Below are 55314 nucleotides of genomic sequence, written 5' to 3' on the forward strand. Positions count from 1 at the left end.
CGGAAGGGTGCGGGCCGTCCCCGAGGTCGGAGGAGAACCGGCAGCGGGCGCCGGCGCCGATCTCCACGCGCAGGGTGGCGCGGCCGTCGGGGGCGGGCCGGGGGTGGTCGGCGTCGCGTTCGGCCTCGGCGGCGGACTCCGCGAACCGGTGCACCAGGTGCACCGCCCCGTCGGTGCCGCGCTGGAGCCCGATCCAGGAGAACGCGTCGCCGAGCACCGCGAGTCCGGCCCGCGCGCCGGGCGCGTCGCTGTCGAGCCGCAGGTCCACCTCGACCACGCTCGGGAGGCCGGGCAGCCGCTGGGTCAGCACGTTCGGCAGCCCGCGCAGGTCGTGCGCGGTGGCCGAGCGGACGCAGGTGAGGCGGAGTCCGTCGCCGGAGTGCTCGGTGGCCCAGCCGTCGACGGGGTTGGCCGCCCACTGCCACTGACGGCCGTACCGTCCGCCGGGGAAGTCGTCGTCGGTGGCGGGCGCGGCGGGCGGCTGCGCCGGGAGCGCCGGGCGGCGGTGGACGGTCACGGGGGCGCCGTCGTCGCCGAGGACCGGCCAGCCGTCCGCGCCCCAGCGCATCGGCTGGAGGTGGACCACCCTGCCGTACGCGCCGCGCTGCTGGAAGTGCAGGAACCAGTCCTCGCCGGACGCGGTGCGCACCCAGCCGCCCTGGTGGGGGCCGTTGACGTCGGTGTCCTTCTGCTCCAGGACGATCCGGTGCTCGTACGGCCCGAAGAAGCCGCGCGAGCGCAGGGCGCCCTGCCAGCCGGTCTCCACTCCCCCGGCCGGGGCGAGGATCCAGAACCAGCCGTCGTGCCGGTAGAGCTTGGGGCCCTCCAGGGTGAACCAGCCGGGGATGCGGTCCGCGTCGACGATGACCTCGCCGTCGTCGAGCAGCGCGGTGCCGTCGGGGCGCATCCGGTGGCCGGTGAGGCGGTTCTTGACGCCGGAGCGCGACTTGGCCCAGGCGTGCACGAGGTACGCCTCGCCGGTCTCCTCGTCCCACAGGGGGCACGGGTCGATCAGGCCCTTGCCGGGCTTCAGCAGGTGCGGCGCGGTCCACGGGCCGCGGATCGCGGGGGCGTTGACCTGGAAGACGCCCTGGTCGGGGTCGCCCCAGAAGATCCAGAAGCGGTCGTCGTGGTGGCGCAGGGAGGGTGCCCAGACGCCGCAGTCGTGGCGGGGGACGCGGAACTCGGCGGCCGGTTCGAGGCGTTCGAGGGCGTGTCCTACGAGGGTCCAGTGGACCAGGTCCCGGGAGTGCAGCAGGGGCAGTCCGGGGGCGCGGCCGAAGCTGGAGGCGGTGAGGTAGAAGTCGTCGCCGACGCGGACGACGTCCGGGTCGGACCAGTCGGCGTCGAGGACGGGGTTGGTGTAGGTCTCCGGCTGCTCCGGGGCTGGCGTCATGGGGCCACCGCCTTGCGGACCAGGGCCGTCGCCTCGTCCCGGTCGAGGTGGCCGTCCGCGACGACGGTCACGACACGGCGGACCAGGGTCTCGCCGGGCGCGACGGGGACGCGGTCGGTGTGCGCGAGGGAGGAGCCGACGCCGGGGTACTCGGCGGTGCGCACGAACCAGGGGTCGCGGCGGGTGGCGTCGGTGACCCCGGCGAACACCAGCGTCCAGGTGGATCCGGCGAGGGCCAGCCAGTCGGCGGGGCGGCCGTGCACTTCCTGTTCGCCCTCGGCGCCGGGGGTGAAGACGTCCGGGGCGGCGGCCTCCTTGCGGGCCCGCCAGAAGAAGCCGCCGTAGGCCGCCCCGGGGCGTCCGTTGGTGGCGGGGCTCCCGATGGTCAGGGCGGCGGAGGTGGTGTTGGTGAGGGCGAAGGTGACGTCCAGCGCCCAGGCGGTGGCGGTGAGCCCGGTGGCCGCGACCGTGCGGCGCTCGCGCAGCAGCTCGCCGCCCCCGGCCATCCAGCGCAGCTCCTGTACGAAGCCGTCCGGGTCGCGCAGCTGGAAGGCGACGTGCCGCTGGGAGCCGTGGTTGGCCAGCTCGGTCGGGCCCTGGTCGCGGACGTAGGTGCGCCCGCCCCAGAAGTTGTGCCCCTCGACGTCGGGAACGGCGACACCGACGCCGAGGTGGTGGAGGTGGTCGGCGGGGCTCAGCTCGGTGACCGCCGTACCGGACAGGGTGGTGACGGGGTGCAGATAGGGGCGCGGGGAGAGCCGGTCGGGCAGCTCGGGCCGGGTGACGTAGCGGCCGACGGGGCGGCCCGCGACCCGCAGCACCGGGGAGTCGGGGGTGGTCATCGGGTGCTCACCTCTTTCCGCGGGGCCTGGTACGGCGCCCAGTCGGCGCCCAGTTCGGAGTACAGGGACAGGGTGTCGGCGGCGCCCGCCACCAGTGCGTCGACGCCGGGGACGATCCGGCGCCGTTCGGCGGGCAGGGTCCGCCAGGCGGTGTCCGGCAGCGCGGCCGGGTCGGGGGCGCTGCGGATCGCCTCGACGACCTTCATGAAGGCGCCGGTGGTGTCCGGGGGGACGAGCAGGTCGGCGCCGGTGGTGAGGTGGCCGACGAGGTTCTCCAGCAGGTCGGTGCGGCCGTACTCGTACTCCTCGGGACCGTGGTCGGCGCGCTGGAGCAGGACGCGGTCCTGCTTGTACCAGAAGGTGATCCGGCCGCGGCTGCCGTGCACCAGGACGTACGGGTCGCCGGGGTGCTCGGCGCACAGGGTGGCGGCGACGGTGACGGGGCGGCCCTCCGCGGTGGTGATCCGGACGCAGGAGGTGTCGTCGGCCTCGATGTCGTTGGCGTGCCACAGCTCGGTCTCGATGGCGGTGACGTCCTCGGCGCGGGTGCTGCCGTCCAGCGCGAGGGCGGTGGCGACGGCGTGCGCGAGCGGGTTGGTCAGCGCCCCGTCGATCACGTCGACGCCGTTCAACCGCCGTCGGCCCGCCCACGGCGCCCGCCGGAAGTACGCCTCGTCGCGCGCCCAGGCCCCGGCGCCGCCGATGCCGCGCACCTCCCCGATGGCGCCCTCGGCGATCAGCTCACGGATCGCGGGCAGGGCGTGCGAGCCCAGCGACTGGAACCCGATCTGGCAGGCGACGCCCGCCTCGGCGACCCCGTCGGCCATCCGGCGGAACTCCGCGTAGGACGGCGCCGGGGGCTTCTCCAGGAGCAGGTGCACGCCCTGACGGGCGGCCGTCAGCGCCAGGTCGGTGTGGGTGGGGATCGGGGTGCACACCACCGCGGCCCGGGCGCCGGTCGACTCCAGCAGCGCGCCGAAGTCGTCGGACTGGGCGGGGAGTTCGCCGCCGTACTCGGCCTCGGTGAGCGGGGTCAGCTCACAGATGCCGACCAGGCTGACCAGGCCCCGTTCCGTGAGGCGGCGGAGGTTCTCGACGTGCCAGCGGCCGTGGCCGCGGGCGCCCGCGAGGACGACGGGTACGGGCGGTGGTGGGGTCGTCCCCGGCGTGGCCATCCCCGGCGTGGTCATCCCTTCACCGCCCCCGCGCTGAAGCCGGTGATCAGCCACTTCTGGATGAAGGCGAAGACGAGGACCACCGGGACGGCGGCGACGATGCCGCCCGCGGCGAGCGCGCCGAGGTCGACGCTGTCCGAGCTCATCAGGGTGTTCAGACCGACCGGGATGGTCTGCTTGCCCTGGTTGTTGAGGAACATCAGGGCGAACAGGAAGTGGTTCCAGGAGTGCACGAAGGCGAAGGAGCCGACCGCGATCAGCCCGGGGCGCAGCAGCGGCAGCACGACCAGGCGGAAGGCGGTGAGGCGCCCGCACCCGTCGACCCAGGCCACCTCCTCCAGGGAGTACGGCACGTTCTTGATGAAGTTGCTGATCAGGATGATCGACAGCGGCAGCTGGAAGACCGTCTCGGCGATGATGACGCTGCCGAGGGAGTTGATCATCTGGAGTTCGGCGAAGATCTCGAACAGCGGCACCAGCAGCAGCGCGCCCGGCACGAACTGGGAGCAGAGCAGCGCGAGCATGAACGCCCGCTTGATCCTGAAGTCGAACCGGGCGAGCGCGTAGCCGCCCGCGAGGGCGACGACGGTGGTCGTCACCAGGGTGGCGACACCGACGTAGACGCTGTTCTCGAAGTAGGTGCCGAAGCTCCGCTCGGTCCACACCTTCTCGAAGTGGTCGAAGGTGATCGGCCAGGGCACCAGCGAGGTGGAGCCCGCCGGGCGCAGCGCGAACAGCAGCATCCAGTAGAAGGGGACGAGCGTGAAGAGCAGGTAGATCGACAGGGGCAGGTAGATCTGCCAGCGGGGGGCCTCGTCCCAGGCGCGCTGCCGTCTGACCGGGCGGTGCGGCTGAGGGGCGGCGTGCCGACGCGCGGGCGGCGCGACGGGGGCTTCCTTGGTGGCGCTCACTTGGTCTCACCTCCGAACTTGCTCAGCCGCAGATAGACGATCGAGCAGAAGAGCAGGATCACGAACGCGACCGTCGTCAGGGCGGACGCGTAGCCGAAGTTGTGGGCGTCGACGCTGGTGTTGGCGATGTAGAGGGGCAGCGTGGTGGTCTCGCCCGCGGGTCCGCCGCCGGTGAGGGTGTAGAGGAGGTCGACGTTGTTGAACTCCCAGACCGCGCGCAGCAGCGTGGACAGCACGATGGCGTCCTTCAGGTGCGGCAGGGTGATGTGCCAGAACTGCTTGACGCGGCTGGCGCCGTCGACCTCGGCGGCCTCGTAGAGGTCCTTCGAGACGGACTGGAGGTCGGCGAGGATGAGGATGGCGAAGAAGGGGACGCCGCGCCAGAGGTCGGCGACGATCGCCGCGGGGAAGACGGTGGACGGGTCGGACAGCCAGCTGGTGCCGTAGGAGCCGATGCCCATGTCCGCGAGGTAGCGGGTGACGCCGGTCTGGGAGTTGTAGAGCAGTACCCAGATGGCGCTGGTCAGCACGCCGGAGACGGCCCACGGGGAGAAGACCATGGCGCGGCCGAGGGACCGGCCGACGAAGGTCTGGTTGACGATGAGGGCGAGCGCGAGTCCGAACAGCAGCTGGAGCCCGACCTCGACGACGACCCACTTGGTGCTGAAGACCAGCGTGTCCCAGAAGAGGGGGTCCTCGGTGAAGGCGTGGACGAAGTTGTCGAAGCCCGCGAAGCCGTTCCGCCACGGCTTGGTGGGGTTGTAGTCCTGGAGGCTGTAGTAGAAGACGCTGAGCACCGGGTAGGCGATGAAGCCCAGCATCAGCAGGGCCGCCGGGGCGATCAGCAGGTACGGCAGCCTGCGCGGGGTGGCGGAGGCACGGCGCCGCCTCGGTGGCGCGGGCGGTTTCGCCACGGCTGCGGCTTGGGCCATGACTGTTCTCCGTTCTCGGTGGAGCTGTCGGTGGAGCTGTCGGTGAAGCGCTTTCTTGAACTACGCGACGCGTTCTTGGCCGTTCGGGGCCTGAGCCTGGGGTGGGAGTTCCGTCAACCCGCGTACGGGTCCGGCACCTGGCCCTCGCGGGCCAGGAACTCGAAGTCGCAGCCGGTGTCGGCCTGCGTGATCTGGTCGTTGTAGAGGGCGCCGTAGCCCCGCTCGTAGCGGGCGGGCGGCGGGGTCCACTCGGCCCGGCGGCGCTCCAGCTCCGCGTCGTCGACGTGCAGGCGCAGGGTGCGCGCCTCGACGTCGAGGGTGATCTGGTCGCCGGTGCGCACCAGCGCGAGCGGTCCGCCGACGTACGACTCCGGTGCGACGTGGAGGACGCAGGCGCCGTAGCTGGTGCCGCTCATCCGGGCGTCGGAGATCCGCACCATGTCCCGTACGCCCTGCTTCAGCAGGTGGTCGGGGATCGGCAGCATCCCGTACTCGGGCATTCCGGGGCCGCCCTTGGGTCCGGCGTTGCGCAGCACCAGCACGCTGTCGGCGGTGATGTCCAGCGCCGGGTCGTTGATGGTGCGCTGCATCGTCCTGTAGTCGTCGAAGACGACCGCGGGCCCGGTGTGCTTGAGCAGGTGCGGTTCGGCGGCGATGTGCTTGATGACGGCGCCGTCCGGGCAGAGGTTGCCGCGCAGCACCGCGACCCCGCCCTCGGCCGCGACCGGGTTGCCGCGCGGCCGGATGACGTCGTCGTCGTGGACCAGGGCGCCCGCGAGCTGCTCGCGCAGGGTGTCGTGGGCGACCGTGGGGCGGTCCAGGTGGAGCAGGTCGGTGATGCGGGAGAGGAACCCGGGCAGCCCGCCCGCGAAGTGGAAGTCCTCCATCAGGTACGTCTGTCCGCCGGGGCGGACGTTGGCCAGTACCGGGACCGTGCGGGCGACGCGGTCGAAGTCGTCCAGGGTGAGCCGGGCGCCCGCGCGTCCGGCCATGGCGATGAGGTGGATGACGGCGTTGGTGGAGCCGCCGAGGCCGAGGACGGTGGTGACGGCGTCCTCGAACGCCTCCTGGGTGAGGATGTCGCGGAGCGTCCGCCCCCGGTGGACCAGGTCGACGACGCGCAGGCCCGCCGCGGCGGCCATCCGGTCGTGCCCGGAGTCCACGGCCGGGATGCTGGACGCGCCCGGCACGGTCACGCCGAGCGCCTCCGCGGCGGCGGTCAGCGTGGACGCCGTACCCATGGTCATGCAGTGGCCGGGTGAGCGGGCGAGGCCGCTCTCCAGCTCGGTCATCTCGCAGTCGCCGATGAGCCCGGCGCGCTTGTCGTCCCAGTACTTCCACATGTCGGTGCCGGAGCCGAGGGTCTCGCCGCGCCAGTGACCCGGCAGCATCGGCCCGGCGGGCACGAACACGGTCGGCAGGTCGACGCTGGCCGCGCCCATCAGCAGCGCGGGCGTCGACTTGTCGCAGCCGCCCATCAGCACCGCCCCGTCGACGGGGTACGAGCGCAGCAGTTCCTCCGTCTCCAGGGCGAGGAGGTTGCGGTAGAGCATCGGGGTCGGCTTCTGGAAGGTCTCGCTCAGCGTGGCGACCGGGAACTCCAGCGGGAACCCGCCCGCCTGCCACACCCCGCGCTTGACGGCCTGCGCCCGGTCGCGGAGGTGGACGTGGCAGGGGTTGATGTCGGACCAGGTGTTGAGGACGGCGATGACCGGCTTGCCGAGGTGCTCCTCGGGGAGGTAGCCGAGCTGGCGGGTGCGGGCGCGGTGGCTGAAGGACCGCAGTCCGTCGGTGCCGTACCACTGGTGGCTGCGCAGTTCCTCCGGGCGCTTGCGCGGGGTCGTCCGGTCGGTCATATGGACCACCCGGCGACGATGGCGGCGACCTCGGCGCGCTCGCTCTCCGGCAGGGGCTTGCTGGGCGGGCGCACCTCGCGGCGGCACAGGCCGAGGGAGGCGAGGGCCTCCTTGACGACGGTGACGTTGTTGGCGGAGCCGTGCGCGGCGCGCAGCTCCTCGAAGCGGCGGATCTGCTCCCACCCCTTCATCGCGGCCGGGTAGTCGCCGGACCGGAGCGCCTCGATCATGTTCAGCGAGACGGCGGGGGCGACGTTCACCAGGCCGGAGGTGAAGCCGGTGGCGCCAGCGGAGAAGTACGAGGGGGCGTACGGCTCGGCGAGCCCGGCCACCCACACGAACCGGTCGAGCCCCGCGTCACGGGCGAACCCGGCGAAGCGGGCGGCGTCCGGGACGGCGTACTTCACACCGACCACGTTGGGGCAGTGGTCGGCGAGTTCGGCGAGCCGGGCGCCGGACAGCTGGGCGTTGCGGATGTACGGCACCACGCCCAGCTCGGGCACGGCCTCGGCGATGGCGCGGTGGTAGTCGACCCAGCCGGACTGGGAGACGTAGGGGTGCACGGGCTGGTGCACCATCACCATGGCCGCGCCCAGCTCGCGGGCGTGCCGGGCGGAGGCGACGGCGGTCGGCACGTCGTGTCCGACGCCGACGAGGACCACGCCCCGGTCGCCCGCCTCGTCGAGGGTGAGTTCGGTGACCAGGCGGCGCTCCTCGGGGGCGAGGGCGTAGAACTCGCCGGTGTTGCCGTTGGGGGTGAGGGTGGTGACACCGCCGTCGAGCAGTCGGCGCAGCAGGGCGCGGTGGGTGTCCTGGTCGACGGAGCCGTCCTCGGCGAACGGGGTCACCGGGATCGCCACCACGTCGGCGAGTGCCGCCCGCTGGGCCTCGAACGTCGCTGTCATTCCTGACCGTCCTCTCCCTGGACCTCGGTGGCCTCGGTCCCGGCGTCGGGGAAGGCCTTCAGCACGAACGACTCGATGTGGGCGTGCAGGGCGCGCGCCGCACCGTCGGCGTCGCCCTCCGCGGCGAGCCGCAGGATGTCGCGGTGTTCGCGGGCCTCCCGTTCCCAGGAGGGGTCGGCGGCCCAGGCGACGGCGGAGACCAGGGCGGCCTGGTCGCGGACCTCGTCGAGCATCCGGCCGAGCAGCGGGTTGCCGCACGGGACGTACAGCGCGCGGTGGAACTCCCGGTTGGCCAGGGAGCGTTCGGCGGTGTCGGTGGCCTGGTCGGCGCGGGTGAGCGCGTCGCGGGCGGCGTCCAGGGAGGCCTTGCGGCGCACGGTGCGGCGGAGCGCCTCGGGCTCCAGGAGCAGCCGGACGTCGTAGACCTCGCGCGCCATGTCCGCGTCCACCATGCGCACCGTGACGCCCTTGTACTGGCTCATCACGACCAGTCCGGTGCCGGCCAGGGTCTTGAGCGCCTCGCGCACCGGGGTCTTGGAGACCCCGAACTGTGCGGCGAGTTCGGTCTCGACCAGGGCCTGGCCCGGCGTCAGCCGCCCGGTGAGGATGCGGTGTTTTATCCCCTCCAGCACGTACTGCGTGCGGGAGGGGATGGGCGTGGGCACAGAGGTCATGCGCGCCTCTCGGATCTCACATATCGCGTCTCATATATGACGTACGACGTACGACGCGTTGAAGGTAAGAGGGCCCCTGTGTTTCGTCAATGCTTCTGACAGAGGAAGTTATGGTTGCCTGCTCAGACGTGCCGGGTGTGGCCCTCGTGAGCGAGGGTGACCGGTCCGGGGAAGACGGCGGCGGCACGGGCGGCGGCCGTCTCCCGGTCGAGGGTGGGAGGTCATGGCCGGGAGGGTACGGTCCCCCCGGTCACCCTCCTCGTGTGCCGGTGCGCCCGTGGTCCGTGGGTGGCTACGCCCCCCACTTCGGGTCGCGGCCGCTCAGGCCCACCACGCGGTCCAGCAGCGGGGCGTCCGGCGCCACGGGGACCGCGGGGCCGAAGAGGCCGGGGGGCGGGGTGGGGTCGGCGGCGACGGCCTGGACGAAGGCGTGGGCGGCGTCGAGGGCGGCCGGGTCGGGCGCGTAGGGCTGGCCGGTGGCGCGGGCCAGGTCCCAGCCGTGGACGACCAGTTCGTCGGCGGCGACGGCCAGCGCGACCGGGCCGGGCAGGGTCACGCCGCCCGCGCGGGTCTCGCCGGTCAGGGCGGCCGGGTCGCGCCACGCCTCGGCGAGTTCGTCCAGCGCCCTGGGCAGCTCCTCCCGCCAGCCCGGACCGATGTCCGGCACGGCGCTGTCCGGGACGCTGTCGGTGGTGGCGCCCAGGTCCTTGCGCCCGGCGTCCCGGAAGGCGACGGCGAGCCCCAGCAGGTGCCCCAGCAGCTGGCGCACCGCGAACCGCGGGCACGGCGTCGGGTCCGCGAGCCGGTCGTCGCCGACCCCGGCCACGAGCTGGGCCAGGACGCGGGTCTGCGGACCGAGGTCGACGGGGGCGTGCGCGGTCGGGTCGTTCATCGGGTGCTCCTCACCGGTGGGGTCCATCAGGAGGCAGACCGGTCCGGCACCCGGAACTCATCGGTCGTCGGCCCGCCGTCTAGGGCACCTGCCCGATCCCGTCCCGCCCCCCTTAGCCCGACGATGACCAGACATGACGACGCCGAACACTCCGAAGACCCCGCGGCCGACGTGGACGGCCGTACGCGTGCTGCGCGACCGCACCGCGGGCCGTTGCCTCGCCGGGGTGCTGGTCTCCGGCTTCGGCACCTCCGCCCTGTGGCTGGCCTCGGGTGTCTGGGTGAAGGACCTCACCGGCTCCGACGGCCTGGCCGCGCTGACGATGCTGGCGATGTGGACGCCGGTGCTGTGCGGCCCGCTGCTGGGCACCCTCGCCGACCTCCCCCGGTCCCGGCTTCGCTCGACCGGGCGGCGCACCCATCCCCGCGTCACCCTGCTGGTCGCACTGAACCTGTCGCTGGCGGCCCTGCTGCTGAGCCTGCTCACCGTCGACTCCGCGGCCGACGTCTGGCTGGTCCTCGTGGTGCTGTTGCTCTACGGCACGGCGGGCGTCATCCAGGACGCCGCCGAGTCCGCGCTGGTCGCCACCTCCCTCGACCCGGCGCTGCTCGGCCACTTCAACGGGCTGCGGATGACCGCGAACGAGGGCATGAAACTCCTCGCCCCGCTGGCCGGGGCGGGCGTCTACGCGGCGTACGGCGGCACCGCCGTCGTCCTGCTGGACACCGGCACGTTCGTGCTGGCCGCGGTCCTGTACGCCGGCCTGCGCGGCGACGGCTCACCCCCGCCCGCGCCCCCGACGTCGAGCTGGCGCGCCCGCACCGCCGAGGGCGTCCGCCACGTGTGGGGACACCCCCGGCTACGGCCCCTCGTCGTCGCGGCCGGGACGACGATGCTCTGCGCCGGGATCAACGGCGCGCTGGTGTACGCCGTCATCGACGGCCTCGGCCACCCGCCCGCGTACGCCGGTGTGCTCGCCGCCGTCCAGGGCGCCGGGTCGGTCGCGGTGGGCCTGGGCTCCGGCGCCGCCCTGCGCCACCTCGGCGACCGCCGGTTCGCGGTCTGCGGGATGGCGCTGACCGGCGTCGCGGTGGCGCTGCGCGCGGTGCCGTCCGACCTGGCGGCGCTGGTGGGCGGCGTGGGCGTCGGCGCGGGCCTGCCGTGCGTGCTGATCACGGCGTTCACCGCCGTGCAGCGGCTGACGCCGGACGCGCTGCGGGGCCGCGCGGCGGCCACGGCGAGCACGCTGGTGTTCGTGCCGAACGTGGTCGGGCTGGCCGTGGGCGCGGCCCTGGTCGAGCCGCTCCCGCACGGCCCGCTGCTGGTGCTCCTGGGCCTGGCCCAGCTGCTGTCGGTGACCCGGCTCCGCCGCGCGTGAGGACCGCCAGAGCCCCCGCAACGTCTCCCCGACCCACCGCCAGAACCGCCCCGCAGCGCCTCCCCCACCACCGCCAGAACCGCCCCGCAGCGCCTCCCCCACCACCGTCAGAGCGCCCGCAGGGCCTCCGCCGCCACCGCCAGGTCCCCGTCCGACGCCAACCCGGCGTGGTACAGCCGCAGTTCCCCCGCCCCCAGGTCACGCGCGCGGCGGGCGTCCGCCGCCAGGGTGCCGGGGCTGCCGCCCATGCAGGAGACGATGGTGAAGTTGGCGGCGAGGACGGCGCCCTCCCGCCCCCGCTCCGCGAACGGCGTGAGCAGGCCGGCCCCGCCGGTGCAGGGCACCACCACCCCGTCGGCGACGGAGAGGATGTGCGCGGGGTCGACGCCCGCGTTGGCGCCGCAGTGGTAGGAGACCGGGTCGGCGTGCAGCAGGACCTGGAAGCCGCCGGGCGCCGCCGCCCGGACCGCCGCGACCACCTGCTCCTGGAGGCCGCGGGCGGTGCCGTCGCGCCACGCGCGCGTGGCGGTCGCCTTCGGCTCGCCGAGGAGCTTCTCCACGCCCGCCCAGCCACCGTCCGAGGGCGCCCCCCGCCACACCGGTTCCAGCGCTTCCCGTACGGCGGCGGCCAGTTCGTCGGCGTCGAGGCCCTGGCCGCCGTACCCCGCGCGGCAGTCGGGGCAGAAGCAGAGCGACATCAGGTACTGCCCGGCGTCCCCGAGGCCGACCCCGCCGGTCTTGTCGTGGGCGTGCAGGTGCGCCAGGCCGTACCAGCCGAGCGACTCCAGTTCGGTGCCGCGCGCCCCGGGCCGTACCGCCGCCTCCACCGCGAGGTCGGTGAGGTACGCGCGCGTGGCGGGCTGCGCGATGCACGGCGCCCACGGGTAGCGGTCGCCGTAGGCGTTGACCACCGAGGTGTGCGGGTGCTCCGCGCCGAGCCGGGAGTTGTGCGCGAGGACCACCCAGCTGTGCACTTCGAGGCCCGCCTCCGCGAGGGCGGTGGCGGCCTCGCCGTAGGCGTCGCCGGGCGCCCAGTCACCGGCCGGGTAGGGGCGCGGGGAGCGTCCGGCCCAGCGGCCCTCGGCCACCGGGTAGAGCACGGCGGCGTGTTCGGCGGTGACGACGCGGTGGCGCGGGTGGCGGGGGGTGAGGGCGCGCGTGGAGTGGTAGGCGGCGGCCAGCGTCACCTGGCCCACGCCGAGCGCGGCGATGCGGGCGGGTGCCTCCGGGTCCCCGTTGACGTCCCACGGGTAGACGAACGCCGATGTCCTCACTGGGCCGACTCCTCCAGCAGCGCGTGGCCGCGCTCGATCAGGTGGGCGAGCTGCTTGACGTGGTCGTCGCCGGGTTCGTGCAGCGGGGGCCGTACCTCGCCGACGTCCAGTCCGCGCAACCGTACGCCCGCCTTGACCAGGGCGACGGCGTACCCCCGGCCCCGGGCGCGGAGTTCGACGAAGGGGCCGTAGAAGCCGTCGAGGAGGCGGTCGGCGGTGGCGCGGTCGCCGGTCTCCAGCGCCCGGTGGAAGGCGAGGGCGATCTCCGGGGCGAAGCAGAACACGGCGGAGGAGTACAGCGGCACGCCGACGGCGCGGTAGGCGAGCTGGGTCTGCTCGGCGGTCGGCAGCCCGTTGAAGTAGAGGAAGCCACCGGGCGCCCGGGTGCGGACGGCGCTGACGACGCGCTGCACCAGGTCGAGGTCGCCGAGGCCGTCCTTGAGGCCGATGACCCCGTCCGTGCGGGCGAGTTCGACGACCGTGTCCGGGGTGAAGACGGCGTTGTCGCGCTGGTAGACGATGACCGGCAGCGCGGTCGCGGCGGCGATCTCGCGGTAGTGCCGCAGCAGCCCCTCCTGCCCGGCGACGACGAGGTACGGCGGCATGGCGAGCAGCCCGTCCGCCCCGGCCGCCGCGGCGAGCCGCGCGTACCGCACGGCGAGCGCGGTCCCGTACCCCGCGCCCGCCAGCACCGGCACCCGGCCGCCGCTCTCCTCGACGGCGGCCCGTACGCACGCCTCGAACTCCTCCGGCGTCAGCGCGTGGAACTCCCCGGTGCCGCAGCAGGTGAAGACGGCGGCGGCACCGGCCTCCACCCCGCGGCGCACGTGCGCGCGGTAGACGTCGAGGTCGACGGCCCCGTCCGGGCCGAAGGCGGTGACCGGGAAGAACAGCGGCCCGCTGGGGATACTGAGCCGGGCGGCGAGGTCGGCAGGCGTCACGGGCTCTCCCTGGAAGACGGGTACGGGTGGACCACATCACGTGGCTCGTGCAAGTCTCTGATCAGAGTTTATGTTTATGAACATCCCCTCCGCCACCCTCGACAGGCAAGAGCCGCATCCCCCACCTTGTCCACGCATATGAATCCGGGATATGAATACGGCTGACCAGCCCCGCAGATCCGAGGAAACCGAGGAGACCCCAGGATGCCCGCTCCCCGTACCGTCCTGCTCACCGGCGCCGCCGGCGGACTCGGCACCCTGATGCGGGACCTGCTCCCCGGGTTCGGCTACGAGCTGCGCCTGCTGGACGTGCGCCCCGTCGAGGGCGCGCCGGACGCGATCACCGCGGACCTCGCCGACCGGGCGGCGCTGCGCGAGGCCGTGCGCGGGGTCGACGCGGTCATCCACCTCGCGGGCATCTCCCTGGAAGCCCCCTTCGAGAAGATCCTCAAGGCGAACATCGAGGGCACCTTCCACCTCTACGAGGCGGCCCGCGAGGAGGGCGTCGGCCGGATCGTCTTCGCCTCCTCCAACCACGCCGTGGGCTACACGCCCCGCCCCCGGGGCGACGACCCGCTCATCCCCGTCGACACCCCGCACCGCCCGGACACCTTCTACGGCCTGTCCAAGTCCTTCGGCGAGGACCTCGCCCAGTTCTACTGGGACAAGTACGGCCTGGAGACCGTCTCGGTGCGCATCGGCTCCTGCTTCCCGGAGCCGACCAGCGTGCGGATGCTCTCGGTGTGGATGAGCCCCGCCGACGGCGCCCGGCTCTTCCACGCCGCCCTGACCGCCGAGGACGTCGGCCACACCGTCGTCTACGGCTCCTCCGCCAACACCCGCCTGTGGTGGGACCTCGGCTCCGCGCGGGCGCTCGGCTACGCGCCGCAGGACGACTCCGAGCCGTACGCCGGCAAGCTCGTCGCCGAGCAGGGCGAGCTGGACCCGGCCGACCCGGCGCACGCCCGCCTCGGCGGCCACTTCGTCACCGACCCGCCGATCTGGCCGTACTGACCGGCGTCGTGGATTCGGCCGAGGCGGCCGAAAGCGGACGTGCGCAGGGGCGGGCGGGCACCGAACGGGCCCGCCCGCTCACGCATTCGGGCATCCGCCGTGCCCGATCCCACCTCGCCCGTCACACCCGCGCAGGTCCGCGACGGACTCCGGCCCCGCCAAACGGGCACAACCGGGCACCATCGGATCTGCAACAGACCTGTTCAGCGCCGAATCCCCGCTGTACAACTTCCCCCATGACCACCTCGGGGCCCGAACGGGCAGCTCCGGCGACCGGGGTTCCGGTCAGGACGGCGGAGCACGGAAGCGGGAGTCGACGATGACGACGGCGAAGGCGGCGAGGAGCGCCGAGGAGCGCCAGCGCGAGATCGTGCGCGTGGCGCGCGCCACCGGCGCGGTGGACGTCACCGCACTCGCCACCGACCTGGGCGTGGCCAAGGAGACGGTACGGCGCGACCTGCGCGTCCTGGAGGACCACGGCCTGCTGCGCCGCACCCATGGCGGCGCCTACCCGGTGGAGAGCGCCGGTTTCGAGACGACGCTCGCCTTCCGCGCCACCAGCCACGTCCCCGAGAAGCGCCGGATCGCCGCCGCGGCGGCCGAGCTGCTCGGGGACGCCGAGACGGTCTTCGTCGACGAGGGCTTCACCCCGCAGCTCGTCGCCGAGGCGCTGCCCCGGGACCGTCCGCTGACCGTGGTCACCGCGTCCCTGCCGGTCGCCGGCTCGCTCGCCGAGGCCGAGAACGTCTCGGTACTGCTGCTCGGCGGCCGGGTCCGCTCCGGCACCCTGGCGACCGTCGACCACTGGACGACGAGGATGCTCGCCGGGTTCGTCATCGACCTCGCCTTCATCGGCGCCAACGGCATCTCGCGCGAGCACGGCCTCACCACCCCCGACCCGGCCGTCAGCGAGGTCAAGTCGCAGGCGATCCGGTCCGCCCGGCGCACCGTGTTCGCGGGCGTCCACACCAAGTTCGGAGCGGTCAGCTTCTGCCGGTTCGCCGGGATCGGCGCCCTGGAGGCGATCGTCACCAGCACCCTGCTCCCCGCGGCCGAGGCCCACCGCTACTCGCTGCTGGGCCCCCAGGTCATCCGCGTCTGACACCGCCCCGCACCCGAGCCCTCCCCGTAGGACCGCACACCCCCAACCCACCCCTTTTGCACCTATTCGTCCAGGAGTACCGTATGCGAACCCAGAGCCGACGGGCGCCACGCACCCTCTTCGCCGTGGCCGCCATAGGGACGCTGATCACCCCGCTCGCCGCCTGCTCCGGCGCGGGCGGCTCCGGATCCTCAGACGGCGACGCCATCAACGTCCTCATGGTGAACAACCCGCAGATGGTGGAGTTGCAGAAGCTCACCGCGGACCACTTCACCAAGGACACCGGGATCGAGGTGAACTTCACCGTCCTGCCGGAGAACGACGTCCGCGACAAGATCAGCCAGGACTTCGCCAACCAGGCGGGCCAGTACGACGTCGCCACCCTCAGCAACTACGAGATCCCGATCTACGCCAGGAACGGCTGGCTGCACGCCCTGGACTCCTACGTGGAGAAGGACACCGCCTTCGACCAGGCCGACGTCCTGCCGCCGATGACCCGGGCCCTCACCGCGGAGGACGGCAAGCTCTACGGGGAGCCCTTCTACGGCGAGTCCTCCTTCCTGATGTACCGCAAGGACGTCCTGGAGAAGGCGGGCCTGACCATGCCCGGGAAGCCCACCTGGAAGGAGGTCGCCGACATCGCCGCCAAGGTGGACGGCGCGGAGCCGGGCATGAAGGGCATCTGCCTGCGCGGGCTGCCCGGCTGGGGCGAGGTGATGGCGCCGCTCACCACCGTCGTCAACACCTTCGGCGGCACCTGGTTCGACGAGAACTGGCAGGCCCGGCTGGACTCGAAGGAGTTCAAGGAGGCGACCCGGTTCTATGTCGACCTGGTCCGCGAGCACGGCGAGTCCGGCGCTCCGCAGGCGGGCTACGCCGAGTGCCTGAACAACATGACCCAGGGCAAGACCGCCATGTGGTACGACGCCACCGCGGGCGCCGGTTCCCTGGAGGCCGCGGACTCCCCGGTGAAGGGCAAGATCGGCTACGTCCCCGCGCCGGTGGAGAAGACCGACAGCTCCGGCTGGCTCTACACCTGGGCCTGGGGCGTCCAGAAGGCGTCCGGCAACGCCGAGAACGCCTGGAAGTTCATCTCCTGGGCCTCCGGCAAGGAGTACGAGAAGCTCGTCGGCGAGAAGGTCGGCTGGTCCAACGTCCCCGCGGGCAAGCGCGCCTCCACGTACGACATCCCGCAGTACCGCGCGGAGGCGGGCGCCTTCGCCGACGTCACCCGTGACGCCATCGCCAGCGCCAAGCCGGAGGACCCGGGCGTACAGCCCCGCCCGGCGCCCGGCATCCAGTTCGTCGGCATCCCCGAGTTCACCGACCTGGGCACCAAGGTCTCCCAGGAGATCAGCTCGGCCATCGCCGGACGCCAGTCCGTGGACAGCGCCCTGGAGAAGGCGCAGTCCCTCGCCGAGTCCGTCGGCAAGAAGTACGAGGGATCATGACCGTCACGACTCCCCCCACCCGGGTCGCCGCCGCCCCCACGCGGCCGGCGGCCCGGCGGCCGAACCGGATGCGCGCCTGGGCCACCCGGGCACCCCTGCTGCCCGCGCTGGTCTTCATGGTCGTCGTGACGCAGCTGCCCTTCGTCGCCACCCTGGTGATCTCCTTCTTCGACTGGAACGCGCTCTACCCCGACGACCGGGCGTTCGCGGGCCTGTCCAACTACTCGGAGGTCCTGAGCACCCCCGAGCTGCGCAAGTCCGTCTGGACGACGATCGTCCTCACCGCGACGGTCGTCCTGGTCAGCCTGCTGCTCGGACTGCTCCTCGCCCTCCTCCTCGACCGCCGCTTCCGCGGCCGGGCGGCCGTGCGGACCATGCTCATCGCACCGTTCCTGCTGGTGCCGGTCGCGGCGGCGCTGCTGTGGAAGCACGTGCTGTTCAACCCGGAGTACGGCCTGTTCAACGGCGTACTGCACTGGATCGGCGGCGACGGGGCCGCGCAGCCGGACTGGATCTCCGAGATGCCGCTGATGGCGGTGGAGGCGTCGCTGGTCTGGCAGTGGACGCCGTTCATGATGCTGATCCTGCTCGCCGGGCTGCAGAGCCGGGACCCGCAGCTGGTCGAGGCGGCCCGGATGGACGGCGCGGGCGACTGGCAGGTCTTCGTGCACATCACGCTGCCGCACCTGCGCCGGTACCTGGAACTCGGCATCCTGCTGGGTTCGATCTACATCGTGCAGAACTTCGACGCGGTGTTCACCATCACCTCCGGCGGCCTCGGCACCGCCAACCTGCCCTACACGATCTACCAGACCTTCTACCAGGCGCACGAGAACGGCCTCGCCTCGGCGGCCGGTGTGGTCGTCGTCATCGGCTCGATCATCCTGGCGACCCTCGCGCTGCGCGTGGTGTCGTCGCTGTTCCGTGAGGAGGTGTCCCGCTGATGGCCACCACGACCGTGACCGCGCCCCCGGCCCGTCCCCGAAACCGCCGGCTCAAGGGCGCAGCGCTCGGGGTCACCGCCTGGCTGGCCGGACTGCTGTTCGTCGCCCCCCTCCTCTGGATGGTCCTGACGTCCTTCCACTCCGAACCGGACGCGGCGACCAACCCGCCGTCGCTCGCCGCCTCGCTCACCCTGGACAGCTACCGCGAGTTCTTCGGCGTGGACGGCGGCGCCAGCCCCTGGCCCGCGCTGGTCAACTCCACGATGGCGTCGGTGGTCTCGACCCTGCTGACCCTGCTGCTGGCGCTGCCCGCCGCCTACGCCCTCTCCATCCGCCCGGTGAAACGCTGGACGGACGTGCTGTTCTTCTTCCTCTCCACCAAGATGCTGCCGCTGGTGGCGGGCCTGCTGCCGATCTACCTCTTCGCGAAGAACACCGGCCTGCTCGACAACGTCTGGGCGCTGGTCATCCTCTACACGGCGATGAACCTGCCGATCGCGGTCTGGATGATGCAGTCGTTCCTCTCCGAGGTCCCGGTGGCGATCATCGAGGCGGCCCAGATCGACGGCGCGAGACTGCCGACGGTCCTCGGCCGCGTCGTCGCCCCCATCGCCCTCCCCGGCATCGCGGCCACCGCCCTGATCTGCTTCATCTTCTCCTGGAACGAACTCCTCTTCGCCCGGGTGCTCACCGGCGTGGTGGCCGAGACGGCCCCCGTCTTCCTCACCGGCTTCATCACCAGCCAGGGCCTGTTCCTGGCGAAGGTGTGCGCCGCCTCGCTCGTCATCTCCCTGCCGGTGCTCGCCGCGGGGTTCGCCGCCCAGGACAAACTGGTCCAGGGCCTGTCGTTGGGAGCCGTCAAATGAAGGCCGCCGTCATCGAGTCCGTGGGCCGCGCCGTCGTCGCCGACGTCCCGGACCCGACGCCGGGCCCGCGCGAGGTCGTCGTCGAGGTCGCCGCGTGCGGCCTGTGCGGCACCGACCTGCACATCCTGCAGGGCGAGTTCGCGCCGAAGCTGCCGATCGTGCCGGGCCACGAGTTCGCGGGCGAGGTGGTCGGCGTCGGCACCCGGGTGACGGAGGTGTCGGTCGGCGACCGGGTCGCCGTGGACCCCTCGCTCTACTGCTACGAGTGCCGCTACTGCCGCAACGGCCACAACAACATGTGCGAGCGCTGGGCCGCGATCGGCGTGACGACGGCGGGCGGCGCCGCCCAGTACGCGGTCGCCCCGGTCGCGAACTGCGTGAGGCTCCCCGACCACGTCAACACCGAGGACGCCGCCCTGGTCGAGCCCCTCTCCTGCGCGGTCCGCGGCTACGACGTCCTCCGGTCCCGGATGGGCGCCCACGTCCTGATCTACGGCTCGGGCACGATGGGCCTGATGATGCTGGAGCTGGCCAAGCGCACCGGCGCGGCCAGCGTCGACATCGTGGACGTCAACCCGTCCCGCCTGGAGACCGCCCGCCACCTGGGCGTGACGGCCTCCGCCGCCAACCCCGACGAACTGGACCGCCCGCAGGGCTGGGACCTGGTCATCGACGCGACCGGCAACGCGGCGGCGATCCAGGACGGCCTGGACCGGGTGGCGAAGGCGGGCACCTTCCTCCAGTTCGGCGTCGCCGACTACGCGACCCGCGTCACGATCGACCCGTACCGCATCTACAACCAGGAGATCACCATCACCGGCTCCATGGCCGTCCTGCACAGCTTCGAACGCGCGGCGGAGCTCTTCGCGGGCGGCGTGCTGGACCCCTCCGTCTTCATCAGCGACCGCGTCCCCCTGGACCGCTACCCGGAAGCCCTGGACCAGTTCAAGGCGGGGGTCGGCCGGAAGATCGTGGTGGTGCCGTAACCCGCGACGCCGCCCGGACCCGTACGGTGGGGGCAGCGTTCCCGCCGTACGGTCCAGGTAAGGGAACGGTAAGAGCCTCTCGCTCGTTCACCCGGCATGACCGCTATGACCCCCGGCTCGAACATCCCGCTCCCCGCCCCCCGCGTGACGGTGGACGTCAGCGCACCGGTGCGGCTCGACGTCTCGGGCCTCCTGCTCACCGCCGACGGCAAGGTCCGCTCGGACGACGACTTCATCTTCTACAACCAGCCGAGCGGACCCGGCGTGACCTACCGGTCGGGCGGCGGCTCCGCGCCCGACGCGATCACCGTCGACACCGGCGCCGTCCCCCCGGGCATCGAGCGGATCGTCGTCACCGCCAGCCCGGACGCCGCGGGCCAGACCTTCCAGGGCGTCGAACCCACCGCCACCCTGCGCAACGCCGCGGACAACAGCGTCCTGGCGACCTTCACGCCCCCGCAGCTCGGCAGTGAGACGGCCCTGGTGGTCGTCGAGATCTACCTGCGCAACGGCCAGTGGAAGGCCCGCGCGGTCGGCCAGGGCTACGCCAACGGCCTGGCGGGCATCGCCACCGACTTCGGCGTCACGGTGGAGGAACCGGCCCCGGCCCCGGCGCCCACGCCGGTCGCGGCACCGGCCCCGGCCGCCGCGGTGACCCCGCCGATGCCCGCCACGCCCCCGGCCCCCGCCGCCCCCGCTCCCGGCACCGGGAAGATCAACCTCGACAAGGGCCGGGTCAGCCTCCAGAAGAACCAGACCGTGTCCCTCATGAAGGGCGGGCGCCCGCTGCTCTCCCGGGTCCAGATGGGGCTCGGCTGGGAGCCCGCCTACCGCGGCAAGGACATCGACCTGGACGCCTCGGTCATCGCCTACGGCCCCCAGCGCAACCACGTCGACAGCTGCTACTTCGGCAAGCTGAGCATCGTCGGCGGCGCGATCAAGCACTCCGGTGACAACCTCACCGGCGAGGGCGGCGGCGACGACGAGGTCATCACCGTCGACCTCGGCCGTCTCCCCCAGGAGGTCACCGGCCTGGTCTTCACCGTGAACTCCTTCTCCGGCCAGAAGTTCACCGAGGTCGCCAAGGCGTACTGCCGCCTCCTGGACGCCACGACCGGCGAGGAACTGGTCCGCTTCGACCTCACCAGCGCCGAGGCGCAGACCGGCGTGATGATGGCGAAGCTGATCCGCCAGTTCTCCGGCGAGTGGGAGATGACGGCCATCGGCGACTTCGTCAAGGCCCGCACGGTCCGCAACATGGTGAAACCCGCGTCCCAGGCCCTGTGAGACGTACCGCCCGTGGGTCGGTGGGGGCAGGCATCCGGCATTCACCAAGCCGTAGCAGCCCCCACCACCGCGGACCCTCACGGGACCGGCGATCGTGCGTCAGCGTCAGTTCCCCTGCTGCGAGCGTGCCTTGAACGCCGCTTTGCGGGCCTCCTTGGCGACCTTCTTGTCCGGGTGGAGTCGGCCCATGGCCTCCAGGACGTCGGCGGTGGCCGGGTGGTCGACGCGCCAGGCCGCCGTGAAGAAGCCGCTGTGCTGCTGGGCGAGGCCCTGGACGAGGGCGCGGAGTTCCTCGGAGTTGCCCTCGGCGGCGAGCTGGGCGGCGAGGGTGTCGACGGTGAGCCAGAAGATCATGTCCTGGGACGGCACGGGCACGTCCGGCAGGCCGTGCTCGGTCAGCCACACCCGGGCGAGTCCGCCGAGTTCGGGGTCGTCGAGGACCTCCCGCAGCGCGGGCTCGGCCTCCGGGCCGACCAGCGACAGCGCCTGCTGGCAGCGCAGCCTGCGCAGCGGTGCCCCGGCGTCGGAGCCCCGGGCGGCGGCCAGCAGCTCACGGGCGGCGGCGAGGGGCTGGCGGCGGGCGAGCCACTGCTCGGTCTCCGCCTGCGCCGCGCGCGGCCCGAACGCGGCGGTCCCGTCGAGCAGCGCGTCCGCGCCCTTGTCGGCGAGGTCCCCGACCGCGGGCGCGTCGGCACCGGACTCCAGCAGCCGGGCGCGCAGCCCGTAGCGCCCGAGCGGGGTGAGCCGGACCATGCCGTAGCGGGAGACGTCGGTGTCGTCGAGTGGCGCGGCGGACTCCTCCCCGGCATCGGCGGCGTCGGCCATCAGGGCCTCGTCGACCGGCTGGTACTCCACCAGCCCCACCGGCTCCAGCACCCGGAACTGGTCGTCCAGCCGCATCATCGCCTCGGACACCTGCTCCAGGACGTCGTTGGTGGGCTCGGCCATGTCACCGGGCACGATCACGGACGCGGCCAGCGCGGGCAGTGGCACGGGCACGTCACCGGGGCCGTCCTCGGTGACGCTGAGCAGGTACAGGCTGCCGAGCACCGCGTCGAGGAAGGCCGTCTCCTCCTCGGGGTCCCAGCCCAGCTCGGAGAGGTCGATCCGGCCCCCCTCGTCCATCGCCTCCAGCAGCGGGTCCAGGTCGGGCACGCTCGCGTCGGCGAGGACCGTCTCCAGGGCGGCCAGCCACACGCCGAGCACGTCCTGCGGTGAACCGCCGGTGAGCACCGCGAGGTCGGCGCCCGCCGTCACGGTGCCCTCCTCCTCGTCGGCGATCTCCACCAGCCCGGTGTCCACGGCGACCCGCCACGCCTCGCTCGCGTGCGCGGCGGCGTCGTCGCCGGTCAGCCCGAGAGCCTCGGCCGCTGCGGGCAGTTGCTCCTCCGCCAGCCCGCCCCCGGCGTCCACCCGGGTCCCGGGCCCGGCCCAACGGGCGAGCCGGGCCGCACGGGACAGCAACGGCGTGGACAGCGCGGCACGCGCCAGCTCCGCTTCGGAGGACAACCGCACCGGCGGCAGGGGGGAGCTGTCTGACATCGGCTGGTTCTCCTAGGAGGTGAGGTTCAGCCGCTCAGCCTAGACGGATTTCCACCCATGCCGCCCGGTTCATCTCCCGGTCGGCCGCCGTACATGGCCGAATCCCCGAGAAGTGGCCGGAACCGGCGACCGGCGGAGCCGCCCCCACCCGGGGACGAGGCCGAGGGCGTGCTCGTACCGGGTGCCCGTGACCCCCCGCACGCCGGGGAGCGTCCGCACCCGCTCCCACCGCGGTGACGACGGCGCCGCCAGGCTCCCGTCGTAGGCCGCGCCGCTCTCCCACTCCGCGTAGTCGAGGACGTGGGTGCCGTCGGCGCTGAGGTGCAAGTGGGCGGAGATCAGGCCGCGTTCGGCGTCGGCGTCGGTGCCGAGGACGGCCAGCACCGTGTCGGTGACGTCCTCGCGGCGCCCGGCCGCGGGCGGCTCGAAGTCGATCCGCACGGTGACGACGAGTCCGGGCACCCTGCCGTCCCCGGCGGCCCGCGCGTGCGAGCGGTGCAACCGGTAGCGGCCGAGCCCCAGCCGCCGGATGCCGGGTACGGCGGTGTCGATCTCGTCGACGCGTTCCTGGCGGTGGGTCTTCACGAACGCCTCGTAGGCGTGCTCGGCGGTCCACTGCGAGTGGTGCAGGAGCGTCGCGCCGTCGGTACCGGTGTAGACGTGGTAGGCGAGCAGACCGGAGGCGGGCCACGGGCGGCGCTCCCAGGTGCGTGCGATGGCGTCGACGGTGGCCCGCTGCCGGTCCGGGCCGTCCACCCGCCAGGTGCTGAACAGGGGCGCGCCGGCGTCCGGGCGGGTGAGGTCGGGATGGGTGTCGGTGCGGCGGGTCATGCCGAGCCTCCGGGGGTCGTGGTCCGGGCGTACGACCCCACCCTCCAACCTCGACCGGACTTGAGGTCAAGGAGCGCGGCGCCGGCGCACGCCCCCACCGCCCGGCGCCCGCTCCCCGCTCAGCGCTCAGTGCTCAGTGCCCGTTGTGCCGTCGCCGCAGCACGCTCGCCGCGACCACGGTCGCACCGGCCGCCGCCCCCGCGACCAGCACCGGCCGCGGGTGGCGCAGCGCGGCCTGCACGACCGTACGGACCGGCAGCGGTGCCCGGTGCTCCACGGCGTGGCCCGCCTGGCTCGCCTTGCCCTGCACGGTGTGGCCCGCCTGGGTCGCCTTGTCCTGCACGGTGTGTCCGGCCTGCGTGGCGCTGCTGCGCAGCTGGACCGTCATCGCACCGGCCTTGTCCCTGAAGTCGGCCGCGCGGGCGCGGGCCCGGCCCTTCTCATCCGCCTTCGCCGCCAGTTGCCCGGCCGTGTCGCCGAGTCGGCTCCTGGTCTGCTCCACCTGCTGCCGCAGCTCGTCGGGACCCTTCGCGCCGCCGGTCCCCTTGGCTGCCCTGTCCGTCATCGGCGTACCCTTTCGTCGATCTCCTCGGTGGGCGCGGACGCGCGCCCACCTCGGTCAGCGACCATCCGGGTACCCGGCGCGCACGGCGCTACCCCTGCGCCGCGGCATCACCGTCGCGCCCCTACCCGAGCCGGGCGAGCTGTGTCTGGAACCAGTCGAGGCGGGCCTGCGACAACGGTGGCGAGTGCCCTGCCGAGCTTCATGACGCCTCCCATGACCTGGGGCCGATGACCGTTCCGGCCATGGTGACCCAGGACGGCCGCGTTCGCAGGGCGCCCAAGGGGGCGCATGAGCCCTCACGCTTAAGAACCTGTTGCCAGTACCTCTCAGCAGAATTAAGTAGATCTGAATGATCGTCCGCGTCGACACTGCTGCCATGACCTCCACCGGCTCCACGCCCCCCTTCGGCCGCGCCCTCTGCGCGATGATCACGCCCTTCACCGAGTCGGGCGGACTCGACCTGGACGGTGCGCGGCGCCTCGCCGCCCACCTGGTGGCCGAGGGCTGCGACGGCCTGGTGCTCTCCGGTACGACGGGCGAGTCACCGACCACGACGGACGCGGAGAAGGCGGCGCTGATCGGCGCCGTCCGGGAGGCGGTGGGCCCCGGGACCGCGATCGTGGCGGGCGTCGGCACCCCGGACACCCGGCACACCCTCCGGCTCGCCGCCGCCGCGCACGAGGCGGGCGCGGACGGCGTCCTGGTCGTGACGCCGTACTACAGCAGGCCGCCGCAGGACGCGGTCGAGGACCACTTCCGCGCCGTCGCCGACGCCTCCGACCTGCCGGTCATGCTCTACGACATCCCTGGCCGCACCGGCACCCGCATCGAGCCGGACACGATGCTCCGGCTCGCCGAGCACCCCCGGATCGTCGCCGTCAAGGACTGCTCCTACGACTTCCTCGCCGCCCAGAAGCTCATCGCGGCGACGGAGCTGGCGTTCTACGCGGGCTGCGACGAGCACGACCTCGCCCTGTACGCGGTCGGCGCGGCGGGGTTCGTGAGTACGGTCGCCAACGTGATTCCCCGTCAGCTCCGGTCGGTGCTGGACGTGTTCGACGCGGGCGACACGGCGACGGCGGCCCGGCGGCAGCGGGCGGCGATCCCGCTGGTCGAGGCGATGATGTCCGCGGGCCTCCCCGGCGCGGTGACCGCGAAGGCCCTCCTCGACCGCCTCGACCTGCCCGCGGGCCCGGTCCGCGCCCCCCTGCGCCCGGCGTCCCCGCGGGCGGTGGACGACCTGCTGACGGCGTACGCCCACGCGACGGGGCCCACCGCCTGACGACAGCCGCCAGGCGGTGGGCCCCGCACCGCGCGCTCAGTCTGCGACCAGTTCGTCCCCGATCAGCCGGAAGTGCTCCAGCACGTCCTCCATCGGGTCGTCGATCTGGCCGACGTTGACCAGGCCCACCCGCGGACCGTTGTGCGAGGCGGTGTTGGTCTCGTCGGCATGCGCGACACCCGTCGCCGAGAGCCAGCACACCGCCACCGCCGCCGCCACGGCGACGGCCGCCCTGGTCCTCGACCGCTCGTTCCTCATCGCTCCACCCTCGTCTCTCGGACCCTGCGTCCACCCGTTCATCGGGAAGGACACATCAAAGGTCACGGAGGGTAATCCGTTCAAGCGATGTTCGCGGCGTTCGGAGTGTCCCTGATCAGTTGTGGGCGTGCAGGATGTCGTTCAGACCGCCCCACTCGGCGTTGTTGGGCCGGGCCTCGACCGTGCCGGTCACGGAGTTGCGGCGGAAGAGGATGTTGGAGGCGCCGGACAGCTCGCGCGCCTTGACGACCTGCCCGTCGGGCATGGTGACGCGGGTCCCGGCGGTGAGGTACAGCCCCGCCTCGACGACACAGTCGTCACCCAGCGCGATGCCGATGCCGGCCTCGGCGCCGACGAGGGACCGCTGCCCGATGGCCACCCGCTCCTTGCCGCCGCCGGACAGCGTGCCCATGGTGGAGGCACCGCCGCCGATGTCGGACCCGTCGCCCACGACGACGCCCTGCGAGATCCGGCCCTCGACCATGGAGCTGCCGAGTGTGCCCGCGTTGAAGTTGACGAAGCCCTCGTGCATCACGGTGGTGCCGGAGGCGAGGTGGGCGCCGAGCCGGACGCGGTCGGCGTCGGCGATCCGGACCCCGGCGGGGGCGACGTAGTCGGTCATCCTCGGGAACTTGTCGACGCCGAAGACGCTCAGGTGCGTCCCCCGGGCGCGGGCGGCCAGCCGTACGGTCTCCAGGGTGTCGACGGCGACCGGGCCGAGCGAGGTCCAGGCGACGTTGGCGAGCAGACCGAAGACGCCGTCCAGGTTGGGCTGGTTGGGCCGGACCAGCCGGTGCGAGAGCAGGTGCAGGCGCAGATAGGCGTCGTGGGTGTCCAGCGGCTTGTCGTCCAGCGAGGAGATGACCGTGCGGACCGCGACGACCTCCACACCGCGCACCTCGTCCTTGCCGAGGGCCGTGACGGCGTGCGTGCCGAGCGACTCGGCGGTGCGCGCGGCGTCCAGCCGCTCGGTCCCGGCGGGGCCGGGCTCGGCGGCCAGCTCGGGCGCCGGGAACCAGGTGTCGAGAACGGTGCCGTCAGCGGCGACCGTGGCAAGCCCGGCGGCCACGGCGCCGGTGGTACGAGGAGCAGTCGTGTCGGTCATAAGGGCAACCTAACGCGCCCTGCCCCACGGCGGCGAACCGGTCCGGCATACGACCGACGGCCGGCCGGCCAACCCGAAGGGGCGCGGCGCTGCGTCTCCCCGCGGCTCCACCGCGCGGGCGCGACCAGCCCACCACCACCCGCGCCCGGCGACGGCCAGGCCCCGTCACCCGAGCACCCGCCCGAACATCTCCCGGGCCCACGCCTCGTCGTACGGCACGTCGAACAGCAGCGCCTCCAGGCACATGCCGTCCACCAACGCCACCACCGCCCGCGCGGTCCCCGCGTCCACCCGCCGCCCCAACCGCCCGGTGAGGTCGTCCGCCCACTCCGCCGCCACCGCCCGCAACGCGGGCCTTTGCAGCGCCGCGAGATACAGCTCGCACTCCAGCTCGGCCCCGGCCCGGTCCCCGGCGAGCCACTCGCCGACCAGCGCGGCCAGCTCCGCCGCGAGATCACTCGACGGGTCGGTCAGCCCGTCCCGCCCCGCCACCAGCCGCCCGAACCCCTCGTTGGCCTGCCGCAACGCGGCGACGAGCAGCTCGTCGAGGGTCTTGAAGTGGTACGTCGTCGAACCGAGCGGCACATCCGCCTCGGCCGCGACCGTGCGGTGGCTGAGCCCGGCGATGCCCTTCTCCCCCACCACGCGCAGGGCGGCGTCGATGATCCGACGCCGCCGCTCGGGGTCGTAGCGCCGGGCCATCAGTGCGCGCCGCTGAGGTTGAGGACGACCACGCCGACGACGATCAGCGCGATGCCGGTGGCCTTGGCCACGTCCATCCCCTCGCCGAGGAAGAGCATCCCGATCATGGCGATGGCGGCCGTGCCGACCCCGGCCCAGATGGCGTACGCCGTACCGACGGACACGGTCTTCAGGGTCTGGGCGAGCAGCGCGAAGGCGACCAGGTAGCCCAGCGCCGTCACCAGCGAGGGCCAGAGCCTGCTGAAGCCGTCGCTGTACTTCATCGCGGTGGTCGCGGCCACCTCGGCGGCGATGGCTCCGGCGAGCAGCAGGTAACCCATGCGTACGAGCGTACACATCGCTGTGTACGCTCGTACATACCGCTGCTCAGACGTTGAAGCCCAGCGCGCGCAACTGCTCGCGCCCGTCGTCGGTGATCTTGTCGGGGCCCCACGGCGGCATCCAGACCCAGTTGATCCGCAGCTCGTTGACGAGGCCGTCCGTGGCGGACTTGGCCTGGTCCTCGATCACGTCCGTCAGCGGGCACGCCGCCGACGTCAGGGTCATGTCGATGGTGGCGATGTTCGCCTCGTCGACGTGGATGCCGTAGATGAGGCCCAGGTTGACGACGTCGATGCCCAGCTCGGGGTCGACGACGTCCATCAGGGCCTCGCGCAGCTCCTCCTCGGAGGCGGGCTTGGTCTCCACGGTCTCGGTCATGCCGTCTTCCTTTCGGCGTCGGCGCCGCCCAGCGCCTGGGCCGTCGCGTCCTTCCACGCCATCCAGCTGAGGAGGGCGCACTTCACCCGGGCGGGGTACTTGGAGACACCGGCGAACGCGACGGCGTCCTCCAGTACGTCCTCCATCGCGTCGTCGGGCTCGATCCTGCCCTTGGACTGCATCAGCTCCAGGAAGGTCTCCTGGATCCGCTGCGCGTCGGCGACGTCCTTGCCGACGAGCAGGTCGTTCAGCACGGACGCGCTGGCCTGGCTGATGGAGCAGCCCTGGCCCTCGTACGAGACGTCCTCGATGGTCGTGCCGTCGTACTTCACGCGGAGGGTGATCTCGTCACCGCAGGTGGGGTTGGTGTGGTGTACCTCCGCGTCACCCTCACGCAAGCCCCGCCCGTGCGGGTTCTTGTAGTGGTCCAGGATGACTTCCTGGTACATCGAATCCAGCTTCACGGTTCCCAGCACGCCCTTCAGCCGAAGAAGTTCCGTACGTGCTCCAGTCCCTCGACCAGAGCGTCGATCTCGGCCGGGGTGGAGTACAGATAGAACGACGCTCGCGTGGTCGCAGGAATTCCGTAGCGGAGGCAGACGGGACGGGCGCAGTGGTGGCCGACCCGGACCGCGATGCCCTGCTCGTCGAGGACCTGGCCCACGTCGTGCGGGTGGATGTCACCGAGCGTGAAGGAGATCGCGGCGCCGCGCTCCTCGGCCGTGGAGGGGCCGATGATGCGCAGGTCGGGGACCTCCAGGAGGCGCCGGACCGCGTACTCGGTGAGGGCGTGCTCATGGGCGAGGATCTTGTCCATGCCGAGCGCGTCGAGGTAGTCGATCGCCGCGCCCAGACCGACCGCCTGCGCGATCGGCGGGGTGCCCGCCTCGAACTTGTGGGGCGCCGGGGCGTAGGTCGAGGAGTGCATCGACACCGTCTCGATCATCTCGCCGCCGCCCAGGAACGGAGGCAGGTCCTCCAGCAGCTCCTGGCGGCCCCACAGCACGCCGATGCCGGTCGGGCCGCACATCTTGTGGCCGGTGAAGGCCACGAAGTCGGCCTGGAGCGCCTGCACGTCCAGCGGCATGTGCGGCGCGGCCTGCGAGGCGTCGACGCAGACCAGCGCGCCGACCTCCTGCGCCCGGCGGACGATCGCCTCGACCGGGTTGTGGGTGCCGAGGATGTTGGAGACCAGCACGAAGGAGACGATCTTCGTCTTCTCGGTGATGACCTCGTCGATGTGGGAGAGGTCGAGGCGGCCGTCGTCGGTCAGCCCGAACCACTTCAGCTTCGCGCCGGTGCGCTGCGCGAGCAGCTGCCACGGCACGATGTTGGAGTGGTGCTCCATCTCCGTGATGACGATCTCGGTCTCGTGGTCGACCCGGTAGGGCTCGTCGGCCCAGCCGAGCATGTTGGCCACGAGGTTCAGCGACTCGGAGGCGTTCTTGGTGAAGATCACCTCGTCGCGGCTGGGCGCGTTGACGAACGCGGCGACCTTGTCGCGCGCGCCCTCGTACAGCGCCGTGGCCTCCTCGGCGAGCACATGCACACCGCGGTGGACGTTGGCGTTGTAGCGCTCGTAGTACTCACTGAGTGCGTCCAGCACCTGGCGCGGCTTCTGCGAGGTCGCCGCGTTGTCCAGGTACACGAGCTTCCGGCCGTCGTGGACCTGGCGGTCCAGGATGGGGAAGTCCTTGCGGATCGCCTCGGTGTCGAGGAGGCCCGGCAACTGTGTCACGCGGATACGCCGCCCTTCGTGTACGCCTCGTAGCCTTCGGCCTCCAGCTTGTCGGCCAGCTCGGGGCCGCCCGACTCCACGATCCGGCCGCCCGCGAAGACGTGCACGTGGTCGGGCTTGATGTAGCGCAGGATGCGCGTGTAGTGCGTGATCAGCAGGGTGCCGACCTCGCCGGTCTCACGGACCCGGTTGACGCCCTCGGAGACGACGCGCAGGGCGTCGACGTCCAGGCCGGAGTCGGTCTCGTCGAGGATCGCGATCCGCGGCTTGAGCAGCTCCAGCTGGAGGATCTCGTGACGCTTCTTCTCACCGCCGGAGAAGCCCTCGTTGACGTTGCGCTCGGCGAAGGCGGGGTCCATGTTGAGGCGCTGCATGGCCTCCTTGACCTCCTTCACCCAGGTACGCAGCTTGGGGGCCTCGCCGCGGATGGCGGTGGCGGAGGTGCGCAGGAAGTTGGAGACGGAGACGCCGGGGACCTCGACGGGGTACTGCATCGCCAGGAACAGGCCCGCGCGGGCGCGCTCGTCGACGGACATCTCGATGACGTCCTCGCCGTCGAGGGTGACGGTGCCGCCGGTGATCGTGTACTTCGGGTGACCCGCGAGGGAGTAGGCGAGGGTCGACTTGCCGGAGCCGTTGGGGCCCATGATGGCGTGCGTCTCGCCCTGCTTCACGGTGAGGTCGACGCCCTTGAGGATCTCCTTCGTGGCGTTGTCGGCCTCGACGGTGACGTGCAGGTCTCGGATTTCAAGCGTTGCCATGGGTAGCCTCAGGACTCCTGGGTGAGGGAGACGAGCACATCGTCCCCTTCGATCTTTACGGGGTATACGGGGACGGGGCGCGTCGCGGGAAGGCCGGACGGCTTGCCGGTGCGGAGGTCGAAGCTGGAGCCGTGCAGCCAGCACTCGATCTGGCAGTCCTCCACCTCGCCCTCGGAGAGCGAGACGTTCGCGTGGGAGCAGATGTCGTAGATCGCGAACACCTCCCCCTCGGTACGGACGACCGAGACCGGCGTGCCGTCGAGTTCCACCCGCTTCGGGGTGTCCATCTCCAGCTCGCCCAGGCCACAGGCGCGTACGAACGTCATGCGACGGACGCCTCCAGCTCCTCTTCGATCTTGGCGAGGAGGCGCTCCTCGATGTCCTTCAGGCCGATCTGCTGGACCAGCTCGGCGAAGAAGCCGCGGACCACCAGGCGGCGGGCCTCGAACTCCGGGATGCCGCGGGCCATCAGGTAGAACAGCTGCTCGTCGTCGAAGCGGCCGGTGGCGCTGGCGTGCCCGGCGCCGACGATCTCGCCGGTCTCGATCTCCAGGTTGGGGACCGAGTCGACGCGGGCGCCGTCGGTGAGGACGAGGTTGCGGTTCATCTCGTAGGTGTCGGTGCCCTCGGCCCTGGCCTCGATCAGCACGTCACCGATCCACACCGCGTGCGCCTGCTCGCCCTGGAGGGCGCCCTTGTAGACGACGTTGGACTTGCAGTGCGGGACGTTGTGGTCGACCAGGAGGCGGTGCTCCTGGTGCTGGCCCTGGTCGGTGAAGTACAGGCCGAACAGCTCGGCCTCGCCGCCGGGACCGGCGTAGGTGACGCGCGGGTGCAGCCGTACGACGTCGCCGCCGAAGGTGACGACGACCGACTTGAAGGAGGCGTCGCGGCCGACGAGGGCGTTGTGCTGGCCCACGTGGACGGCCTTGTCGTCCCAGTCCTGCACGGAGACGACGGTCAGCTTGGCGCCGTCGCCGAGGAGGTAGTCGACGCCTGCGGCGAGCACGGCGTCACCGGTGTGGTCGATGACGACGACGGCCTCGGCGAAGGCGCCCAGCTCGATGACCTGGTGGCCGTACGCGGTGCCACCCTCGCCGTGCACCGCGATGCGGATCGGCTCGGTGAGGACGGTCTCCTTGGGCACGGTCACGACCGAGGCCCGCTCGAAGGCGCTGTACGCCTGCGCGGCGACGCGGTCCACCGGGGTGCCCGCGCGGCCGAGCCGGGCGTCGTCGCGGCCGACGGTCTCGACGGTGACGCCGTCGGGCGCCTCGACGGCGACCTTGACGCCCCCGCCGGTGGCGACGGCGGTGCCGTCGTGCAGCCCGCGCAGCCGCTCCAGCGGGGTGAACCGCCACTCCTCCTCGCGCCCGTGCGGGACGGGGAAGTCCGCGACGTCGAAGGAGGGGGGCGCGCTCATCCGGGTGGCGACGGTCGAGGCCGCCTCGGCGGCGACCGCGATGGCACCGGCGGTCGTGGAACCGACCGGAAGATTCTGAGCCTCAGCCATGGCTGTCGTAGTGCTCGCTTTCCGTTACGTAAGGGGCGTGATGGGAGGGCCGGGCGGACGGTTAGCCGACCGCGCCTTCCATCTGCAGCTCGATCAGCCGGTTGAGCTCGAGCGCGTACTCCATGGGCAGTTCCTTGGCGATCGGCTCGACGAAGCCGCGCACGATCATCGCCATCGCCTCGTCCTCGCTCAGACCGCGGCTCATCAGGTAGAAGAGCTGGTCCTCGGAGACCTTGGAGACGGTCGCCTCGTGGCCCATGGACACGTCGTCCTCGCGGACGTCGACGTAGGGGTAGGTGTCGGACCGGGAGATGGTGTCGACGAGCAGAGCGTCACACAGGACGTTGGACTTCGCGCCCGGCGCGCCCTCGCCGATCTCGATCAGACCGCGGTAGGAGGTACGGCCGCCCCCGCGCGCCACCGACTTGGAGACGATGTTGGACGAGGTGTTGGGGGCCATGTGGACCATCTTGGCGCCCGCGTCCTGGTGCTGGCCCTCGCCCGCGAAGGCGATGGACAGGGTCTCGCCCTTGGCGTGCTCGCCCATCAGGTAGACGGCCGGGTACTTCATCGTCACCTTGGAGCCGATGTTGCCGTCGACCCACTCCATGGTCGCGCCCTCGTACGCCACGGCGCGCTTGGTGACCAGGTTGTAGACGTTGTTCGACCAGTTCTGGATGGTCGTGTAGCGGCAGCGGGCGTTCTTCTTGACGATGATCTCGACGACCGCGGAGTGCAGCGAGTCGGACTTGTAGATCGGCGCGGTGCAGCCCTCGACGTAGTGCACGTAGGCGCCCTCGTCGACGATGATCAGGGTCCGCTCGAACTGGCCCATGTTCTCGGTGTTGATCCGGAAGTACGCCTGGAGCGGGATCTCCACGTGGACGCCCGGCGGGACGTAGATGAAGGAGCCGCCGGACCACACGGCGCTGTTCAGCGACGCGAACTTGTTGTCGCCGACCGGGATGACGGTCCCGAAGTACTCCTTGAAGAGCTCCGGGTGCTCCTTCAGCGCGGTGTCGGTGTCGAGGAAGATGACGCCCTGCTCCTCCAGGTCCTCGCGGATCTGGTGGTAGACGACCTCCGACTCGTACTGCGCGGCGACACCGGCGACCAGGCGCTGCTTCTCCGCCTCCGGGATGCCGAGCTTGTCGTAGGTGTTCTTGATGTCCTCGGGCAGGTCCTCCCAGGACTCCGCCTGCTTCTCCGTGGACCGCACGAAGTACTTGATGTTGTCGAAGTCGATGCCGGAGAGGTCGGAGCCCCAGTTCGGCATGGGCTTCTTCTCGAAGAGCCGCAGACCCTTCAGACGGAGCTTGGTCATCCACTCCGGCTCGGACTTCTTGTTCGAGATGTCGCGGACGACGTCCTCGTTCAGGCCGCGCTTGGCTGACGCACCGGCCTCGTCGGAGTCGGCCCAGCCGTATTCGTACTTGCCCAGGCCCTCGAGTTCGGGGTGGGCAGTCTCCGTGGGGAGCGTCATGCGGGGTTCCTCCCGGCCGTGCTAGCGGATGCGTCAGGATCAGTAGGGGAAATCTTGGGGATGAACGTCGTGCAGACGCCGTCGCCGTGCGCGATGGTCGCCAGCCGCTGGACGTGCGTGCCGAGGAGCTCGGCGAAGATCTCGGTCTCCGCCTCGCACAGTTGCGGGAACTTCTCGGCGACATGGGCGACCGGGCAGTGGTGCTGGCACAGCTGCTCGCCGACCGGTGCGCTACGCGCCGTAGCAGCGTACCCGTCCGCGCTCAGGGCCCTGGCCAGTGCCTCGGCGCGTTTGTCGGGGGCGGCGGAGTCGATCGCCCGGCGGTACGCGCGCGCCTGCGCGGCGATCCGGGCGCGGGCGAACGCGGCGACCGCGTCGCTGCCGCCCTCCCGCTCGGCGATCCAGCCGAGGGCGTCCGCGGCGAGCTTGTCGTAGGACTGGTCGAAGGCGTCCCGGCCGCAGTCCGTCAGCGCGAAGACCTTGGCGGGGCGGCCCCGGCCGCGGGCGCCGTAGACCCGCCGCTCCCGGGCCTCCACGACGCCGTCGGCGCCGAGCGCGTCCAGGTGCCTGCGCACCGCCGCCTGGGTGAGGCCCAGCCGTCCGGCGAGTTCGGCGACGGTCGAGGGCCCGTGGTCCAGGATGGACCGCGCGACCCGGTTGCGCGTGGAACGCTCACCGGTCGCGAACTCCTCCTGCGGGGCCCCCTGGGGGGTCTCCCGAGCCTCGCCGACGTTTTTCACAACGCCATTGTTGCGTAATTCCTCAGGCTCCGGCAAGCCGCGTCTGGATCACCCCCCGGTGCGCTGCGTCACTTAGGCATACCTAATCTGACCTGCGGAAACGATCACTGATCGATCAAACCGGTGGCGCCGCGGATCCTGGTCGGCGACACTCCATCACCATGCCCACACCCCCTCCGACCGGCCCACTTGTCACACGCGACAGTCTCGCCGCCGATCTGCGCGCCCTCGGGGTCCGGCCCGGCGAGACCCTCCTCGCGCACTCCTCGCTCAGCGCGCTCGGCTGGGTCTGCGGGGGCGCCCCCACCGTCGTCCGCGCCCTCCTCGACGCCCTGGGCCGGGACGGCACACTGGTCGTCCCCACCCACTCCGGCGACCTGTCCGACCCGGCCGTCTGGGGGAGCCCGCCGGTGCCCGAGGAGTGGTGGGCCACCATCCGGGCGACCATGCCCGCCTACGACCCGCTGACCACGCCCACCCGGGGCGTCGGCGTGGTCCCGGAGACCGTCCGGACCTGGCCGGGCGCGCTGCGCAGCGTCCACCCGCAGACCTCGTTCGCCGCGCTCGGGCCGCGCGCCGCGGAGGTCGTCGACGGCCACGCCCCCGACTGCCGCCTCGGCGAGCACAGCCCGCTGGCCCGGCTGGAACGGCTCGGCGCCCGGGTGCTGCTGCTCGGCTGCGGCTACGACACCTGCACCAGCTTCCACCTGGCCGAGTACCGGATCCCGGCCCCGGTCGTCGACGTGGGCCGCCCGGGTCCGGACGGCTGGGAGGTGGTGCGGGAGGTGTCGATCTCCTCCGACCGGTTCGACGAGCTGGGCCACGACTTCGAACGGGACCGGCCCGTCGTACGGGGCCCCGCGGGCGGCGCCGAGGCGCGGCTGTTCCCCGTCGCGGACGCCGTGGCCTACGCCGAGCGCTGGCTGCCCGTGCACCGGCCGCGCGAGGAGGAGTACCGGCACTCGCCCGACTGAGCGTCCCGCGCGCCGGAGCCTCCCGGTGCCGCCGGGAGTTCCCGCACCCGCCCGCCGGACACCCGTGCGGGCTACCTAGACTCAGGGGTCATGCGATACGAGCCCGTGGTCCAGGTCCAGGCCCTGGTGCAGCGGTACGGCGACAAGACCGCGGTGGACGGCCTCGACCTGGTGGCCCAGGCGGGCATCACCGCCGTCCTCGGACCCAACGGCGCGGGCAAGACGACGACCGTCGAGACCTGTGAGGGCTACCGCAGGCCGGACTCCGGCACGGTGCGCGTCCTCGGCCTCGACCCGGTCCGGCAGGCCCGCGAGCTGCGGCCCCGCATCGGGGTGATGCTCCAGTCCGGCGGCGTCTACTCGGGCGCCCGCGCGGAGGAGATGCTCCGGCACGTCGCCCGACTGCACGCGCACCCGCTGGACGTGCCCGCGCTCGTCGAGCGGCTCGGCCTCGGCTCCTGCGGCCGGACGCCGTACCGGCGGCTGTCCGGGGGGCAGCAGCAGCGGCTCGCGCTGGCGATGGCCGTGGTCGGCCGTCCCGAGCTGGTCTTCCTCGACGAGCCGACCGCCGGGCTCGACCCGCAGGCCCGCCACGCCACCTGGGACCTGGTGCGGGACCTGCGCGCCGACGGCGTCTCCGTGATCCTCACCACCCACCACATGGACGAGGCCGAGCAGCTCGCCGACGACGTCGCCATCATCGACGCGGGCCGCGTCATCGCCCAGGGCTCCCCCGAGCGGCTGTGCCGCGGCGGCGCCGAGAACACCCTGCGCTTCTCCGGCCGCCCCGGCCTCGACGTCGGCTCCCTGCTCAAGGCGCTCCCCGCGGACAGCGCCGCCGCCGAGCTGACGCCGGGCTCCTACCGGGTCACCGGCAAGGTCGACCCGCAACTGCTGGCGACGGTCACCTCCTGGTGCGCCCAGCACGGCGTGCTGCCGGAACGGATCTCGGTGGAACGGCACACCCTCGAAGACGTCTTCCTGGAGCTGACCGGCAAGGAGCTGCGTTCATGATTCCGCCTCGCATCGGGACCTGCCGGGGGTCCGGGGGTCGCCCCCCGGGACGACACAGCCTGGAGCTGACCGGCAAGGAGCTGCGTTCATGATTCCGCCCCGCATCGGGACCTGCCGGGGGTCCGGGGGTCGCCCCCCGGGACGACACAGCCTGGAGCTGACCGGCAAGGAGCCGCGCTCGTGACCACCCCCACCGGGGCCTACGCCCCCCGGCCCGGCGCCGCGCCGCTGCCCCGCATGATCGCCGCGCAGGCCGCGCTGGAGACGCGGATGCTGCTGCGCAACGGCGAGCAGCTGCTGCTGACGGTGGTCATCCCGACGCTGCTGCTGGTGCTGTTCTCCACCGTCGACGTCGTCGACACCGGCGCGGACGAGGCCGTCGACTTCCTCGCCCCCGGCATCCTCGCGCTCTCCGTGATGTCCACGGCGTTCACCGGGCAGGCCATCGCCACCGGCTTCGAGCGCCGCTACGGCGTGCTGAAGCGGCTCGCCGCCTCCCCGCTGCCGCGCTGGGGCCTGATGGCCGCCAAGACGGTGTCCGTGCTCGTCACCGAGGTGCTCCAGGTGCTCCTGGTGACGGTGATCGCGCTCGCCCTCGGCTGGTCGCCGCAGGGCAACCCGCTCGCCGTGGCGCTGCTGCTCGTCCTCGGCACGGCCGCCTTCTCCGGGCTCGGGCTGCTGATGGCGGGCACGCTGCGGGCGGAGGCGACGCTGGCCGCGGCGAACCTGGTCTTCCTGCTGCTGCTCGTCGGCGGCGGTGTCATCGTCCCGCTGGACAGGTTCCCCGACGGCGCCCGGGACGTCCTCGGGCTGCTGCCCATCTCGGCGCTCTCCGACGGCCTGCGCGACGTCCTCCAGCACGGCGCCGGAACGCCCTGGGGGGACCTGGGGATCCTCGCCGTGTGGGCGGTGGCCGGACTGGCCGCGGCGGGGCGCTTCTTCCGTTGGGAGTGAGCTGGGAGCGAACTGGGAGTGAGCTGGGAGTGAGCTGGGGACGAGGGGGCGTCCCGCGGACCCTAGTGAAAGCGTGCACAAACCCCGTCCTACGATGGTGGGCGTGCCGAACCTGACCCGCGCGGACGCCCAGGCCGCGCTGCGCAACCCGCTCGCCTTCGTCGCCGCCCGCTGGACCCCGGACCCCCGGACGGTGCGGCGGGCGGCGCTCGCCGCGCTCGTCATGTCCGTCGTGATCGTCGTCACCGGCGGCGCCGTCCGGCTCACCGGCTCCGGTCTCGGCTGCCCGACCTGGCCCAAGTGCACCGAGGACTCGCTGACCAACACCAGCGCGATGGGCGTGCACGGCGTCATCGAGTTCGGCAACCGCCTGCTGACCTACGTGCTGTGCGCGGCCGTCGGCTGGGCCATCGTCGCCGCCCGCTCGCAGAAGCCGTTCCGGCGCAGCCTCACCCGGCTCGGCTGGGCGCAGTTCTGGGTGGTCATGGGCAACGCCGTCCTCGGCGGCATCGTCGTGCTGGTCGGCCTCAACCCGTACACGGTCGCGGCGCACTTCCTGCTCTCCACCGCGCTGATCACCGTCGCCGCGGTGATGTGGCAGCGCACCCGGGAGGGCGACGCCGCGCCCCGCCCGCTGGTCGTCGAGCCGGTGCGGCAGCTGGCGTGGGCGCTGGTCGCCGTGGCGGGCCTGCTGGTCGCCGTCGGCACCGTGGTGACCGGCGCGGGCCCGCACGCGGGCGACTCCAGCGAGGTCCCGCGCATGGACGTGCCGTGGGAGGCGGTCACCCGGCTGCACTCCGTGCTGGCGTGGGTGGTGGTGACCCTGACCTTCGCCCTGTGGTTCACCCTGCGGGCGGTGGACGCCCCGTCCGGCGCGCGGGACCGGACGCGTGACCTGTTCCTGGTGCTGCTGTCGCAGGGCGTGGTGGGGTACGTCCAGTACTTCACCCACCTCCCCGAGCTCCTGGTCGGCGCGCACATGCTCGGCTCCTGCCTGGTGTGGATCGCCGTGGTGCGGGTGCCGCTCGCCCTGCGCGAGCGTCCCGAGGCGACGGTGACCGTCGTACCGGCGGCCCCGGCCGCTCAGGTGTACGACGCCACCAGCGCGTCGATCGCGGGCCCCAGGTAGGCCCGGGTCAGCTCGCCGCGGCGTACCGTCCACTCCTCGGTGGGCGGCTCGGGACGGTCGTAGCGCCGTAGCCGGATGTCCTCGACGACCTCGGCGGGGGCGCCCAGGGCGAGGAGTTCCGCCAGGGAGTCGCGCTTGGTGATCAGCCGTCCCTCGCGGAGGGTGACGGCGGCCCGGGCGAACGTCGTCAGGCCCACGTCGACCCAGTCGTCCCGGCGCCAGCGCGGGGCGTGCGCGACGGCGGGGCGCCAGAAGTCCCGCTGGTCGCGGACGACGAAGGCGCGCAGTTCGGCGTCCGGCACCGGCGGCAGCAGCTCGGCGGGGCGCGCGCCGTGCAGCACGCGGCCGAAGGTGAGCAGCTCACGCCGGGTGACGGGGGTGACCGGCCGTTTGAACAGCCGCTCGTGCGCCCAGGTCAGGTGCCGCCGGTCCGCTCCCGCCGCCGTGCCCGGCGTCAGATAGGTGCAGTGCAGGTGGGCCGCGAGCGGCTCGCCGCGCAGCCGGGCGTGCAGCAGGGCCAGCCGCCAGACGGTGCGCGGGGTGAGCGGGCCGGGCAGGACAGCGATCAGGTCGAGGTCGCTGCGTCCCTCCTGGTAGTCGCCCGCGGCCAGGGACCCGTGCGCCCAGACGGCGACGGGTTCGGGAAGGCCGGTCAGGAAGCGGTCGAGCAGTGCGTCGGTCGGCATGGGTGCAGTCTGTCCACCCCCGGCCCGCGTGTACACGCCCACCCCGGTCCGTACACCCGCGCCAGGCCGAACGCCTCCGCGCTCACTCCACCCCGTACACCCGCCGCGCGTTCCCCGAGGCGATCAGGCCGGCGACCCGCTGGGCGTCCGTCAGGGACCACGCCCCCTCGGCGACCCAGGTGCCGAGCACCCGGGCGAGCGCCTCCCGGAACAGCCGGGCGCCGACCACGTGCAGCTCCGGCAGGCCCCGCGCCCCGCTGGAGAAGAGGATCTTGCCGAAGGGGGCCAGCTCCAGGATCTCGGCGAGGACGGTGGCGGCGCGGGCGCCGGTCCGCACCAGCGCGGCGCCCGAGTCCGCGTACACGTGCGGGAAGACCCCGGCGAGATGGGCGGCGTGCCGGTGGTACGGGTAGCCGTGCAGCAGGACCAGGTCGGTGCCGAGCCCGGCGGTGGCCCGGACGAAGTCGGTCAGCAGCACCGGGTCGGTGCGGTCGATGCGCAGCCCCGGCTCCCCGAGCCCGGCGTGCAGCTGGAGCGGTCGGCCGGTGGCGACGGCGATCCACAGCAGGTGCCGCAGCAGCACCGGGTCGGTCAGCTCGCCGCCGACCCGGCGCCCGGCGAGCCAGCGCGCCGCCGCCCCGCGCACCTCACCGGGGCCGGGCGGCTCGGGCGCGAGGGCGAGTCCGTGCCGGGCGCCCGCGACGGAGGTGAAGGCGACGGCGTGCGCGGCGGCGCCGTGGACGGACTCGGCGAGGTTGGCGAGCAGCGCCTCGACGGTGCCGGAGGTGTCGGCGACCTGCTCGGCGAGGAGTTCGAGGCGGACGATCTCATGGGCCTCGGCGGCGGACGCGGAGGCCAGTTCGGGGGGTGGGGTGAGGTCGCCGGGGAGGCCGGTGTCGACCAGGTAGGTGGTGATGCCGCTGCCGCGCAGCAACCGGCGGCCCGCTTCCAGGGCGCCGAGTTCACGGCGCCGGGCGAGGTAGCGGGCGGGCGCGCAGTGCGGTTCCAGACCGAGCAGCGGCGGGCACCAGCGGCGTACCGCGAACCCGGTCTGGGTGTCGAAGAGGGTGGTGCCCGGCGCGGGAGGTCCCTCGGTACGGGCCAGCTGGGCCTCGAAGGTGCCGAGGCCCAGCTCGGTCCGGAGTACGCCGTGGCAGTACTGGTCCACGAGGGACGGCGTGTCGATCATCCGGGCTCCCCGTGTCGGACCGCGCGGGAGAGCGCCACCGCTCTCCGCTGTCCTAACGGGTGAACCGGGCGTCAGGTGTTGGGACCGGCCTCAGTCGTTGGCGGGGCCGCCCAACTGGATGCCCGCCATCCGGTTCCATTCGTACGGTCCGGTCTTCACCCGGGCCGCGAACTCGCCGTCGAACGTCTCGTGCACGGTGATCCCGGCCTCGCGGACCGCCTGCTCGGCGATGGCGTGGGTGGGCGCGACCAGGTCGCCCCAGCCGCCGTCCGCACCGACGAGGACGATCCGCGCGCCGCGCTCGCCCAGGTAGGCCACCTGGCCCTCGGCGCCGCCGTGCGCCTTGCTGAAGGCGCCGATCTGCCGGGCGAGCCGGGCCGCCTTGCGCTCCGCCCGCTTGTCCCCGGTCTCTCCGGCCTTCGCGTCAACCGCTTGCGTCTCTGCCATGGCCAGGATGCTACCGACGGGTAGATGAAACGGCGACGGGCGGGGTGCGTGGCCTTGACCACGCGCCCCGCCCGCGCGGACGTGTCAGCGGAGGAAGGGGTCCACCGCCACCGCCACGAACAGCAGCGACACATAGGTGATGGACCAGTGGAACAGCCGCATCTCCTTCAGCTTCGCGCCCGTCACCTCGGCCTTGGCCCGGTTCTGCAGGGCGTGCGCCTCCCACAGCCACCAGCCGCCCGCGGCCAGCGCGACCAGCGTGTAGAACCAGCCGGTGTAGCCCAGCGGGGTGAGCAGCAGCGAGGCACCGACCATCACCCAGGAGTAGAGGACGATCTGCCGGGCGACGACCTTGTTGGAGGCGATCACCGGCAGCATCGGCACGCCCACGCGCGCGTAGTCCTCCTTCACCTTCATCGACAGCGGCCAGTAGTGCGGCGGCGTCCAGAAGAAGATGACGAGGAACAGGATGAGCGGCGCGTACGACATCGAGTTGGTCACCGCAGACCAGCCGATCAGCACCGGCATACAGCCCGCGATGCCGCCCCAGACGATGTTCTGCGAGGTGCGGCGCTTGAGGATCATCGTGTAGACGACGACGTAGAAGAGGAGCGCGCCGAGGGAGAGCCAGGCGGAGAGCCAGTTGACGGCGAGGCCGAACAGCAGGGTGGAGACGACGCCCAGGGTGATGCCGAAGGCGAGGCACTCGCGCGGGCTGACCATGCCGGTGACCAGGGGGCGCTGCGAGGTGCGGTCCATCAGCGCGTCGATGTCCCGGTCGATGTACATGTTCAGCGCGTTGGCGCCGCCCGCGGAGAGGTAGCCCGCGAAGCAGGTGACCAGCACCAGGCGGAGGTCCGGCACGCCCTGCTCGGCGAGGAACATCACCGGAACGGTGGTGATCAGCAGCAGTTCGATGATCCGCGGCTTGGTCAGCGCCACGAACGCCTTGACCCGGGCCCCGAACGGCCGGTGAGTCGGGCTCTGGCTCGTCCCGCTATCCCCCGTTGCCTTGAAGGCATGGGCGGTGCCCCCATCCGCTGGACGGGATTCAACGGCCGTCACGCACACCCCTGACAGAGACTCCCAGCGAGCCCCCCGTGTGAACTCGGGGTAAAGGCTCGCGCGTACCACGCCACTGTAGACGTTGCCCATACCCCGGCCTCCGCGGGGGTGGGTCCGTGTTGGCGGAGCCACTCCGGGCACCCGTCCCGAGGTGCGCGGGGAGGCTCGGATGAGCACTCGGATGAGGAGGTCCGTATTCATGTGTCGAACGTGGTCGGAGCTGGTCGGGAGGCGGATCTGGGAGAGTCCCGGCAGTCTGGAATGACTCGAAAAGACGCACGTCCCTCCGGGGGTAGGCTCGACTGCGGCCGGTGGGCCAGAACACACCGGCATCCGACATGTGGAGAGGAGCCCTGACCCAGGGTGAGCACCAAGCCGACCACCACAGACCTTGAGTGGACCGAGCTGGACCAGCGGGCCGTCGACACCGCACGCGTCCTCGCCGCCGACGCCGTACAGAAGGTCGGCAACGGCCATCCGGGTACGGCGATGAGCCTCGCGCCGGCCGCCTACACCCTCTTCCAGAAGGTGATGCGGCACGACCCGGCGGACCCGGACTGGACCGGACGGGACCGTTTCGTGCTGTCCGCGGGCCATTCGTCCCTGACCCTCTACACCCAGCTCTACCTGGCCGGTTTCGGTCTGGAGCTGGACGACCTGAAGTCCTTCCGCACCTGGGGCTCCAAGACGCCCGGGCATCCCGAGTACGGCCACACGAAGGGCGTGGAGACCACGACCGGCCCGCTGGGGCAGGGTGTCGCCAACGCCGTCGGCATGGCGATGGCCGCCCGCTACGAGCGCGGCCTGTTCGACCCGGAGGCGGCCGAGGGCACCTCGCCCTTCGACCACCACGTCTTCTGCGTCGCCGGTGACGGCTGCCTCCAGGAGGGCATCTCCGCCGAGGCGTCCTCGCTGGCCGGGCACCAGAAGCTGGGCAACCTGGTCCTGTTGTGGGACGACAACCACATCTCGATCGAGGGCGACACCGAGACGGCCGTCTCGGAGGACACCGTCAAGCGGTACGAGGCGTACGGCTGGCACGTCCAGCGGGTCGCCCCGAAGCCGGACGGCGACCTCGACCCGCACGCGCTGTACGACGCGATCGAGGCGGCCAAGCGGGTCACCGACCGGCCGTCGTTCATCGCGATGCGCTCGATCATCGCCTGGCCCGCCCCGAACGCGCAGAACACCGAGGCCGCGCACGGCTCGGCCCTCGGCGACGACGAGGTCGCGGCCACCAAGCGCGTCCTCGGCTTCGACCCGGAGCGGTCCTTCGAGGTGTCGGACGAGGTCATCGGCCACACCCGGCAGGCCGTCGAGCGGGGCCGCCAGGCGAAGGCGGAGTGGGAGAAGCGGCTCCAGGAGTGGCGCAACGCCAACCCGGAGCGCGCCACCCTGTTCGACCGGATCAGCAAGGGCGAGCTGCCCGAGGGCTGGGAGTCGCACATCCCCGTCTTCGAGCCGGGCAAGGGCGTCGCGACCCGTGCCGCCTCCGGCAAGGTGCTCCAGGCGCTCGGCGCGGTGGTCCCGGAGCTGTGGGGCGGCTCGGCCGACCTCGCGGGCTCCAACAACACCACCATCGACAAGACCAGCTCCTTCCTCCCCGCGGGCAACCCGCTCCCGGAGGCCGACCCGTACGGCCGCACGATCCACTTCGGCATCCGCGAGCACGCCATGGCCGCGGAGATGAACGGCATCGCGCTGCACGGCAACACCCGGATCTACGGCGGCACCTTCCTGGTGTTCTCCGACTACATGCGCAACGCGGTTCGGCTGTCGGCGCTGATGCACCTGCCGGTGACGTACGTGTGGACGCACGACTCCATCGGCCTCGGCGAGGACGGCCCGACGCACCAGCCCGTCGAGCACCTGGCGTCGCTGCGCGCGATCCCGGGTCTGAACGTGGTGCGCCCGGCCGACGCCAACGAGACCGCGATCGCCTGGCGCGAGATCCTCAGGCGCTGGACGAAGGAGTTCGGCAAGGGCGCCCCGCACGGTCTGGCGCTGACCCGCCAGGGCGTGCCGACGTACGAGCCCAACGAGGACGCCGCCCGGGGCGGGTACGTGCTGTTCGAGGCCGAGGGCGGCGACGCCCAGGTGATCCTCATCGGCACCGGTTCCGAGGTGCAGGTCGCCGTGGCGGCGCGCGAGGAGCTCCAGGCCGCGGGCGTGCCGACCCGGGTGGTGTCCATGCCGTCCGTGGAGTGGTTCGAGGAGCAGGACCAGGGGTACCGGGACAGCGTCCTTCCGCCGAGCGTGCGGGCCCGGGTCGCCGTGGAGGCGGGCATCGGGCTCACCTGGCACCGGTACGTCGGGGACGCCGGCCGGATCGTCTCCCTGGAGCACTTCGGCGCGTCCGCCGACGGCAAGGTCCTCTTCCGCGAGTTCGGCTTCACCGCCGAGAACGTGGCCGCGGCGGCGCGGGAATCGCTGGCCGCCACCCAGCGCTGACGCTCACACACGACACGTAGGAGATGCAATTTCCATGACAGACGCACTGAAGCGCCTCTCCGAGGAGGGCGTCGCGATCTGGCTGGACGACCTGTCGCGGAAGCGGATCACGTCCGGCAACCTCGCCGAGCTGCTCGACGAGCAGCACGTCGTGGGCGTCACCACCAACCCGACGATCTTCCAGAAGGCGATCAGCGGCGGCGACGGCTACGAGCAGCAGCTCACCGACCTCGCCGCCCGCAAGGTCAGCGTCGAGGAGGCCGTCCGCATGATCACGACGGCGGACGTCCGGGACGCCGCCGACATCCTGCACCCGGTGTTCGAGGCGACCGGCGGCCAGGACGGCCGGGTCTCCATCGAGGTCGACCCGCGGCTCGCGCACCACACCCGCGCGACGGTCGCCGAGGCCAAGCAGCTGGCCTGGCTGGTGGACCGCCCCAACACGCTGATCAAGATCCCGGCGACCGAGGCGGGCCTCCCCGCGATCACCGAGGTCATCGGCAACGGCATCAGCGTCAACGTCACGCTGATCTTCTCCCTTGAGCGCTACCGCAAGGTGATGGACGCCTACCTCAGCGGTCTGGAGCAGGCCAGGGAGAGGGGCCTGGACCTCTCGCTGATCCACTCGGTCGCCTCGTTCTTCGTGTCCCGCGTGGACACCGAGATCGACAAGCGGATCGACGCGCTGGGCACCGACGAGGCCAAGGCGCTGCGCGGCAAGGCCGCCATCGCCAACGCGCGCCTCGCCTACCAGGCGTACGAGGAGGTGTTCTCTTCCGACCGCTGGTCGGCGCTGGAGAACGCGGGCGCCAACAAGCAGCGTCCGCTGTGGGCGTCGACGGGCGTGAAGGACCCGGCGTACCAGGACACGATGTACGTCACCGACCTGGTCGCGCCGAACACCGTGAACACCATGCCGGAGGCCACCCTGCTGGCCACCGAGGACCACGGGCAGATCACCGGGGACGCCGTCAGGGGTACGTACGAGCAGGCCCGCGCCGACCTGGACGCGGTCGAGGCGCTCGGCATCAAGTACGACGACGTGGTGCGGCTGCTCGAAGACGAGGGCGTCGAGAAGTTCGAGGCGTCCTGGGTCGACCTGCTGAAGTCCACCGAGGCCGAGCTGAAGCGCCTCGCCCCCTCGGAGGGCTGACACCTTGTCTCCCTCAGTCACCGGAGCGAACCCGCTTCGTGACCCGGCGGACCGGCGGCTCCCGCGTATCGCGGGGCCGTCGGGCCTGGTGATCTTCGGCGTCACGGGCGACCTGTCGCGGAAGAAGCTGATGCCCGCGGTGTACGACCTCGCCAACCGGGGGCTGCTGCCGCCGGGCTTCTCCCTGGTCGGCTTCGCCCGCCGCGACTGGGAGCACGAGGACTTCGCCCAGGTCGTACACGACGCGGTCAAGGAACACGCCCGCACGCCGTTCCGCGAGGAGGTCTGGCAGCAGCTCCTGCAGGGGATGCGGTTCGTGCAGGGCACCTTCGACGACGACGACGCGTTCGAGCGGCTGCGCGGCACCATCGAGGACCTGGACAAGGCCCAGGGCACGGGCGGCAACTTCGCGTTCTACCTCTCCGTGCCGCCGAGTTCCTTCCCGGTGGTCATCCAGCAGCTGAAGAAGCACCAGCTGGCCGACCAGCAGAACGGTTCCTGGCGGCGCGCGGTCATCGAGAAGCCGTTCGGGCACGACCTGAAGTCGGCCGAGGAGCTGAACAAGGTCGTCCACGAGGTCTTCGCCCCGGACCAGGTCTTCCGGATCGACCACTACCTGGGCAAGGAGACCGTCCAGAACATCCTGGCGCTGCGCTTCGCCAACACCATGTTCGAGCCGATCTGGAACCGGTCCTTCGTCGACCACGTGCAGATCACCATGGCCGAGGACATCGGCATCGGCGGCCGGGCGGGCTACTACGACGGCATCGGCGCCGCCCGTGACGTCATCCAGAACCACCTGCTCCAGCTGATGGCGCTGACCGCGATGGAGGAGCCCGCCTCCTTCGACGCCGACGCGCTGGCGGCGGAGAAGACCAAGGTGCTCGGCGCGGTCCGGCTCCCCAGGGACCTGGGCCGGGACACCGTACGCGGACAGTACGCGGCGGGCTGGCAGGGCGGCGCGAAGGTCATCGGCTACCTCGACGAGGACGGCATCGACGCCAAGTCGAAGACCGACACCTACGCGGCGATCAAGGTGGGCATCGACAACCGCCGCTGGGCGGGCGTCCCCTTCTACCTGCGCACCGGCAAGCGCCTCGGGCGCCGGGTCACCGAGATCGCGGTGGTCTTCCAGCGCGCCCCGCACTCCCCCTTCGACACCACGGCGACGGAGGAGCTGGGCTCCAACGCGATCGTCATCCGCGTCCAGCCCGACGAGGGCGTCACCGTCCGCTTCGGCTCCAAGGTGCCGGGCACCTCGATGGAGATCCGGGACGTGTCCATGGACTTCGCCTACGGCGAGTCGTTCACGGAGTCCAGCCCGGAGGCGTACGAGCGGCTGATCCTGGACGTGCTGCTGGGCGACGCCAACCTGTTCCCGCGCACGGAGGAGGTCGAGCTGTCCTGGAAGATCCTCGACCCGATCGAGGAGTACTGGGACAGCAACGGCAAGCCCGCCCAGTACCCGGCCGGGACCTGGGGGCCCGTCGAGGCGGACCAGATGCTGCACCGTGACGGACGGAGCTGGCGGCGGCCATGAAGATCGACCTGACCGACACCACCTCCAGCAAGATCAACAAGGCGCTGGTGCAGGGCCGCCGCGCCATCGGCACCCCGGCCGTGGGCATGGTGCTCACCCTCGTCGTCGTCACCGACGAGGAGAACGCCTACGACGCCCTGAAGGCCGCGGGCGACGCCTCGCACGAGCACCCCTCGCGCACCCTGGTCGTCATCAAGCGCGTCTCCCGCTCGCCCCGCGACCGCACCCAGTCCCGCCTGGACGCCGAGGTCCGCCTCGGCGCCGAGGCGGGCACCGGTGAGACGGTGGTGCTGCGGCTGTACGGCGAGGTGGCCGACCACGCCCAGTCGGTGGTGCTGCCGCTGCTGCTGCCGGACGCCCCCGTGGTCGTCTGGTGGCCGGTGAACGCGCCGCTCGACCCGGCGAGGGACCCCCTCGGTGCCCTGGCCCAGCGCCGGGTCACCGACACCTACGCCGCCGAGCGGCCGGTACGGGACCTCGCGGCCCGCGCCGACACCTACACCCCCGGCGACACCGACCTGTCGTGGACCCGCATCACGCCCTGGCGGTCGATGCTGGCCGCGGCCCTGGACCAGGTCACGTGCCGGGTGCAGGGCGTCGAGGTGGAGGGCGAGGAGTTCAACCCGAGCTGTGAGCTGCTGGCGATGTGGCTCGCGGAGCGGCTGGACGTGCCCGTCGAGCGGTCGGTGTCCGGGGGCCCGGGGCTGACGGCGGTGCGGATGACGACCGACTGCGGTCCGATCACCCTGGACCGGGCCGACGGTACCCTCGCCACGCTCTCCATCCAGGGCCAGCCGCAGCGGGCCGTGGCGCTCAAGCGCCGCGACACCGCCGAGCTGATCGCGGAGGAGCTGCGCAGGCTGGACCCGGACGACACCTACGCCTCCGCCCTGCGGTACGGGGTGCAGCGGCTGGCCTCCCCTCCGGAGGATCCGGCCGCGCGGGAGCCGGTGGCCGTTCCGGCGCCCGAGGCGTCGACGGCGAAGGCGCCCGCGAAGAAGGCCGCCAAGAAGGCCCCGGTGAAGAAGGCGGCGGCGAAGTGAACACCCCGCAGCTGGTCGTGCACCACGACAAGGAGCTGATGGCGCGGGCCGCGGCGGCCCGGCTGATCACCAAGGTGGTGGACGCCCAGACCTCGCGCGGGTCGGCGTCCGTCGTCCTGACCGGGGGCCGCAACGGCAACGGCCTGCTGGCCGCGCTGGCGGCGGCGCCCGCCCGGGACGCGATCGACTGGAGCCACCTCGACCTGTGGTGGGGCGACGAGCGGTTCCTGCCCGAGGGCGACCCGGACCGCAATGTCACCCAGGCCCGCGAGGCACTGCTGGACGCCGTGCCGCTGGACCCGAAGCGCGTGCACGCCATGCCCGCGTCGGACGGTCCGTGGGGCGGGGACGTGGACGCGGCGGCGGCGGCCTACGCGGAGGAGCTGGCGGCGGCGGCCGGACCCGAGGCGCACGCCCCGGTGCCGTCCTTCGACGTGCTGATGCTGGGCGTCGGCCCGGACACCCACGTCGCCTCGCTCTTCCCGGAGCTGCCCGCCGTACGGGAGACCGAGCGCACCGTCGTCGGGGTGCACGGCGCGCCCAAGCCGCCGCCGACCCGGGTCACCCTGACGCTGCCCGCGATCCGTGCCGCCCGCGAGGTGTGGCTGCTGGCCGCGGGCGCGGACAAGGCGCGGGCCGCGGCGATGGCGCTGTCCGGCGCCGGGGAGATCCAGGCCCCGGCGGCGGGCGCGAGGGGCCGGGCCCGCACCCTGTGGCTGCTGGACGACGCGGCGGCGGCACAGCTGCCGCGGTCGCTGTACCCCCCGGCGTCACCGTGACGGACCGGGTCCCCGCTCGCCGCCGCGAGCGGGGACCCGGAACTCGGGGGGCCTACTTGACCGAGCCGGCCATCACGCCCTGGACGAAGTGCCGCTGGAAGGCGAAGAACACCGCCACCGGCACGATCAGCGACAGGAACGCGCCGGGTGCGAGCACGTCGATGTTGCTGCCGAACTGGCGGATCTGCGACTGGAGTTCCACGGTCAGCGGCTGCGAGGAGCTGTCCGCGAAGAGCAGCGCCACCAGCATGTCGTTCCACACCCACAGGAACTGGAAGATGGCGAGGCTGGCGATGGCCGGGAGGCCCACCGGCAGCACCAGCCGGGTGAAGATCCGCCACTCGCCGCCGCCGTCCATGCGGGCGGCCTCCAGCATCTCCTTGGGCATCTCGGCGAAGTAGTTCCGCAGCAGGAACACCCCGAACGGCAGCCCGTAGGCGACGTGGAAGAGCACCACGCCGGGGATCGTGCCGAACAGGCCGAGCTGGCCGAAGAGCTTGGCCACCGGCAGCAGGCCGATCTGCACGGGCACCACCAGCAGCGCCACCACGACCAGGAACACCGGCTCGCGGCCGGGGAAGTCCAGCCAGGCGAACGCGTATCCGGCGAGCGCCGCGAGCCCGACGACCAGCACGGTGGTCGGCACCGAGATCAGGACGGTGTTCCAGAACGCCTGGACCATCCCGGAGTTGTCCAGCAGGGCCGAGTAGTTGTCGAAGGACAGCTGCCCGGGGCTGGTGAACACCGTCCACCAGCCGCCCTTGGCGGTGTCCTCGGCGGAGCGCAGCGAGGACAGCAGCAGCCCGGCGAGCGGGGTCATCCAGACGAGGCCGATGACGACCAGGAACGCCTGCACCACCGAGCTGCCCAGATAGCGCCGGACCGCGTTCATCGCTGACTCCTTCGGAAGCGGCGGACGTTGAACACCATCGCCGGGACCACCAGCAGCAGCAGGAGCACACCGAGCGCGCTGCCCAGGCCCTGGTCGTTGCCGCCGCCGAACGACACCAGCCACATCTGCGTGGCGAGCACGGTCGCGTCCTCCTGCACGGGCCCCGGCGCGATGATGTAGACGAGGTCGAAGACCTTCATCACGTTGATCACCAGGGTCACGAAGACGACGGTGAGGACGGGCGCGAGGAGCGGCACGGTGATCTTCCGGAAGATCTGCCACTCGTTGGCGCCGTCGATCCGGGCGGCCTCCAGCGCGTCCCGGGGCAGGGCGGACAGTCCGGCCCCGATCAGCACCATCGCGAAGCCGGTCCAGATCCACAGGTACGCCCCGATGATCGCCGGGGTGACCAGCGCGGGTCCGAGCCAGGAGACGCCGTCGTAGGGCGGGGCGAAGTTGGCGGCGGGCAGCTTCAGCGCGTAGCCGCCCTGGTCGAGGCCGGTGAAGCGGAAGGTGCCGTCGCCGTCGGTGGTGGTGCTGGCGACCGTGCGGCCGTCGCGCACCGCCTCGACGGTCAGCTCGGGCAGCCCGCTCTCCTTCGCGTCGACCTTGCCCTGCTCGCCGCCGCCCCCGGGGGTGAAGTCGAGGTAGACCACGCCGCGCAGTTCGCCGGGGACGGCCTGGAGGCCGTCGGCCCCCTGGGCGGGCCGGGCGCCGCCGGGCAGGTCGTCCGGCGCCACCCCGACGAGGCCGAGGGTGACGGCGTCGCCGGGGGAGACGCTGGCGTCGGTCCGGTAGGCGCCGTCGCCGTCCTTGGTCAGGCCCTGGTCGGGGCGGGGGCGGGCGGCCGGGTAGGACGAGGTGCCCTGGAAGGCGTCGTGGACCGAGACGACGGCCGCGTTGAGGACGCCCTTGTCGGGGTCCTCGTCGTAGGCGAGGCGGAAGATGATGCCCGCGGCGAGGAAGGAGACCGCCATGGGCATGAACAGCAGCAGCTTGAACGCGGTCGCCCAGCGGATCTTCTCCACCAGCACGGCCAGGACCAGCCCGAGGCCGGTGAGCAGGGTGGGGGCGACGACCACCCAGATCGCGGTGTTGCGGACGGCCTTGAGGGTGGCCGGGTCGCGGAACATCTCGGTGTAGTTGTCGCCGCCGACGAAGCGGTCGCCGGAGGCGTCGAAGAAGCTGCGTCCGACGGAGAACAGCGCAGGGTAGAGCACGAGGGCGCCGAGCAGGAGCAGGGCGGGGAAGACGAACAGCAGGGCGATGACCCGGCCCCGCCGCCGGGCGCGCCGGGCGCCCGGCGGCGGGGTGAGCGGCGGCGGGGGGTTCGCCGGGCTCGTCTCCTTGGTGAGGGTGGCGGTCATGGCCGTATCAGCCCTTGTACGCCTTGGCCGCCGCCTTCTCCAGCTCGGCCGCGGTCGCCTTCGGGTCGGAGGGGTCGCGCAGGAAGTCCTGGAGGATCTTCCACTCGCCGACGCCCTTGGTGCCGCCGAAGGCGGCGGGGGCCTGGTCGGACATGTCGAAGCGGACCGAGTCCCCGGCGTCGACGAGGGACTTGGCGGTGGCGCGGGTGACGTCGTCGCCGTAGGAGGTGAGGTCGAGCGCCTTGTTCGGGGAGAGGAAGCCGCCCGCCTCGGCCCACACGGCGGCGGCCTCGGGGGTGGCCAGGTACTCCAGGAGGGCCATCCCGGCCTTGGAGTTCTTGCCGTCCTTCAGGAGGACGGCCGCGTCACCGCCGCTGACGACGGGCGCGGTGCCGCCGTCGACGGGCGGGAACGGGAAGAAGTTGGCGTCCTTGCCGATCTCCCTGCCGAACTGGTCCTTGGCGACGCCCGCGACGAAGTCGCCCTCGTAGACCATCCCGGCCTCGGGCTCGGGGCCGAAGACCTTCTCGACGGAGCCGGGGAAGTCGGTGTTCAGGGCCTGCTTCTGGCCGCCCGCGACGAGCTGCTCGTCCTTGAAGAGTTCGCCGAGGGTGCCGAGCGCGTCGACCACGGTCTGGTCGGTCCACTTCAGCTCGTGCGCGGCGAGGGCGTCGTACTTCTCGGGGCCCGCCTGGGAGAGGTAGATGTTCTCGAACCAGTCGGTGAGGGTCCAACCGTCCTGACCGGCGACGGAGAACGCGGCGAGCCCGGAGTCGGAGACGGTGTGCCCGGCGTCCAGCATCTCGTCGTAGGTCTTGGGCGGCTCGACCCCGGCCTGGGTGAGGGCCTCGGGGCTGTACCAGACCGTCGACTTGTGGGCGGCCTTGAAGTAGAGGCCGTAGAAGGTGCCGTCGACGCTGCCGTAGTCCTTCCAGACGGGGGCGAAGTTGGAGTCGACGGCCTGTTCGGTCTTCTCGGAGAGCGGGGTGAGCCAGCCCTCCTTGGCGAACTGCTGCAACACGCCGACCTGTGGGACCATCACGACGTCGGGCGCGTTGCCGCCCTCTATCTTGCTGCCGACGACGGTGGAGACGTTGTCGCCGGTGGAGACGAACTGGGTCTTGGCGCCGGTCTGCTCGCCGAACGCGTCGAGGACCTTCTGGAAGTTCTTCTGCTCGGTGCCGGACCAGACACCGGCGACGGTGACGGTCTGGCCGTTGAGCGACTGGTCGCCGCCGCCCGCGCTGACCGGGTCGTCGTCGCCGCAGGCGGTGGCGGTGAGCGCCAGGACGAGGGCGGTGCAGCCGGTGAGCAGGGTGGTACGTCGTCGCATCATCGTTGATGTCCCTTCGGAGAACGGTGGGTGAGGGGAGGTTCAGAGGTCGCCGAGCCACCAGGCGGCCGTGGAGCCGGGCAGTTCCCCGGCGGGGCAGGGGCCGCTGGCGAGCAGCGGGGTGCCGGGGACCGGCGCGGGGATGGGCGCGGTGGTGAAGTTGACGGCGCAGACCAGGCCGTCGCCGCGGACGAAGGCGAGGACGCCGGGCGGGGTGTCCAGCCAGGTGAGCGTGCCCTCCCCCAACTGGGGCAGCGCGGCGCGCAGGTGGAGGCCGTCGCGGTAGAGGTGCCAGAAGGAGCGGGTGTCGGCGAGGGCGCGGTCGGTGGCGTACTCGGCGAAGTACGACGGCTGCGGCAGCCACGGCTTGGCCCCCTCCGCGCCAAAGCTGAACCCGAACGGCGACGCCTGTCCCGACCAGGGCAGCGGCACCCGGCAGCCGTCGCGGATCCGGGCCCGGTTGCCGGTGCGGCGGAAGATCGGGTCGGTGAGCACGTCGTCGGGCAGGTCGACGACCTCGGGCAGCCCGAGTTCCTCGCCCTGGTAGATGTACGCGGCACCCGGCAGCGCCAGCATCAGCAGCGCGGCGGCACGGGCACGGGCCGACCCGAGGCCGCTGCCCTGCGGGGTGGGTTCGCCGTAGCGGGTGACGGTGCGGACCTGGTCGTGGTTGTTGAGGACCCAGGTGACCGTGGAGCCGGTTCCGGCGATGTCCTGCATGGCCTCGGAGATCACCTTGCGGAAGGCGTCGGCGTCCCAGTCCGCGCTGAGCAGGTCGAAGAAGAACGCCTGGTGGAGTTCGTCGGCGCGGACGTACCGGGCGTGCTCGCGGGCGGTGGGCACGGACACCTCGCCGACGAGGAGCCGTTCGCGGCCGTCGCGGGCGGTGTACTCCTCGCAGACCGCGCGCCAGTGCCGCCACACGTCGTGCACCTCGGGCTGGTTCCAGGCGAGCGGGTTGACCGAGTCGCGGGTGCGGGCGTCGGCCTCGGGGTCGGGTGAGTCGGGCAGTCCGGGGTGCTTGTAGAGGCCGGCGGCGACGTCGACGCGGAAGCCGTCGACGCCGCGGTCCAGCCAGAACCGCAGGGTGGCGTCGAAGTCGGCGGCGACCTCCGGGTTGCGCCAGTTCCAGTCGGGCTGCTCGGGCGTGAACATGTGCAGGTACCACTGGCCGTCGTCGACGCGGGTCCAGGCGGGGCCGCCGAACATGGCGTGCCAGTTGTTGGGCGGCTCGGCGCCGTCGGGGCCGCGGCCGTCCGCGAAGTGGAAGCGGGCGCGGTCCGGGCTGCCGGGCGCCGCGGCGAGCGCGCGCCGGAAGTCCGGGTGGGCGCTGGAGCAGTGGTTGGGGACGATGTCGAGCAGCACCCTGACGCCGAGCCGCCGGGCCGTGGTCATCAGCAGGTCGAACTCGGCGAGGTCGCCGAAGACCGGGTCGACGTCGCGGTAGTCGGCCACGTCGTAGCCGTGGTCGGCCTGCGGTGAGGGATAGAAGGGGCTCAGCCATATCCCGTCGACGCCGAGCTTCCTCAGGTAGGGCAGCCCGGCCCGGACCCCGGCGAGATCGCCGATGCCGTCGCCGGTGCTGTCCAGGAAGCTGCGGACGTACACCTGGTAGATCACCGCGTCGCGCCACCAGGGACACTTACTTGCCATGTATGCATGTTAAGTAGCCGTGTCACGGAGGTGTCAATGAACAGCACGCAAGCTACCGGGCAGTTGACCGCGAATCTACGGATCTATCCGTCCGTAACGGACAGAGATGAGATGTTGGCGTTACCTAACAAGTAACTAGGAACGGGTGAGCGCGTCGAGTTCCCGCGCCAGCCGCCGCACCGCCTCCTCGGGCGTGTGCCGCCCGGCCAGCGCGTCGTGCACGACCGCCTGCACCACCAGGCTGACCTGGTCGTAGCGCGGGCTCTTGGGGCGCGGCGCGGCCGTCCGCACGCTCTCCCGCAGCGTCGGCAGGTAGGGGAACCGCCGCACCAGCTCCGGGTCCTCGTACAGGTCGGCGCGGACCGGCGGCAGTGCGCCCCGGGTGAGCACCTGGCGCTGCACGCGCTCGCTGGTGAAGTACGCGATCAGCCGGGCCGCCGAGTCCGGGTGCCGGGCGTGCCTGCTGACCGCCAGGTTGGACCCGCCGAGCACGCTGGTGCCGGGCCCGTCCGGGCCGGGCAGCGGTACGGCGCCGATCTTCCCGGCGACCGGGGAGCCCTCGGCGGCGGCGACGGCGTACGCGTAGGGCCAGTTGCGCAGGAAGAGCAGGCCGCCGTCCTGGAAGGCCAGCTTGGACTCCTCCTCCTTGTACGTCAGCGCCTCGCGCGGTATCCAGCCCTCGCGCACCCCGCGCGCCAGGAACCCGATGCCCTCGCGGGCCGCCGCGGAGTCCACGGTGACGCGCTCGCCCTCGCCGCCGAGGATGGTGCCGCCCGCCGAGTAGACCGCCTCGGCCGCGTTGACGGTGAGGCCCTCGTAGGGCAGGAACTGGCCCGCGTAGCCGTCGAGTCCGTACTTCGGGGCGACGGTCTCCGCCATCCGCTCCAGCTCGGCCCAGGTGCGCGGCGGGTCCAGGCCCTCGCGGTCCAGGACGTCCCTGCGGTACAGCAGCAGCCCGGCGTTGGTGACGTACGGGACGGCGTACAGGCGTCCGTCGTAGGTCGCGGTGTCGACGACCCGGGGCAGGAAGGTGTCCAGCGGGAAGCGGTCGCGCGGCAGCGGGCGGATCCAGCCGGCCGCGGCGAACTCCGAGGTCCAGTTGACGTCGATGTTGAGGACGTCGAACCGGCCGCGTTCGTCGCCGCGCAGGTCGGTGGCCATCTGGGCGCGGGTCTCGTCGGCGGAGTCCGGCAGTTCGACGAGGGTGACGCGTTCGCCGGGGTGGGTGCGGTTCCAGCCTTCCAGCAGCGGGCCGAGGTAGCCGGTGAGGTCGCCCGCGGTGGCCAGCGTCAGCGGGCCACGGCCGGCCGCGGCGCCCTCGTCGGCGCGGGCGCCGGAGGCGGCGTAACCGGTCAGGATCACCACGAGGACGAGGAGGCCCCTACCCGCGGCACGGATCCACCGCATAGGTTCCTCCCTGTACCCGCCCCCGGGCGCCGTCGCCCGGATCTGGGGCATGTATAGCGGTTAGGTATGGGCGATACTAGGGCCTGGACCACATCCCGAGACCCGTACGAGCCCCGCTGGACCACTTCACGAGGACAGGAGGACCGCACGAGTGCGCCTGCCCCTCCTGGCACTCCTCGCGCGCGGCCCGGCC

54 protein-coding genes (2 of these 54 cut by a window edge) are annotated in these 55314 nt (G+C 72.3%); 19 read left to right on the forward strand and 35 right to left on the reverse strand.

The genetic code is table 11. The features are described from left to right. The 9 genes from ABZ659_RS05185 to ABZ659_RS05225 form a co-directional block, all read right to left on the reverse strand. A protein-coding gene (locus ABZ659_RS05185; protein ID WP_360213620.1) for a family 43 glycosylhydrolase crosses the window boundary here: on the reverse strand, nucleotides 1-1396 show its 5' portion. Its footprint begins 128 nt before the window's first position; only the first 1396 of its 1524 coding nucleotides appear in the window; it begins with the start codon at nucleotides 1394-1396; its stop codon lies beyond the left edge, outside the window. After that, a complete protein-coding gene (locus ABZ659_RS05190; protein ID WP_360213622.1) occupies nucleotides 1393-2238 on the reverse strand; it encodes a PmoA family protein in 846 nt (281 codons plus the stop codon). Before ABZ659_RS05190 ends, ABZ659_RS05185 begins: the two co-directional genes overlap by 4 nt. Beyond that, the gene (locus tag ABZ659_RS05195; RefSeq protein ID WP_360213624.1) at nucleotides 2235-3428 is read right to left on the reverse strand and encodes a Gfo/Idh/MocA family oxidoreductase; all 1194 of its coding nucleotides are present in this window, start codon (nucleotides 3426-3428) and stop codon (nucleotides 2235-2237) included. Before ABZ659_RS05195 ends, ABZ659_RS05190 begins: the two co-directional genes overlap by 4 nt. Next, on the reverse strand, nucleotides 3425-4324 hold the full coding sequence (locus ABZ659_RS05200) for a carbohydrate ABC transporter permease (RefSeq protein WP_360213626.1): 900 nt from the start codon (nucleotides 4322-4324) through the stop codon (nucleotides 3425-3427). Before ABZ659_RS05200 ends, ABZ659_RS05195 begins: the two co-directional genes overlap by 4 nt. Next, nucleotides 4321-5256 (reverse strand): sugar ABC transporter permease, encoded by a 936-nt coding sequence (locus ABZ659_RS05205; protein WP_360213628.1) that lies wholly within the window; start codon nucleotides 5254-5256, stop codon nucleotides 4321-4323. Before ABZ659_RS05205 ends, ABZ659_RS05200 begins: the two co-directional genes overlap by 4 nt. 113 nt (nucleotides 5257-5369) lie before the next feature. Then, a complete protein-coding gene (gene araD / locus ABZ659_RS05210; protein WP_360213630.1) occupies nucleotides 5370-7112 on the reverse strand; it encodes an L-arabinonate dehydratase in 1743 nt (580 codons plus the stop codon). After that, nucleotides 7109-8017: a dihydrodipicolinate synthase family protein gene (locus ABZ659_RS05215; RefSeq protein ID WP_360213632.1), complete on the reverse strand. Its 909-nt coding sequence runs from the start codon at nucleotides 8015-8017 to the stop codon at nucleotides 7109-7111. Before ABZ659_RS05215 ends, araD begins: the two co-directional genes overlap by 4 nt. Then, nucleotides 8014-8691: a GntR family transcriptional regulator gene (locus ABZ659_RS05220; protein ID WP_360213634.1), complete on the reverse strand. Its 678-nt coding sequence runs from the start codon at nucleotides 8689-8691 to the stop codon at nucleotides 8014-8016. The genes ABZ659_RS05215 and ABZ659_RS05220 overlap by 4 nt, the downstream gene beginning before the upstream one ends. A 292-nt stretch (nucleotides 8692-8983) precedes the next feature. Beyond that, nucleotides 8984-9583 (reverse strand): TIGR03086 family metal-binding protein, encoded by a 600-nt coding sequence (locus tag ABZ659_RS05225; protein ID WP_360213636.1) that lies wholly within the window; start codon nucleotides 9581-9583, stop codon nucleotides 8984-8986. A gap of 133 nt (nucleotides 9584-9716) precedes the next feature. On the opposite strand from ABZ659_RS05225, the gene ABZ659_RS05230 reads away from it, so the two are divergent. Next, entirely contained in the window at nucleotides 9717-10961 is a 1245-nt protein-coding gene (locus ABZ659_RS05230; RefSeq protein ID WP_360213638.1) for an MFS transporter, read from the forward strand. Between the two features lie 107 nt (nucleotides 10962-11068). On the opposite strand, the gene ABZ659_RS05235 is transcribed toward ABZ659_RS05230, so the two are convergent. Together ABZ659_RS05235 and ABZ659_RS05240 are read right to left on the reverse strand one after the other, a co-directional pair. Further along, complete coding sequence (locus ABZ659_RS05235; protein ID WP_360213640.1) at nucleotides 11069-12235, reverse strand: hypothetical protein; 1167 nt, start codon at nucleotides 12233-12235, stop codon at nucleotides 11069-11071. Further along, a complete protein-coding gene (locus ABZ659_RS05240; protein ID WP_360213642.1) occupies nucleotides 12232-13176 on the reverse strand; it encodes a 5-dehydro-4-deoxyglucarate dehydratase in 945 nt (314 codons plus the stop codon). Before ABZ659_RS05240 ends, ABZ659_RS05235 begins: the two co-directional genes overlap by 4 nt. Nucleotides 13177-13380: 204 nt before the next feature. Here ABZ659_RS05240 and ABZ659_RS05245 point away from each other — a divergent pair, with 204 nt between their 5' ends. The 7 genes from ABZ659_RS05245 (at nucleotide 13381) to ABZ659_RS05275 (ending at nucleotide 20826) form a co-directional block, all read left to right on the forward strand. After that, the gene (locus ABZ659_RS05245) at nucleotides 13381-14190 is read left to right on the forward strand and encodes an NAD(P)-dependent oxidoreductase (protein ID WP_360213644.1); all 810 of its coding nucleotides are present in this window, start codon (nucleotides 13381-13383) and stop codon (nucleotides 14188-14190) included. Nucleotides 14191-14509: 319 nt separating this feature from the next. Then, entirely contained in the window at nucleotides 14510-15292 is a 783-nt protein-coding gene (locus ABZ659_RS05250; protein ID WP_360213646.1) for a DeoR/GlpR family DNA-binding transcription regulator, read from the forward strand. A gap of 83 nt (nucleotides 15293-15375) precedes the next feature. Further along, entirely contained in the window at nucleotides 15376-16743 is a 1368-nt protein-coding gene (locus ABZ659_RS05255) for a sugar ABC transporter substrate-binding protein (RefSeq protein ID WP_360213648.1), read from the forward strand. Next, nucleotides 16740-17687: a sugar ABC transporter permease gene (locus ABZ659_RS05260; RefSeq protein ID WP_360213650.1), complete on the forward strand. Its 948-nt coding sequence runs from the start codon at nucleotides 16740-16742 to the stop codon at nucleotides 17685-17687. Before ABZ659_RS05255 ends, ABZ659_RS05260 begins: the two co-directional genes overlap by 4 nt. Next, on the forward strand, nucleotides 17687-18553 hold the full coding sequence (locus ABZ659_RS05265; RefSeq protein WP_360213652.1) for a carbohydrate ABC transporter permease: 867 nt from the start codon (nucleotides 17687-17689) through the stop codon (nucleotides 18551-18553). The genes ABZ659_RS05260 and ABZ659_RS05265 overlap by 1 nt, the downstream gene beginning before the upstream one ends. After that, nucleotides 18550-19539, forward strand: a complete 990-nt coding sequence (locus ABZ659_RS05270; RefSeq protein ID WP_360213654.1) for a zinc-dependent alcohol dehydrogenase family protein — start codon at nucleotides 18550-18552, stop codon at nucleotides 19537-19539. The genes ABZ659_RS05265 and ABZ659_RS05270 overlap by 4 nt, the downstream gene beginning before the upstream one ends. Nucleotides 19540-19644: 105 nt before the next feature. Then, the gene (locus ABZ659_RS05275) at nucleotides 19645-20826 is read left to right on the forward strand and encodes a TerD family protein (RefSeq protein WP_360213969.1); all 1182 of its coding nucleotides are present in this window, start codon (nucleotides 19645-19647) and stop codon (nucleotides 20824-20826) included. Nucleotides 20827-20931: 105 nt separating this feature from the next. Here ABZ659_RS05275 and ABZ659_RS05280 read toward each other — a convergent pair whose 3' ends face one another. The 3 genes from ABZ659_RS05280 to ABZ659_RS05290 form a co-directional block, all read right to left on the reverse strand. Continuing rightward, a complete protein-coding gene (locus ABZ659_RS05280) occupies nucleotides 20932-22368 on the reverse strand; it encodes a hypothetical protein (RefSeq protein ID WP_360213656.1) in 1437 nt (478 codons plus the stop codon). 69 nt (nucleotides 22369-22437) lie between these two features. Then, a complete protein-coding gene (locus ABZ659_RS05285; protein ID WP_360213658.1) occupies nucleotides 22438-23199 on the reverse strand; it encodes an antibiotic biosynthesis monooxygenase in 762 nt (253 codons plus the stop codon). 133 nt (nucleotides 23200-23332) lie between these two features. Continuing rightward, entirely contained in the window at nucleotides 23333-23764 is a 432-nt protein-coding gene (locus tag ABZ659_RS05290) for a DUF3618 domain-containing protein (RefSeq protein ID WP_360213660.1), read from the reverse strand. Nucleotides 23765-24140: 376 nt separating this feature from the next. Here ABZ659_RS05290 and dapA point away from each other — a divergent pair, with 376 nt between their 5' ends. After that, the gene (gene dapA / locus ABZ659_RS05295; protein WP_360213662.1) at nucleotides 24141-25046 is read left to right on the forward strand and encodes a 4-hydroxy-tetrahydrodipicolinate synthase; all 906 of its coding nucleotides are present in this window, start codon (nucleotides 24141-24143) and stop codon (nucleotides 25044-25046) included. A gap of 36 nt (nucleotides 25047-25082) precedes the next feature. On the opposite strand, the gene ABZ659_RS05300 is transcribed toward dapA, so the two are convergent. The 12 genes from ABZ659_RS05300 to ABZ659_RS05355 all read right to left on the reverse strand — a co-directional run bounded on the left by ABZ659_RS05300 (nucleotide 25083) and on the right by ABZ659_RS05355 (nucleotide 34045). Then, the gene (locus ABZ659_RS05300; RefSeq protein WP_360213664.1) at nucleotides 25083-25304 is read right to left on the reverse strand and encodes a hypothetical protein; all 222 of its coding nucleotides are present in this window, start codon (nucleotides 25302-25304) and stop codon (nucleotides 25083-25085) included. A gap of 115 nt (nucleotides 25305-25419) precedes the next feature. After that, nucleotides 25420-26409, reverse strand: a complete 990-nt coding sequence (gene dapD / locus ABZ659_RS05305) for a 2,3,4,5-tetrahydropyridine-2,6-dicarboxylate N-succinyltransferase (protein WP_360213666.1) — start codon at nucleotides 26407-26409, stop codon at nucleotides 25420-25422. A 165-nt stretch (nucleotides 26410-26574) separates the two neighbouring features. Further along, a complete protein-coding gene (locus ABZ659_RS05310; RefSeq protein WP_360213668.1) occupies nucleotides 26575-27111 on the reverse strand; it encodes a TetR family transcriptional regulator in 537 nt (178 codons plus the stop codon). Beyond that, nucleotides 27111-27431 carry a multidrug efflux SMR transporter gene (locus ABZ659_RS05315; RefSeq protein WP_360213670.1) on the reverse strand — a complete coding sequence of 107 codons (321 nt, stop codon included), beginning with the start codon at nucleotides 27429-27431 and terminating at the stop codon, nucleotides 27111-27113. Before ABZ659_RS05315 ends, ABZ659_RS05310 begins: the two co-directional genes overlap by 1 nt. 46 nt (nucleotides 27432-27477) lie before the next feature. After that, nucleotides 27478-27810, reverse strand: coding sequence for a metal-sulfur cluster assembly factor (locus tag ABZ659_RS05320; RefSeq protein WP_360213672.1), 333 nt, complete (start codon nucleotides 27808-27810; stop codon nucleotides 27478-27480). Then, on the reverse strand, nucleotides 27807-28274 hold the full coding sequence (sufU, locus tag ABZ659_RS05325) for a Fe-S cluster assembly sulfur transfer protein SufU (protein WP_360213971.1): 468 nt from the start codon (nucleotides 28272-28274) through the stop codon (nucleotides 27807-27809). Before sufU ends, ABZ659_RS05320 begins: the two co-directional genes overlap by 4 nt. Before the next feature lie 17 nt (nucleotides 28275-28291). Further along, entirely contained in the window at nucleotides 28292-29548 is a 1257-nt protein-coding gene (locus ABZ659_RS05330) for a cysteine desulfurase (protein ID WP_360213674.1), read from the reverse strand. Next, nucleotides 29545-30309, reverse strand: a complete 765-nt coding sequence (gene sufC / locus ABZ659_RS05335) for a Fe-S cluster assembly ATPase SufC (protein ID WP_210918802.1) — start codon at nucleotides 30307-30309, stop codon at nucleotides 29545-29547. Before sufC ends, ABZ659_RS05330 begins: the two co-directional genes overlap by 4 nt. An 8-nt stretch (nucleotides 30310-30317) precedes the next feature. After that, entirely contained in the window at nucleotides 30318-30635 is a 318-nt protein-coding gene (locus ABZ659_RS05340; RefSeq protein WP_360213676.1) for a non-heme iron oxygenase ferredoxin subunit, read from the reverse strand. After that, entirely contained in the window at nucleotides 30632-31822 is a 1191-nt protein-coding gene (gene sufD / locus ABZ659_RS05345) for a Fe-S cluster assembly protein SufD (RefSeq protein ID WP_360213678.1), read from the reverse strand. The genes ABZ659_RS05340 and sufD overlap by 4 nt, the downstream gene beginning before the upstream one ends. A gap of 61 nt (nucleotides 31823-31883) precedes the next feature. Beyond that, entirely contained in the window at nucleotides 31884-33305 is a 1422-nt protein-coding gene (gene sufB, locus ABZ659_RS05350; protein WP_360213680.1) for a Fe-S cluster assembly protein SufB, read from the reverse strand. Continuing rightward, a complete protein-coding gene (locus ABZ659_RS05355; RefSeq protein ID WP_360213682.1) occupies nucleotides 33302-34045 on the reverse strand; it encodes an ArsR family transcriptional regulator in 744 nt (247 codons plus the stop codon). Before ABZ659_RS05355 ends, sufB begins: the two co-directional genes overlap by 4 nt. A gap of 161 nt (nucleotides 34046-34206) precedes the next feature. Between ABZ659_RS05355 and ABZ659_RS05360 the strand changes: the two genes are divergently transcribed. From ABZ659_RS05360 to ABZ659_RS05375, 4 genes are all read left to right on the forward strand, one after another. Next, the gene (locus ABZ659_RS05360; RefSeq protein ID WP_360213684.1) at nucleotides 34207-35019 is read left to right on the forward strand and encodes an AAC(3) family N-acetyltransferase; all 813 of its coding nucleotides are present in this window, start codon (nucleotides 34207-34209) and stop codon (nucleotides 35017-35019) included. 90 nt (nucleotides 35020-35109) lie between these two features. Continuing rightward, on the forward strand, nucleotides 35110-36033 hold the full coding sequence (locus ABZ659_RS05365) for an ABC transporter ATP-binding protein (protein ID WP_360213686.1): 924 nt from the start codon (nucleotides 35110-35112) through the stop codon (nucleotides 36031-36033). A 237-nt stretch (nucleotides 36034-36270) separates the two neighbouring features. Then, nucleotides 36271-36987, forward strand: coding sequence for an ABC transporter permease (locus ABZ659_RS05370; protein WP_360213973.1), 717 nt, complete (start codon nucleotides 36271-36273; stop codon nucleotides 36985-36987). A 94-nt stretch (nucleotides 36988-37081) separates the two neighbouring features. Beyond that, nucleotides 37082-38116, forward strand: a complete 1035-nt coding sequence (locus tag ABZ659_RS05375) for a COX15/CtaA family protein (protein ID WP_360213688.1) — start codon at nucleotides 37082-37084, stop codon at nucleotides 38114-38116. On the opposite strand, the gene ABZ659_RS05380 is transcribed toward ABZ659_RS05375, so the two are convergent. The 4 genes from ABZ659_RS05380 to ABZ659_RS05395 all read right to left on the reverse strand — a co-directional run bounded on the left by ABZ659_RS05380 (nucleotide 38071) and on the right by ABZ659_RS05395 (nucleotide 41380). Beyond that, on the reverse strand, nucleotides 38071-38802 hold the full coding sequence (locus tag ABZ659_RS05380) for a nucleotidyltransferase domain-containing protein (protein WP_360213690.1): 732 nt from the start codon (nucleotides 38800-38802) through the stop codon (nucleotides 38071-38073). The two genes, ABZ659_RS05375 and ABZ659_RS05380, sit on opposite strands and share 46 nt — an antisense overlap. A gap of 82 nt (nucleotides 38803-38884) precedes the next feature. Beyond that, nucleotides 38885-39991 carry an amidohydrolase family protein gene (locus ABZ659_RS05385; protein WP_360213692.1) on the reverse strand — a complete coding sequence of 369 codons (1107 nt, stop codon included), beginning with the start codon at nucleotides 39989-39991 and terminating at the stop codon, nucleotides 38885-38887. Between the two features lie 90 nt (nucleotides 39992-40081). Further along, on the reverse strand, nucleotides 40082-40438 hold the full coding sequence (locus tag ABZ659_RS05390; RefSeq protein ID WP_360213694.1) for a hypothetical protein: 357 nt from the start codon (nucleotides 40436-40438) through the stop codon (nucleotides 40082-40084). An 84-nt stretch (nucleotides 40439-40522) separates the two neighbouring features. Beyond that, nucleotides 40523-41380, reverse strand: a complete 858-nt coding sequence (locus tag ABZ659_RS05395) for a heme o synthase (protein ID WP_360213696.1) — start codon at nucleotides 41378-41380, stop codon at nucleotides 40523-40525. Nucleotides 41381-41866: 486 nt separating this feature from the next. Here ABZ659_RS05395 and tkt point away from each other — a divergent pair, with 486 nt between their 5' ends. The 5 genes from tkt to pgl are packed head-to-tail and all read left to right on the forward strand — an operon-like array spanning nucleotide 41867 to nucleotide 48469. Further along, nucleotides 41867-43954 (forward strand): transketolase, encoded by a 2088-nt coding sequence (gene tkt, locus ABZ659_RS05400; protein ID WP_360213698.1) that lies wholly within the window; start codon nucleotides 41867-41869, stop codon nucleotides 43952-43954. A gap of 34 nt (nucleotides 43955-43988) precedes the next feature. Further along, on the forward strand, nucleotides 43989-45107 hold the full coding sequence (gene tal / locus ABZ659_RS05405) for a transaldolase (RefSeq protein ID WP_360213700.1): 1119 nt from the start codon (nucleotides 43989-43991) through the stop codon (nucleotides 45105-45107). Nucleotides 45108-45111: 4 nt separating this feature from the next. After that, entirely contained in the window at nucleotides 45112-46647 is a 1536-nt protein-coding gene (zwf, locus tag ABZ659_RS05410) for a glucose-6-phosphate dehydrogenase (protein WP_360213702.1), read from the forward strand. Further along, entirely contained in the window at nucleotides 46644-47690 is a 1047-nt protein-coding gene (gene opcA / locus ABZ659_RS05415; protein ID WP_360213704.1) for a glucose-6-phosphate dehydrogenase assembly protein OpcA, read from the forward strand. The genes zwf and opcA overlap by 4 nt, the downstream gene beginning before the upstream one ends. Continuing rightward, complete coding sequence (gene pgl / locus ABZ659_RS05420; protein WP_360213706.1) at nucleotides 47687-48469, forward strand: 6-phosphogluconolactonase; 783 nt, start codon at nucleotides 47687-47689, stop codon at nucleotides 48467-48469. Before opcA ends, pgl begins: the two co-directional genes overlap by 4 nt. 52 nt (nucleotides 48470-48521) lie before the next feature. On the opposite strand, the gene ABZ659_RS05425 is transcribed toward pgl, so the two are convergent. From ABZ659_RS05425 to ABZ659_RS05445, 5 genes are all read right to left on the reverse strand, one after another. Next, entirely contained in the window at nucleotides 48522-49361 is an 840-nt protein-coding gene (locus tag ABZ659_RS05425; protein ID WP_360213708.1) for a carbohydrate ABC transporter permease, read from the reverse strand. Continuing rightward, a complete protein-coding gene (locus tag ABZ659_RS05430; RefSeq protein ID WP_360213710.1) occupies nucleotides 49358-50728 on the reverse strand; it encodes an ABC transporter permease subunit in 1371 nt (456 codons plus the stop codon). Before ABZ659_RS05430 ends, ABZ659_RS05425 begins: the two co-directional genes overlap by 4 nt. Nucleotides 50729-50735: 7 nt before the next feature. Beyond that, complete coding sequence (locus ABZ659_RS05435; protein ID WP_360213712.1) at nucleotides 50736-52064, reverse strand: ABC transporter substrate-binding protein; 1329 nt, start codon at nucleotides 52062-52064, stop codon at nucleotides 50736-50738. A gap of 39 nt (nucleotides 52065-52103) precedes the next feature. Then, nucleotides 52104-53714: a glycoside hydrolase family 13 protein gene (locus tag ABZ659_RS05440; RefSeq protein WP_360213714.1), complete on the reverse strand. Its 1611-nt coding sequence runs from the start codon at nucleotides 53712-53714 to the stop codon at nucleotides 52104-52106. A 135-nt stretch (nucleotides 53715-53849) separates the two neighbouring features. Continuing rightward, nucleotides 53850-55121, reverse strand: a complete 1272-nt coding sequence (locus ABZ659_RS05445; RefSeq protein ID WP_360213716.1) for an ABC transporter substrate-binding protein — start codon at nucleotides 55119-55121, stop codon at nucleotides 53850-53852. A 151-nt stretch (nucleotides 55122-55272) separates the two neighbouring features. Here ABZ659_RS05445 and ABZ659_RS05450 point away from each other — a divergent pair, with 151 nt between their 5' ends. Then, nucleotides 55273-55314, forward strand: partial view of a PadR family transcriptional regulator gene (locus tag ABZ659_RS05450; RefSeq protein WP_360213718.1) — the 5' end (the start) only. The gene runs 474 nt beyond the window's last position; 42 of the gene's 516 nt are visible here — the first part of the coding sequence; the start codon lies at nucleotides 55273-55275; the stop codon falls past the right edge of the window.

Origin of the sequence: Streptomyces sp. NPDC006997 (assembly GCF_040635175.1) — a bacterium.
GTDB lineage: Bacteria > Actinomycetota > Actinomycetes > Streptomycetales > Streptomycetaceae > Streptomyces.

What these genes read in the sequence shown, in the direction of transcription:
- dapD (WP_360213666.1), bottom strand. Translation starts at nt 26,409, where the DNA reads ATGACCGACACGACTGCTCCTCGTACCACCGGCGCCGTGGCCGCCGGG.
- ABZ659_RS05220 (WP_360213634.1), bottom strand. Translation starts at nt 8,691, where the DNA reads ATGACCTCTGTGCCCACGCCCATCCCCTCCCGCACGCAGTACGTGCTG.
- sufD (WP_360213678.1), bottom strand. Translation starts at nt 31,822, where the DNA reads ATGGCTGAGGCTCAGAATCTTCCGGTCGGTTCCACGACCGCCGGTGCC.
- ABZ659_RS05340 (WP_360213676.1), bottom strand. Translation starts at nt 30,635, where the DNA reads ATGACGTTCGTACGCGCCTGTGGCCTGGGCGAGCTGGAGATGGACACC.
- sufC (WP_210918802.1), bottom strand. Translation starts at nt 30,309, where the DNA reads ATGGCAACGCTTGAAATCCGAGACCTGCACGTCACCGTCGAGGCCGAC.
- opcA (WP_360213704.1), top strand. Translation starts at nt 46,644, where the DNA reads ATGAAGATCGACCTGACCGACACCACCTCCAGCAAGATCAACAAGGCG.
- ABZ659_RS05440 (WP_360213714.1), bottom strand. Translation starts at nt 53,714, where the DNA reads ATGGCAAGTAAGTGTCCCTGGTGGCGCGACGCGGTGATCTACCAGGTG.
- ABZ659_RS05260 (WP_360213650.1), top strand. Translation starts at nt 16,740, where the DNA reads ATGACCGTCACGACTCCCCCCACCCGGGTCGCCGCCGCCCCCACGCGG.
- tal (WP_360213700.1), top strand. Translation starts at nt 43,989, where the DNA reads ATGACAGACGCACTGAAGCGCCTCTCCGAGGAGGGCGTCGCGATCTGG.
- ABZ659_RS05290 (WP_360213660.1), bottom strand. Translation starts at nt 23,764, where the DNA reads ATGACGGACAGGGCAGCCAAGGGGACCGGCGGCGCGAAGGGTCCCGAC.
- dapA (WP_360213662.1), top strand. Translation starts at nt 24,141, where the DNA reads ATGACCTCCACCGGCTCCACGCCCCCCTTCGGCCGCGCCCTCTGCGCG.
- ABZ659_RS05250 (WP_360213646.1), top strand. Translation starts at nt 14,510, where the DNA reads ATGACGACGGCGAAGGCGGCGAGGAGCGCCGAGGAGCGCCAGCGCGAG.
- ABZ659_RS05230 (WP_360213638.1), top strand. Translation starts at nt 9,717, where the DNA reads ATGACGACGCCGAACACTCCGAAGACCCCGCGGCCGACGTGGACGGCC.
- ABZ659_RS05315 (WP_360213670.1), bottom strand. Translation starts at nt 27,431, where the DNA reads ATGGGTTACCTGCTGCTCGCCGGAGCCATCGCCGCCGAGGTGGCCGCG.
- ABZ659_RS05215 (WP_360213632.1), bottom strand. Translation starts at nt 8,017, where the DNA reads ATGACAGCGACGTTCGAGGCCCAGCGGGCGGCACTCGCCGACGTGGTG.
- ABZ659_RS05245 (WP_360213644.1), top strand. Translation starts at nt 13,381, where the DNA reads ATGCCCGCTCCCCGTACCGTCCTGCTCACCGGCGCCGCCGGCGGACTC.
- ABZ659_RS05275 (WP_360213969.1), top strand. Translation starts at nt 19,645, where the DNA reads ATGACCCCCGGCTCGAACATCCCGCTCCCCGCCCCCCGCGTGACGGTG.
- ABZ659_RS05270 (WP_360213654.1), top strand. Translation starts at nt 18,550, where the DNA reads ATGAAGGCCGCCGTCATCGAGTCCGTGGGCCGCGCCGTCGTCGCCGAC.
- araD (WP_360213630.1), bottom strand. Translation starts at nt 7,112, where the DNA reads ATGACCGACCGGACGACCCCGCGCAAGCGCCCGGAGGAACTGCGCAGC.
- ABZ659_RS05225 (WP_360213636.1), bottom strand. Translation starts at nt 9,583, where the DNA reads ATGAACGACCCGACCGCGCACGCCCCCGTCGACCTCGGTCCGCAGACC.
- ABZ659_RS05370 (WP_360213973.1), top strand. Translation starts at nt 36,271, where the DNA reads ATGATCGCCGCGCAGGCCGCGCTGGAGACGCGGATGCTGCTGCGCAAC.
- ABZ659_RS05430 (WP_360213710.1), bottom strand. Translation starts at nt 50,728, where the DNA reads ATGACCGCCACCCTCACCAAGGAGACGAGCCCGGCGAACCCCCCGCCG.
- ABZ659_RS05425 (WP_360213708.1), bottom strand. Translation starts at nt 49,361, where the DNA reads ATGAACGCGGTCCGGCGCTATCTGGGCAGCTCGGTGGTGCAGGCGTTC.
- ABZ659_RS05360 (WP_360213684.1), top strand. Translation starts at nt 34,207, where the DNA reads ATGCCCACACCCCCTCCGACCGGCCCACTTGTCACACGCGACAGTCTC.
- ABZ659_RS05320 (WP_360213672.1), bottom strand. Translation starts at nt 27,810, where the DNA reads ATGACCGAGACCGTGGAGACCAAGCCCGCCTCCGAGGAGGAGCTGCGC.
- ABZ659_RS05280 (WP_360213656.1), bottom strand. Translation starts at nt 22,368, where the DNA reads ATGTCAGACAGCTCCCCCCTGCCGCCGGTGCGGTTGTCCTCCGAAGCG.
- ABZ659_RS05375 (WP_360213688.1), top strand. Translation starts at nt 37,082, where the DNA reads ATGGTGGGCGTGCCGAACCTGACCCGCGCGGACGCCCAGGCCGCGCTG.
- ABZ659_RS05205 (WP_360213628.1), bottom strand. Translation starts at nt 5,256, where the DNA reads ATGGCCCAAGCCGCAGCCGTGGCGAAACCGCCCGCGCCACCGAGGCGG.
- ABZ659_RS05445 (WP_360213716.1), bottom strand. Translation starts at nt 55,121, where the DNA reads ATGCGGTGGATCCGTGCCGCGGGTAGGGGCCTCCTCGTCCTCGTGGTG.
- ABZ659_RS05385 (WP_360213692.1), bottom strand. Translation starts at nt 39,991, where the DNA reads ATGATCGACACGCCGTCCCTCGTGGACCAGTACTGCCACGGCGTACTC.
- ABZ659_RS05380 (WP_360213690.1), bottom strand. Translation starts at nt 38,802, where the DNA reads ATGCCGACCGACGCACTGCTCGACCGCTTCCTGACCGGCCTTCCCGAA.
- ABZ659_RS05265 (WP_360213652.1), top strand. Translation starts at nt 17,687, where the DNA reads ATGGCCACCACGACCGTGACCGCGCCCCCGGCCCGTCCCCGAAACCGC.
- ABZ659_RS05285 (WP_360213658.1), bottom strand. Translation starts at nt 23,199, where the DNA reads ATGACCCGCCGCACCGACACCCATCCCGACCTCACCCGCCCGGACGCC.
- ABZ659_RS05390 (WP_360213694.1), bottom strand. Translation starts at nt 40,438, where the DNA reads ATGGCAGAGACGCAAGCGGTTGACGCGAAGGCCGGAGAGACCGGGGAC.
- ABZ659_RS05300 (WP_360213664.1), bottom strand. Translation starts at nt 25,304, where the DNA reads ATGAGGAACGAGCGGTCGAGGACCAGGGCGGCCGTCGCCGTGGCGGCG.
- ABZ659_RS05365 (WP_360213686.1), top strand. Translation starts at nt 35,110, where the DNA reads ATGCGATACGAGCCCGTGGTCCAGGTCCAGGCCCTGGTGCAGCGGTAC.
- ABZ659_RS05435 (WP_360213712.1), bottom strand. Translation starts at nt 52,064, where the DNA reads ATGATGCGACGACGTACCACCCTGCTCACCGGCTGCACCGCCCTCGTC.
- ABZ659_RS05310 (WP_360213668.1), bottom strand. Translation starts at nt 27,111, where the DNA reads ATGGCCCGGCGCTACGACCCCGAGCGGCGGCGTCGGATCATCGACGCC.
- ABZ659_RS05255 (WP_360213648.1), top strand. Translation starts at nt 15,376, where the DNA reads ATGCGAACCCAGAGCCGACGGGCGCCACGCACCCTCTTCGCCGTGGCC.
- sufB (WP_360213680.1), bottom strand. Translation starts at nt 33,305, where the DNA reads ATGACGCTCCCCACGGAGACTGCCCACCCCGAACTCGAGGGCCTGGGC.
- ABZ659_RS05195 (WP_360213624.1), bottom strand. Translation starts at nt 3,428, where the DNA reads ATGACCACGCCGGGGATGGCCACGCCGGGGACGACCCCACCACCGCCC.
- ABZ659_RS05190 (WP_360213622.1), bottom strand. Translation starts at nt 2,238, where the DNA reads ATGACCACCCCCGACTCCCCGGTGCTGCGGGTCGCGGGCCGCCCCGTC.